The sequence below is a fragment of the Bradyrhizobium sp. LMG 9283 genome, assembly GCF_045571415.1.
Classification (GTDB): Bacteria; Pseudomonadota; Alphaproteobacteria; order Rhizobiales; family Xanthobacteraceae; genus Bradyrhizobium.
This window is the reverse complement of record NZ_CP120691.1, coordinates 2,050,810-2,106,031: the sequence shown is the minus strand read 5'-3', so window position 1 is coordinate 2,106,031 and position 55,222 is coordinate 2,050,810. Positions and strand designations below refer to the sequence as shown.

Below are 55,222 nucleotides of genomic sequence, written 5' to 3'. Positions count from 1 at the left end.
ACCAGAATCCACATAGTCGCGAAAGGGATAGATGATCGGAAGATGAAGCTTCCCGGCGAGTTCGGCAATGGAGTCGCGTCGTGCCAAAAAGGTGCCGCTCGCGTCAACCATGGCAGCGTCGAATTGCTGTGAGGTCATCTCGAAGGCGCGACGGAGTTGCGCATCATTTACCTCCGGGAGGAAATTCCAGGTCAGCACGATGCCTAGGCCGTGCCCCGCTTTCTGAAGCGACAATCCTAGTGAGGTGTCAATAAAGATACGGGACGACGTCAGGTAAGCGACCTTGGCGACCAAGGGCACCGCCTCCTTCAGAATTTGCAGGCGCTTGGCGACGATTTCGTAGCCTGCATCGATGCTAACGCCCGTAAGATTGCCTCCGGGATGCGCGAGGTTTGCAACCAATCCTGTCGCGATCGGGTCTCCCATGATCGCAACAATCGGTATCGTTGTGGTGGCCGCCGCGAACGCTTCGATGAGATCGTTAAGATTTACAACGATCACCTGCGGGTCGCGGCCAACGACGGTGGCAGCAAGAGAAGCAAAATGTTCGGAGCGACCCTCTGCGGAATAACGCTCGACGACGATATTGGCTCCTTCCGCATAACCCAACCCGCGCAGCGTTTCATGAAACCGCCGTACCCAGAAGGGACCCGCAGTCTCGGTCAGCTGAGCAGCGGGAATGCCCGAATGAACAAACGCAATCCGGTGCTGCCGCGGGGCCCGCTGCGCCCAACCAGCGAGCGGCCAAGCCGCTGTCGCACCGCTCAGAAGCCTGATGAACTCCCGTCGCTGCATCGCCAATCCCCGACGCTCCCAACCCGAAGCATAGGCAATTTTTTGGTGCAGGTCCAAGCGCGCGTCCATTCTAGGACGTTCTTTGTCCAGGCTGCAGCAAGCTCACCGCACCATCTTGGTGCCTGATGCCTACCCTGATCCGGTTTGGCCCGCCGCAAAGTGCGAAACTGCCCTGCGGTGGCCCTTTTGATTATTTTTGGAGGTTTGCGGCAAAGAACTTGGCTGCTTCGGCCGTCGCTTCCTGATCAGCTTTGGCGTCGTATCTGAGCGGCAAATTGAACTTCTTGCCGAGTTCGGTCGCTTCGGGGTTCGTGAACGCGTGCACGGCGCCGGGATATTCGATGATCCGGTAATCGGCCTTCGCTGCGTCGAAATCCTTCTTAAGCGCATCGTACTGCTCGCGCTTCACGAACGGATCGTCCGCACCGTTCAGAATGAGGATTTTAGCTTTGACGGTCCCCGGCGCCGGTGCAGGAGTATTGAGACCGAGTGTTGCGTGAACGCCCGCAACGGCGGCGAGATCAGCGCCGGCGCGTCCCATGTTCAGCACCACCGCGCCGCCGAAGCAGTAACCAACAGCGCCGATCCGCTGGGGATTGACCGAAGCCTGCTTGGCGAGTTGCTCCCGCGCTGCGTTGAAGCGCGCCTCCATCGCCCTCGGGTCCTTCATCACCGATCCCGAGAGCGCGCCGGCGTCCTTCGGGTTGTCGGCAGTCTTGCCGTCGCCGTACATATCCGCAATGAATGCTGTGTAGCCCTGCTCCGCGAATTTCCGCGCCTCGTCATGGGTATGCTTGGTGATGCCCCACCATTCGGGCACCATGACGATGCCGGGCCGCTTGGCCTGGGTCGCGTCGTCGTAGACAACGAAGCCCTTCATCGTGGTCTCGCCATCCGTGTAGGTGACCGGCTCTTCCCTGACCGCTGCCTGTGCGCTCGCGACCATTGCGATCGCGCAAAGTGCTCCCACTATGTTCGTTCGCATGCTGACCTCCCGCGGTTTTGGCACAACACAAATTGGCATACCAGCGACTACTGCGCTAGGCTTTGAAAGCGATGCAGGTGCCCTCGGTCGCGGCGCCTACTCCAAGTTTCCGGACCTTCAGGTTAAGGCGGAGCGTGCCGACCTGCGGTTGGCCGTTGTTGTGTGAGTGATGATACTGATGTCGCCCTTGGGCCAAACAGGAAAGTGACAGCCAATCGGACCCTTTCCCATCTACCCGCTATGAGCGGATACGATGGCGCTTGTCCAGCAAGTTAGCCCAGGCCAAGGCTGCCCTCCGCCAAAGGCAGTTTGTCCTTCCCCGGCTCGGGGCGACATCCCCGAAACTGTATCGCCGTCAATATCCAGGTGCTAGATTTCCCTGCTCCTACCGGACAGGAGGACGACATGCCTGACAGCGTCTACAAGGTCATTGAACTGGTCGGTACCAGCGGCGACTCATGGGAAAAAGCGGCCGCCAACGCGGTCGAGCAAGCTGCAAAATCTCTCCGGGATCTCCGCATTGCAGAGGTCGTCAAGCTCGATATGCAGCTGGATGACAACGGAAGAGTCGAGGCCTATCGCGCCAAGCTCAACGTATCGTTCAAGTTCGAAGGCTCCTGAGCCTCAGCACCTCGCTCCCGTTTGGAGGGCGAGGATGACTCAATGGAAAAGGCGCGTTGCCTCCGTCCAACCGGACGCTGCGATCTAACTCGGAAGTAGGCTCTGGTCCGCTTGGGACCGATGTGCTTTGATGCATGCGGGCGTATGGCGCGTGGTGGCCTCATGTACATGGTCATTCGCAAATACACCAAGGTTCGTTCGGTAGCGGATGCCGCTCGCCGCGCCAAGAGCGGCGTCGGCGAGATCCTAAGGCAATCGCCCGGATTCAGATCTTACTATGTGCTGGATGCGGGCGGCGGTGTTGGTATTGCCGTGATGATCTTTGATGACCGTGAAAGCGCCAATGCAGCGAACGCCAAGATACTGGCGTTTGTTCAGGCGAGTCTGCATGACCTCGATCTTGGAGATCCCGAAATCGCTGCCGGCGAAGTCTTGGTGAACATAGAGCCAAATGGATCCTCGGGCACAGAGTAGCTGCAAACGGCACCAGTTGCCTGGTGGGTGTTGCCCCTTGCTGATGTTGTCGAACTGATCTCACTGCCACGTTTGCAGCGATCGCGCCTGGAGATGCGCGTGCCGTCCCTCCGATGAAGACGAGATGAGGAGAAGACGAGGAGGAAGATGACGCTAACGAACCGGCGGTCGTGCGCGAGCCGGACGAAGTCTGGACTAGCGCGTGCTCGGCAGTCCGCGATATATTATCTCCCATGGGCTGGGATGCGAAAGACATAGCGCTCCTCAATAGGCTCTGGTCCGAAGGACAGAGCGCGGCGCAGATCGCGCGCCGTCTCGGGTGCAGTCGTAACGCGGTCTGCGGCATGCTGACCCGTCACGGCCTGAAGCGCGGCCACAAGCCGCCCACTGCAAGACCCAAGATAAGGTCGGCCCCGAAGCTGAGGCCGACGTCGTCGACAGACTGCGCCAATCCAATCGCACAGAAGGTGTCGCGGAACACAGCGGAGAGGCAGCAGCCCAAGGAATTCAGCAAGCAGCAGCTTTACGCCATTCTGGCTGAGGCGGTCAGAAACACCGGCTAAGAGTTCACCGCCAACGTCGCTGCGCTTGCGCCAGTTCCTCGCCCAGCTCGACGGTTCGGCTGTCGTGTACCTTGCCAAGCCTTCGTGTCCTCGGCTGTGGGTCATGAAGTGATGTGGCGCTGCCACATCGGCGCGGCAGATAACAGGCAACGCCCGAGACATTCGTTTCAACTCAGACGGCAGCTCCGGCCAGCAAGAAAGCGCCGCCGAGCGCGACCATCGCAAGTCCGGGCCAGTTCGATCTGATGCCGAAGCCGCTACCCGGCCTTTCAGGTTCCAGCGTGTCACGCCCGGAGCGAAGCCACTTTCCACCGCTGAATCGGCCTCGCCAGATGGGTTGAAACGCCATTTGGAGAACGCCTCCGAAAACAAGGAGCACGCCAAGCCATATCAGAGTCATGCTCACCTCCTCTACCCGCGAACGGTTGCTGCGCCGAGAACCGTCTTGCATTCCGCGTCTGCCCGCTGCTCTCGGAATCAGACCGACCTTGACCATCGCCGGACGCACCAGCGCGCCGCACGCAGGCCTGGGATCGCACTCACCGAAGCTCAGGCTGCGTCTAAACGTCCTGCCTAGTCCTCGTCCGGCTCGCGCACGACCGGCGGTTCGTCGGCCTGGTCCTCATCGTCTTGCTCTTCCTCTTCGTCCTCTTCATCATCATCATCAGGATCTCGGGGCGGCATCGTGTTGGGCATGATCGCGAAGACATGCCGGTCGACCCTGGCGGGAACCAGCTCGGGGAGTTGGGTCATGTTGCTGCTCCTCGGATGTGACCCTGGGCACTCTACTCCTTTTCGGCGGAGCCGACACGAAATTGGCGGCCAGCGCGAACAAGGTCCGGCCTCTCTCGGGCGAGGGTCCGAGTTCGTCGCATTCGAGACATCAGCCGCCGATGACGACCAAGCGGGGCGACTTTCGGTTTGGGATCGCAAGCCGACATTTGCGGGTGCACGCCCCGAAGGAGTTTCGCTCCGCGGTCCAGGGGCGAATGCCGATTGGGCCGGCGTCATCTAAGCGATGAGCTGCCTCGCCGCCGCCGAGATCATCACCAGCCCGCCCGTGATCACCGCAACATCCAGGATCGCCGTGTGGATATGCACCGGCATCCGCTCCACGAAAGCCTTGGCGAGGAACGCGCCAGGGATCGCAATTCCCCCGATCAGCAGCGCGAAGGCGAGCACCTGCGCGGTCACGGCGCCGGCGAGGCCGAACACCGAGATCTTGATGAGGCCGGTGCCGAGCGAGATCATCGCGTCGGTCGCGATCACGGCGGCGCCTTCAAGGCCGGCGGCCATCAGGAGCGAGAGCAGGATCACACCTGAGCCCGAGGTGCCGCCGACCAGCACACCATAACCAACTGAGCCGGCGGCGAGCCCGCCGTTGCCGATCTTGACTGTCGGCGGCGGAGCACGCGGCGCAGCGCACGCTCAGGATCAGCATGGTGCCGATCACGAGCGCCGCGCCGGCATTGGTGAGGCGCGTGTAGCCATAGGCGCCGAGGGCGGTGGTCAGCGCCGCGCAGGCGAGCACGATCAGCGCGCGGCGGCGGTCGGCATAGCGGACATAGGCAAGAGCGCGGCTCGCATTGGTCAGCATCGCGGAGATCGCGATGATCGGCACCACCGGCTCGGCGCCGACCAGCGGCACCAGCACCAGCGGCATCAGGGCGCCGGTGCCGTAACCGGCGAGACCACCGATGATCGAAGCAAACAACGCCACCAACGCGACCAGCAGGAGCTGGAAAATCGAGATGTCGGCGAAGCCTGAGACGATGGTCACGTTCTCTCATCGCGGCTGATGCGAGCCGCAGCTTGATCGGCGATGGCAGCGAGCGCGGCTTCCTCTAGTGGAAAATCCGCAGCAAGCCAAGCGTCCTCGGCGAGTGTCAACACATGTCCGAGCGCGGGTCCTTCGGTCAGGCCGCGCGCGATGAAGTCGGCGGCCTTCAGCGGAAATTTCGGCGCAGTCCAGCGTTGCGGCAGCTCGGCGAGCGCACGCCAGCGCGGCGAATGCACCTCACCGGCAGCGCGCGCCCAGCCGAGCAACACGCGATCGTGATAGCGCTCGGCACCGAGTCGGTAGAGCAGCCGCCGTGCATCGGCCTCGTCCTTGGTGGCCAAGCGCCACCAGCGGTGGCCCATCGAATCCAGCGCCTTGGTTTCCGCATTGGTGAGCCGCAAGCGCGCGGCAACCCGCTTGGCATCTTCGGTCACGGCGACCGTCAGCGCGGCCAGCCGCCGCGTGCTGCTCGCGTCGAGGCCGAGCTCGCGCTCGATCGCGATCATCGTCGCCAGCGGGCCCGTATAGACCACGCCGCCGGTCAGCGCCTGCAGCAATCCGCCTTCGGCCATGGCCTGCACGGCCGCGGCTGCACCGCCGGCCACCAGCAGCTTCAGCATCTCCATGCGCACCCGCTCGGCCGAGAGATTCGCAAGGCCCGCGCGTCCGCGGATGCAGGCGAGATAGCCGTCGCGGTCGGGCTCGCCGGCACCGAAGGCGGCGTGGATGCGGAAGAAGCGCAGGATGCGCAAATAATCCTCGGCGATGCGCTGGTCGGGATCGCCGATGAAGCGCACGCGACGGGCTTTGGCATCCGCGATGCCGCCGACATAGTCGTAGACGACACCGCTCGCATCGACCGACAAGCCGTTCATGGTGAAGTCGCGCCGCTCGGCATCCTTCACCCAGTCGCGGCCGAACGCGACCTTGGCCTTGCGGCCGAAGGTCTCGGTATCCTCGCGCAGCGTCGTGACTTCGTAAGGCTTGCTGTCGATGACGAGCGTGACGGTGCCGTGGTCGATGCCGGTTGGCACGCCCTTGATGCCGGCGGCCTTGGCGCGCCGCATCACCTCCTCCGGCCGCGCCGTGGTCGCGATGTCGATGTCACCAGGCTTGAGGCCGAGCAGTGCATTGCGCACGGCGCCGCCGACCACCCGCGCCTCCTCGCCATCAGCGCCGAGCAGTTCCAGGACGCGCGCGGTCCCGCCTGCGGTCAGCCAGGACGCATGGGCAAGTAAAGGCTCCGCGCTCATCGGTCGGTCCCTATTTTTCCGCGCCCGGCACGAGCTTGCCGTTCTCGATATGGGCGGGAACGTAGGTCGAATCCGGCGGCGCGCCGGAGAAATGCGCGAGGCCGATCAGGCCCGCGATGACCAGCGCGAGCGCGACCAGGACGAGCCGCGCGACGATCGCGACCGGCCAGGAGGATCGCGCGAACAGGCCGGAGCGCGTGGCGGCCAGGAACAGCGCATAGACGGCAAAGGGAATGAGGAAGATTCCGATCTCGGTCAGAACCGTCCGGATCATGATGAATAGATCCGCTCATACAGCACACGCAGCATTCCCGCCGTCGCCCCCCAGATGTAGCGTTCCGCGAACGGCATCGCGTAGTAGGACCGCGCCATGCCGCGGAATTCCTTGCTGTGCACCTGGTGGTTCACCGGGTTCATCAGGAAGGATAGCGGCACCTCGAAAGCATCATCAACCTCGGAATGGTTGATGCTGAGCGAAAAGCCCGGCCTGACCCTCGCGACCGTCGGCAGGATGCGGAAGCCGAAGGCAGTGCCGTAGAGATCGAGATAGCCGAGCGGTTCGATGAAGTCTCTGGAGAGCCCGATCTCCTCCTCGGCCTCGCGCAGCGCCGCATCGAGTGGCGAGGCATCGGTCGCGTCGATCTTGCCGCCGGGAAACGCGATCTGGCCGGCATGGTCGTTGAGATGCGCCGAGCGCTGCGTCAAGAGGATGGTGGGCTCGGGATGGTCGACCACCGCGATCAGCACCGCTGCGGGGCGCACCGGCTGCTCGCGCGCAATGATTTCGAGCATCTTGTCGGTGCCGGGATCGCCCGAGGTGGGGATGATGTTGGGATCGTAGAGGCCTGGCGGCACGTCGAAGCCGAGCCTCGCTCTGGAGCGGGCGAAGAAATCCGCCGCGCCTAAGATGGCGGGATCACCCTCAGCCTCGCTCTTGGGGATAGGCTTGTTCAAAGCGCGGCCCTCACCTGCTCCGCATCGGCCATGGCGAAGAATTCGCCGGCCGACTCGACACCGAACATCGGCTGGCCATCGACCATCCGCTCCTCGCCCATGTCAACCAGATCGTAATAGAGCGCGCGGGTGACCTTGGCCCAGAGATCGGCACGGACGTGCAGGTAAGGCGTCAGCCCGCCGTCCTGCGCCTGCTCGAAACGCAGCCGGTGCGCGGCATCGCAGGTGACCCAGTCATCGACATTGGTGCGGAAGCGCAGCATGCGATGATGGCCCTCGCCGTCCTTCTGCATCTCGACCGCCATGAACGGCGCATCATCGACGCGAATGCCGACCTTCTCCACCGGCGTGACCAGGAAATGCTTGTCGCCCTCGCGCTTGAGGATGGTCGAGAACAACCGGACCAAGGCAGGACGGCCGATTGGCGTCCCCAGATAGAACCAAGTACCATCGGACGCGATTCGGATGTCGAGATCGCCGCAAAACGGCGGATTCCACAGATGCACCGGAGGCAGGCCCTTTTTGGCGCCTTCGGCATTGGCGGCGCTTTTGGCGGCGGCAGTCAGCCCTTCAAGACCGCGATCGGCGCTCTGCCCTTGGTTCGCCATGGTTTGCCCTGACTTTGTGATTGGCACGATTGGTGCAGGTCTACGTTGTACTCAGGTGTGCGGTTCCATCCGGAATGATCCGGAGTGGAGGTCGCCACTTCGTGATGCCGTACATACCCCGAAGCCGATAAGGTGGGGATAGGTTAATTCAACGAATACATGGCCTTCCTGCAAGTCTAGCATAGGGCCCATGACCTGACGTGATGACCTGACGTGACGTGCTGACCTGACGATGCAAGCAAGCCGCGTGGCAGGCTGAAGGAGCGAGCGAATGGCGGAGAGTGTCGAGAAACTCGAGGACGGGATCGTCCGTTCGGCCGAGCAGGTGTCGAGCCAGATTCGCGCGGCCAAGGACGCGATCGGCTCCGTCATCTTCGGCCAGGATCGCGTGATCGAGAACACGCTGGTCACCATCCTCTCCGGCGGCCATGCGCTCCTGATCGGCGTGCCGGGTCTCGCCAAGACCAAGCTGGTCGAGACGCTCGGCGTCACGCTCGGTCTCGATGCCAAGCGCATCCAGTTCACGCCCGACCTGATGCCGTCGGACATCCTCGGCGCCGAGGTGCTGGACGAGAGCACCGCGGGCAAGCGCGCCTTCCGCTTCATTGCCGGTCCCGTCTTCGCGCAGCTCCTGATGGCCGACGAGATCAACCGCGCGAGCCCCCGCACGCAATCGGCGCTCTTGCAGGCGATGCAGGAGCAGCACATCACCGTCGCCGGTGCGCGCCACGATCTGCCGAAGCCGTTCCACGTGCTCGCGACGCAAAACCCGCTGGAGCAGGAAGGCACCTATCCGCTACCGGAAGCGCAGCTGGACCGCTTCCTGATGGAGATCGACGTCGACTATCCCGATCGCGATGCCGAACGCCGCATCCTGTTCGAGACCACCGGCGCTGAGGAGACGCTGGCCAAGGGCGCGATGACGCCCGATGCGCTGATCACCGCGCAGCGGCTGATCCGTCGCCTGCCGGTCGGCGATTCCGTGGTGGAGGCGATCCTGTCGCTGGTGCGCTCGGCCCGCCCGGGTCCGGACGCCGGCGAAGCCGGCAAGTTCATCGCCTGGGGACCCGGCCCGCGCGCCAGCCAATCCTTGATGCTGGCGGTGCGCGCGCGTGCGCTGATCGACGGACGTCTCGCGCCCTCGGTCGACGACGTGCTCGACCTCGCGGAACCCGTGCTGAAGCACCGTATGGCGTTGACGTTCCAGGCGCGCGCCGAAGGGCGCACGATTCCGGACGTGATCCGGCAATTGAAGACACGGATCGGTTGATGGCAGCAGAGAACGGGCACGCAGCGAAGGAGACACTGGCGATCCGACGTGCCGATGGCGAAAGCCGCACGCTCGCCGCTTCGCTGCCGCGCCTGGTGCTCGAGGCCCGCCGCGTCGCCGCCAACGTCATCCACGGCCTGCATGGAAGGCGCCGCGCCGGCTCCGGCGAAAATTTCTGGCAGTACCGGCGCTTCGTCTCGGGCGAGCCGGCGCAGAACGTCGACTGGCGCCGCTCGGCGCGCGACGATCATCTCTATGTCCGCGAGCTCGAATGGGAAGCCTCGCACACGGTCTGGATCTGGCCGGACCGCTCGCCCTCGATGGCGTTCGCCTCGAAGAGCGCGCGCGAGTCCAAGCTCGAGCGGACGCTGATCGTCGCCTTCGCGCTCGCCGAGCTGCTCGTCGCCGGCGGCGAGCGCGTCGGCATTCCCGGGTTGATGACGCCGACCGCAAGCCGCAGCGTCATCGACAAGATGGCGCAGGCGATGCTGCATGACGATGCCGACCGGCTGAGCCTGCCGCCGTCCTTCGTGCCCGCGGCGCTGGCCGAGATCATCGTGCTGTCGGATTTCTGGTCGCCGATCTCCGAGATCAGGACGACCCTCGCAGGGCTCTCCGGCTCCGGCGCGCATGGCGCGCTGGTGCAGGTCGTCGATCCCGCCGAGGAATCGTTCCCCTATTCCGGCCGTATCGAGTTCGTCGAGCCCGAAGGCTTCGGCGTGATCACCGCCGGCCGTGCCGAGAGCTGGGTTCAGGACTACACCGCGCGGCTCGCGCTACATCGCGACCAGATCCGCGCCGAGACCAACAAGCTGGACTGGCTGTTCACGACGCACGCGACCGACCGCTCGGCCGCCGAGCTGCTCTTGTTCCTGCATGCGGGCATGCAGGTGAGCAAGTCGGGCGCCCGCACCACGACGATCAAGGCAGGGCCGGCTGCATGATGGGATTGCCGCTCGCCTTCACTCAACCGCTGCTCCTGATCGGCCTCGTCAGCCTGCCCGTGCTGTGGTGGCTGCTCCGCGTGATGCCGCCGCGGCCGCGCCGCATCGAGTTTCCGCCGACGCGGCTGTTGTTCGACATCGCACCAAGGGAGGAGACGCCCTCGCGAACGCCGTGGTGGCTGACTGCGCTCCGCCTGCTCGCCGCCGCGCTGGTGATCTTCGCCGCCGCCGGCCCGATCTGGAATCCGCAAACGGGCCTTGCCGGCAGCAAGGCGCCGCTGATGATCATGTTCGATGACGGCTGGAGCGCCGCATCGCACTGGGACGTCAGGATCAGGACCGCCGACGAGCTGATCGCCAATGCCGACAACGACCGCCGCGCCATTGCGCTGGTGCCGCTGTCCGAGCCGAACCGCGACATCACCCTGATGCCGGCGGGGGCGGCGCGCGTCGCGCTGCGGCAACTCGCGCCGAAGCCCTATTCGATCGATCGCGTCGAGACGCTGGCTGCGGTCGAGCGTTTCCTCAAAGTCACCGGCGACTGCGAGATCGCCTGGCTGTCCGACGGCGTCGACACCGGCCGTGGCGAGGACTTCGTGGCTGGCCTCGGCAAGACCATCGGCGATCGCAGCCTGACCGTGTTCGAAGGTGGCACCTCCTCACCGCTGGCCCTGGTCGCCGCCGAGAACGCCGCAGCGAAGATGACGGTGAAGGTGCTGCGCACCGACAGCGGCATCGCCGTCGGCACCGTACGCGCACTGGACCAGAAGGCCTCGCCGATCGGCGAAGCCCGCTATTCGTTCGGTCCGCAGGACAAGGAAACCGAAGCTTCGTTCGATCTGCCGGTCGAGCTGCGCAACGACATCACGCGGCTCGAGATCTCGGGCGAGCGCTCCGCCGGCGCGGTGCAGCTGCTCGACAAGCGCTGGCGCCGCCGCGCCGTCGGCATCGTCTCGGGCTCGACCAGCGAGACCGCGCAGCCGCTGCTGGCGCCGACCTTTTATCTCACCCGCGCGCTGGCCCCCTTCGCCGACGTGCGGCTCGCCGACAAGGGCTCACCGCAGCAGGGCATCACCCAGTTCCTCGACCAGAAGTTGCCGATGATCATCCTCGCCGATGTCGGCACCATCTCCCCCGAACTCCGCGAGCGGCTTAATGCCTGGATCGACCAGGGCGGCGTGCTGGTGCGGTTTGCAGGGCCAAGGCTGGCGCAGGCCGAGGACGATCTGGTGCCGGTCAAGCTGCGCAAGGGTGGCCGCACCCTCGGCGGCAGCCTGACCTGGGAGAAGCCGCAGCATCTCGCCTCTTTCGCGGGTGATGGCCCGTTTGCCGGCGTCGCGGTGCCTAAAGACGTCACCGTGAGCCGGCAGGTGCTGGCCGAGCCCGACGCCGTGCTCGCCACCAAGAGCTGGGCCTCGCTGGAGGACGGCACGCCGCTCGTGACCGGCGAGCATCGCGGCAAGGGCATCGTCAGCCTGTTCCACGTCAGCGCCGACATGCGTTGGTCGGACCTGCCGATGTCGGGCACCTTCGTCGAGATGCTGCGGCGGGTCGTCGACATGTCCGGCTACACGTCCAAGCCGGGCGCCGGCGTTGCCAGCGAAGCGACCACCGAGACGGTGGCGCCGCTGCACATCCTCGATGGTTTTGGCGCCTTCGGTCCGCCGCCTGCGACTGCAAAGCCGCTGGCTGCGGATTATCGCGACCGCGCCACATCAGATCATCCGCCAGGCTTCTATGGTCCGGCAGAAGGACCGCTCGCCGTGAACACGCTTGCCGCCGCCGATCGCATCGCGGCCCTGAACACCGCGGGTCTGCGCGCCCGGCACGCCACCTACACCAATGCCGAGCCGCGCGATTTGCGCGGTTGGCTGCTGTCGACGGCGCTCGCGCTGTTCCTGATCGACGCCATCATCGTCGCGGTGCTCGGCGGCGGGATTGCCGCGCTGCTGCGCCGCCGCGCCGCGCCCGCCATGATCGTGCTCGGCTTGCTCGCGGGATTCGCATCGCTCTCGCCGATGCCGTCGCGCGCCGATGGCGTATCCGACGAGTTCGCGATGAAAGCGGTGTCGCAGACCCGCCTCGCCTATGTCGTGACAGGCAATGCCGACGTCGATTCCATCGTCAAAGCGGGGATGAACGGGCTGACGCTGTTCCTGGCCCAGCGCACGGCGCTCGAGGCCGGCGATCCCGTCGGCGTCGATCCCGCGCGCGACGAGCTCGCCTTCTTCCCGCTGATCTACTGGCCGATCGTGCCGGGCGCACCGAAGCCGCCGCAGGACGCAATCAACAAGATCGACGCCTACATGAAGCAGGGCGGCACCGTGCTGTTCGACACCCGCGACGCGATCGAGGCACCGCCCGGCGCAAACGGCGCGTCGCAGACCCCGGGCATGCAAACGCTGCGCGAGATCCTGTCGTCGCTCGACGTGCCCGAGCTCGAGCCGGTGCCGCGCGAGCACGTGCTGACCAAGACCTTCTATCTGCTGCGCGACTTCCCCGGCCGCTTCAACACTGGCCAGACCTGGGTCGAGACCTTGCCGCGCGACGAGGACGAGGACAGCGCGCAGCGTCCGGCGCGCGGCGGCGACGGCGTCTCGCCGATCATCATCACTTCGAACGACCTCGCCGGCGCCTGGGCCGTGCGGCCCGACGGCCAGGCCATGCTGCCGGTGACCGGCGGCGACACCCGCCAGCGCGAATTCGCCTACCGCGCCGGCGCCAACATCGTGATGTACACGCTGACCGGCAATTACAAGGCCGACCAGGTGCACGCGCCGGCCCTGATCGAACGGCTGGGGCAATAGAGATGCGTGTGAGCTTGAGCCATACGCATCGTCATTCCGGGATGGTCCGAAGGACCAGACCTCCGAGCGCAATTGCGCTTCGGGGAATCTCGAGATTCCGGATTCGGTCCTACGGACCGCTCCGGAATGACGTTGATAGGTCTATCTGATGAATTACGGCATCGCATTCACGCCGCTCGTTCCCGCGATCGTCCTGTGGCTCGCGCTGGCCGCGATCGTCGTCATCGCGCTTCTGCTGCTGGTGGCGCGTGCGCGCGGCGCTGCGGTGCGCGTGGCCGCGCTGGCGCTGTTCCTGCTTGCGCTCGCCAATCCCTCCTTCACACGTGAAGACCGCGATCCGCTCACCTCGGTCGCCGCAATCGTCGTCGACAAGAGCCCGAGCCAGAATTTCGGCAACCGCAATCGCGAGGCCGCAGCTGCGCAGGAAGCGCTGGTCGACAGCCTGAAGAAGATCAAGGGTCTCGAGGTGCGCGTCGTCGACGCCGGACAGGCCGACGGCGAGACCGACGGCACCAAACTGTTCGGCGCGCTCGCCTCGGCTTTGTCGGACGTGCCGGTCGACCGCGTCGCCGGCGCGTTCCTGATCACCGACGGCCGCGTCCACGACATTCCCGCGAACGTCGCCGCGCTCGGTTTCCAGGCGCCGGTGCACGCGCTGATCACCGGGCAGAAGGACGAGCGCGACCGCCGCATCGCGATCACGGCGGCGCCACGCTTCGGCATCGTCGGGCAGACCCAGACCGTCAGCTACCGCCTCGACGACCAGGGCGTCACGAGCGAGCGCGCCAAGGTCACGGTCCGCAGGGACGGCGAGGTCATCAACGAGCGCACGCTCTCGAGCGGCCAGGCCGCCAGCGTCGACGTCGACATCAAGCACGCCGGCCCGAACATCGTCGAGATCGAGGCCTCGCCGCTCGAACGCGAATTGACACCGGTGAACAACCGCGCCGTGGTCGCCATCGATGGCGTGCGCGACAAGCTGCGCGTGCTCCTGGTCTCGGGCGAGCCGCATTCCGGCGAGCGCACCTGGCGCAATCTGCTCAAATCCGACGCCAGCGTCGACCTCGTGCACTTCACCATCCTGCGTCCGCCGGAGAAGCAGGACGGCACGCCGATCAACGAATTGTCGCTGATCGCGTTTCCGACGCGCGAATTGTTTCAGCAGAAGATCAACGAATTCCAGCTGATCATCTTCGACCGCTACGCCCGCCAGGGCGTGCTGCCGACCGCCTATTTCGACAACATCGCGCGCTATGTGCGCGCGGGCGGCGCGGTGCTGGTCTCGGCAGGTCCCGATTACGCCTCCAACACCAGCATCTGGCGCACGCCACTGGATTCGGTGCTGCCGGCCGAGCCGGTCGGCGTGACCGAGAAGCCGTTCTATGCGCATCTGTCGGACATCGGCAAACGCCATCCCGTCACGCGTGGCCTCGAGGGCTCCGCCAGCGAGCCGCCGCGCTGGAGCCGCTTCTTCCGCACCGTCGATACCCGCAATGCCGTCAACCCGCCGGTCATGACCGGTGTCGACGGCAAGCCGCTGCTGTTCCTGTCGCGCTTCGGCGAGGGCCGCGTCGCGCTCTTGCTCTCCGATCACATCTGGCTGTGGGCGCGCGGCTATGAGGGCGGAGGGCCGCATCTCGACCTGCTCAGACGGATGTCGCACTGGCTGATGAAGCAGCCCGATCTCGATGAAGAGGCGCTGCGCCTCCAGGTGCAGGGCAAGGATCTCGTCGTGGTGCGCCAGACCATGTCGGACAGCGTCCAGCCGGTGAGCGTGACCTCGCCGTCGGGCGTGTCGCACGATTTGACCCTGAGCCCCGGCGATCCCGGCGAGTGGCGTGCCAGCCTGCCGGCGAACGAGCTCGGCCTGTGGCAGGCCACCGACGGCACGCTGAAGGCGCTGATCAATGTCGGCCCGACCAATCCGAAGGAGTTTTCGGAGGTCACCTCCACCGTCGATACCTTGAAGCCGCTGACACAGGCAACGGGCGGCAACGCCGTGCGCGTGGCCAGTGGCTCCAGCGTCGAGCTGCCGCGCATCCTGCCGGTGCGTTCGACCAGCGTCTTTGCCGGCGACGGCTGGATGGGCGTGCGGATGCGCGACGCCAGCATCGTGAAGGGCGTGGGCGTGCTGCCGATCTTTGCCGGCCTGATCGGCCTTCTGCTGCTACTCGGCGCCTTCGCCGCGACCTGGGTCCGCGAGGGGCGGTGAACTCCTGAAGCGCAATGGATGGTCGGTCGGCAGTGGCTCACCTCTCCCCAACGGAGAGAGGTCCGATTGCTATGGCGCGCAATTGCGCGCCTGAGCAATCCGGGTGAGGGGCCGCAGCGCACCGTGAGACCGCAAGCCCTCACCCGGCTCGCATCTTCGATGCGATCCGACCTCTCCCTACGGGAGAGGTGAACCCTCGGCTCACATCGGTTCAGCCAATCTCATCTCACTCTAGTTGCCCGAACGACACATCGGATCGGCGGCCTGCATGCGCCGATCCGCTCGCGGTTGACATCCGCAGACCGTTCGGGCGATGTTACACTATAACATCGTGGCGTCCTGGGATTGACGCCTTGGTGTGGGGGTGGCGTTTCCAGATGAAGTGGTTCCGGTCGAATATCAGGCACGGCGCCCGGCTCGCGTTGTTCGCGATGCTGGTGCAGTTCGCGCTGACATTCGGCCACAGCCATTGGTTCGCCCAGGCCGCACCCCTCGCCCAATCCTCGTTGCAGCAGACCGACGGCGCCAAGGACAGTGCCAGGGATAGTGCCAAGCGCGTTCCGGCGATCGACCGCGCCGCGGTCCAGAAGCAATCGCCCGCCGGCCCCGACCGCGAGCATTCGGGCGAGGACAATTGCGCTATCTGCGCCATCATTGCGATGGCAGGCACCGTCGTATCGGCGGCGCCGCCCGTTCTGCTGCTGCCGCAGGCGATCGAGCTGCTCCACCTCACCACCGATGCGGAATTTCTCCATCTGAAATCGGCCGGGAGGGCGTTCCAGCCCCGCGCTCCTCCCGCGTCCTGACCTCCAACGCGCTTGATCACGCCCAGCCTCGCCGGACGCCGGCGAATGAATGGGAGAAGTTGAAGTCGAATTCCGTCGCGCCGCGACGGCAGGCCGCCTCCGATCAGCAGACCCATCATCCGGACGGCGCCTGACTGGAATCAGGACCATGTCATTTCAATTGCGACGCGCGCAGCGCCTTGGCGGAGCCAGCCTGCTCCTTCTCGGCGCCGCCGCTACATCTGCGCTTGCCCAAGACACGGCGCAAGACAAGTCGTCGACCGAGATCCCCGCCGTTACCGTAACCGCTCCAAGCCCCATCGTGCGCAGAGCGGTGGTGCCGTCGCGCAACGTGGGCCGCGGCACGCGGACCGCGCGCGTGCGCAGCCGCCAACAGACGGCGGAAGCGGCGCCGGCAGCGCCCGTGCCCGCCGCGCCTCAGCAGGGCGTGCTGCCTGTCGTGACCAACCAGTTCGCCACCGTCACCGTGGTGCCGAACGAGGAGATACGCCGGGAGGGCGGCGGTCAGCTCGGCGATCTCCTGTTCTCCAAGCCCGGCATCACTGGATCGAGCTTCGCGCCGGGCGCATCCAGCCGGCCGATCATCAGGGGTCTCGACGTCAACCGCGTCGGCATCGTCGAGAACGGCACCAATGGCGGAGGCGCCTCCGACCTCGGCGAGGATCATTTCGTCCCGATCGATCCGCTCGCGACCAACCAGGTCGAAGTGGTGCGCGGGCCGGCGGCACTGCGCTACGGCTCGACCTCGATCGGCGGCGTGGTCAGCGCCACCAACAACCGAATTCCGGATGCGCTGCCCTCCTGCGCGCCGTCGTTCCAGACCTACGGTCTGCCGACCAAGGCGCCGCTCGCGAGCGCCACGACTTCGCCTTGCGTCACCGCCGAGACACGCACCGCGTTCAGCTCGGTCGATCGCGGCGTCGAAAGCGGCGTGCTGCTCGATACTGGCGGCGGCAATTTTGCCTTCCATGCCGACGCCTATGGCCGGACGACTTCGGACTATTCCATCCCGAGCTACCCCTACCTGACCGACCAGTCGCGACCTGTGAACGGTCGCCAGCCGAATTCGGCAACGCGCTCGGACGGCGCCTCGATCGGCGGCTCCTACTTCTTCCAGGGCGGCTATATCGGCGCATCGATCACCCAGAACGACTCGCTCTACCACATCCCCGGCATCGACGGCGCCGACCACAAGACGCGGATCGACGGCCACCAGACCAAGATCAACGTCAAGGGCGAGTACCATCCTGATGCTGCCGCGATCGACGCGATCCGCTTCTGGGCCGGCGCGACCGACTACCGCCACAATGAGATCGGCCTTGCCGATCCCGCCGACCTCAACAGCGACGGCATTAGGCAGACCTTCACCAACAAGGAGCAGGAGATCCGCACCGAGGTGCAGCTGATGCCGTTCAACGCGCGCTTCGCCGAGGTGACGACGGCGCTCGGCTTCCAGGTGGGACATCAGGAATTGAGCGCGCCGAGCCCGGACAATCCCGGCACGCTGTTCAACGGCTTGTGGGACCCGAACAACAGCACGCGCGTTGCTGCTTACGCCTTCAACGAGTTCAAGTTCAGCGAGCAGACGCGGGCGCAGATCGCCGGCCGCATCGAGCATGTCGAGCTGCACGGCACGACGCCGGACTTCCCCGCGGATTATCTGCCCGACGGCACGCCGCAGGCGGCGATCGCGCGCAATCCGTCCTTCACGCCGAAGAGCGGCAGCATCGGCCTGTTGCAGGACCTGCCGGGCGGCATGGTCGGCAGCATCACCGCGCAATATGTCGAGCGCGCGCCCAAGGCGGCCGAGCTGTTTTCCCGCGGCGGCCATGACGCGACGGCGACGTTCGACATCGGCAATCCGAACCTCACGATCGAGACCGCAAAATCGGTCGAGCTCGGGGTACGCAGGGCGACGGGGCCGTTCCGCTTCGAGGCGACCGTCTACTACACGCATTTCGACAATTTCATTTTTCGCCGGCTTACCGGGGTGATGTGCGACGATGACTTTGCCTCCTGCGGTGCGCCCGATGGCGAGCTGAACCAGGCGGTCTACTCGCAACGGAATGCGAACTTCCGCGGCGGTGAATTCCAGTCGCAGCTCGACGTCGGCGCGTTCCAGGGCGGCATCTGGGGCATCGAGAACCAGCTCGACTTCGTCCGCGCCACCTTCAGCGACGGCACCAACGTGCCGCGAATTCCGCCCATGCGCATGGGCGGCGGCCTGTTCTGGCGCGACGACAACTGGCTGATGCGGATCAACCTGTTGCACGCCTTCGCGCAGAACAACGTGGCCGTGATCGCGGAGATGCCGACGGCCGGCTACAATTTGTTGCGGGCCGAGGTCAGCTACAAGACCAAGCTCAATCCGAATCCGTTCGGCGCGCGCGAGATGCTGGTCGGCCTCGTCGGCAACAATCTCCTCAACGAGAACATCCGCAACTCGGTGTCCTACACCAAGGACGAGGTGCTGATGCCCGGCATCGGCGTCAGGGCGTTCGCGAACTTCAAGTTCTGAGCGTCGCTCGACACACCGTCATTGCGAGGAGCTCTTGCGAGGAAGCAATCCAGACCGCCTCTGCGGAACGATTCTGGATTGCTTCGCTGCGCTCGCAATGACGGAGGATGAGGCGCCGCCGTGCTTCCAATCCACGGCCTGATAGCCCGGATGAGCGAAGCGATATCCGGGGCAGTGCATCTGTAGCAACAGGTTTCCCGGATGTCGCTTCGCTCATCCGGGCTACGGACTTAGCAGCTAGCCCCGCGCCTTGCTCCAGTCGGGGCCGACCGGGCCAGACACGCCCTCGAAGGCGCCGTCGACGAGCTCGAATACGAGGATGCGGGCGGCGTCGACGGGGCCTGGCATGATGACGCGGCCCTTGGGGACCGGCTTGAATCCGACGCGGCTGTAATAGGGTTCGTCGCCGACCAGCAGCACGAGGCGATGACCTTTTTCCCTGGCGTCCTTCAGCGCGCGCTCCATCAACAGACGGCCAATGCCGCGGTCGCGGAACGGCGGCTCGACGGTGAGCGGCCCGAGCAGCAGCGCGGGCGTGTCGCCGATCAGGATCGGCAATTGCCTGACCGAGCCGACCAGCAGCGTGCCGATGCGGGCGGTGAAGGACACTTCGAGCAGATGGTCGACGTGCTCGCGAATCCGGTAGGCGCTCAGCACGAAGCGGCCGGGACCGAAAGTACGTTCGTGCAGCCGCTCGATCGCCTGGGCGTCGCCGGCGGCTTCGGGAAGGATGGTCAGTGAGAGATCGTTCATGTCGATTTGCGGGATAGCACCTGAACGGACCGCGGTCCATCGGGCAGCGAGGGCGCTCAGTTCCTTTTCAACGCCGGCTGGGACAGGTAGGCCAGCATCTTCATCTCCCGCCGCCCTCGCGTGACCGTGTCGAGCACGAGCCCCGACGACGCCGACAGCAGGGCCATGATCATCAAGCCCATCGACAGCACGGCGGTCGGCAGGCGCGGCACGAGGCCGGTTTCGATGAAGGTGATCACGATCGGGATCGCAAGGATCACCGAGGCCAGCGCCAGCAGGATTCCGATCACCGTGAAGAAGCGCAACGGCCGCTCCGAACGGTAAAGCTTCAGCATGGTGCCGAGGATGCGAAATCCGTCACGCCAGGTATTGAGCTTCGAGAACGAGCCTTCAGGGCGCGCGTAATAGGGCGTCTCGATCTCGGCGACCGGCAGCGACAATTCCAGCGCATAGACCGCGAGCTCGGTCTCGATCTCGAAACCGTCGGAGAGGACGGGAAAGGATTTGACGAAGCGGCGTGAGAACACCCGATAGCCGGACAGGATATCCTTGAAAGCGTGGCCGAAGGTCGAGGACAGAAAGCTGGTCAACATGCGGTTGCCGGTGCGATGGCCGAGTCGGTAAGCGGCCTGGACCTGATCGACGCGAAGGCCGACCACCATGTCGAGATGATCGTCAAGCAGCCTGTCGATCATGCGCGGCGCGCTCGGCGCATCGTAGGTCGCATCGCCGTCGACCAGCACATAGACGTCGGCCTCGATGTCCGCGAACATGCGGCGCACGACGTGCCCCTTGCCCTGCCGGCGCTCGCTGCGCACGATTGCGCCGGCTTCGCGCGCGACCGCCGCGGTACGGTCGCGCGAATTGTTGTCGTAGACGTAAATCTCGGCCGAGGGCAGCGACTTGCGGAAATCGGTAACGACGGTCGCGACCGCCGCCTCCTCGTTGTAGCAGGGCACCAGCACGGCGATGCGAAGTTGCGTTGAGGTCATCGCGACGGCACTCCGAGGCTTGTCGGCTCGCGCCCGAGCGGCGCAGCCTGCCGTGCCTGTTCCGGATGCATCAGCCAGGCGAAAGAGGTGCTCCACAGGGAGAGCATCGCGATCGGCACGATGTAATAGGGCGTGAAGATCGGATGGCTCAGGAAGAAGCCGAGATTGACGATGAGATTGCCGGCGACGACGAGGGCCACCTGCCGCACGCTCCCCTCGCCCACCCGCAACAGCCAGGCCGTGGAGCCGATCGCCAGCACGATCAGCACGAATTGCATGTCGCGCAGATACTGGCCGAGCACGGCAAAATCGAAGCCCGGCGCAACCACGTCGGCGCTGCCATAGGTCGTGGCCAGCGGGCTGCCGGCATTGACGGCCTGGGCGAGCAAGGTCGGAGCCATGCCGACGAGGACAGCGGCGGCGAAGCCGAGCCCCTGCGCGAAGGCTGACAGCGTCCGCATCCGCAGGAACGCGAGGGCCAGATAGATGACATAGCCGGCCGCGAGCAGCGCATTCGGCAATCTGAAATTGACCGACATCCCAAGCAGGAGGCCAATCAGCGCAATCAGCAGCACGCTGCGTTTATCCCTGGTCAGCCACAACGCCGTCAGGAAGCCCGCGACCGCGCACACCGCCATGGTTGGCGCCACCGAATAGCTCGCCTTCGCCGGGTTGATCATGAGATAGACGGCAAGCGCGCCGAACAGGCCGGCACCGACGAGCGAGGGCAGCGTGCGTGCCATGGCAATGCCTGACAGCGCAAGGCCGCAGACGATCAGGCTCGCGGCAATGTAGAGCGGCACCACCTGGTGGCCTTCCGGAAACAGCGCCAGCAGGAATCCGGTGCCCGGCGGATATTGCATCACGACCTTGCCGTTCGGCATCGGGTTGTGGCACGGCCAGCGGATCGGGTCCTGCCATTCGGCAAACGCGATCTGCTTCAGCTTGCCTTCGAAATAATGGTCGTAGTCCAGGTGAGCATTGGTGTTGAGCCCACCGATGCCGAGGCGCTGGAACAGGTGCGCCTGCCTGAGATAGCAGATGTCGTCATAGACCCCGCGCGCCTCGCTCCAGCGCGACATCGTGACGACGTTGCTGGCGAGGATCGCGAGGCAGATCAGGCCGAAGGCGATTTTGGCAATCTTCATCCAGTATCCGAAGGGCCTTTGGAGCGCGTTACTTGAGCCGCGGACTCAAGCCACCTCTCCCCGGCGGGGAGAGGTCGGATTGCGCAGCAATCCGGGTGAGGGGCCGCAGCATACAGAAAGACTGTAACCCCTCACCCGGATCGCATAAATGCGATCCGACCTCTCCCTACGGGAGAGGTGCCTTGAATTCCTGGCTCGCATCGAGTGAACCAAATCTCGCTTTAGCACGGGCCGCCCTCAGCGCCACGTCGCAATCAGGGGCTTGCCGTCCAGCACTTCCGCGATCCGCCGCCGCGTGCCGGGCGTGGTGCCCTCGGGCAGCGCGGTGATGGCGAAGAAGCCGCATTCGACGATCTCGCGGTTGGGCTCGGGCGGGCGATCCTGCCTGAACTGCCTGACCACGTAGACCGCGACGTGGTCGCGGCGGGAGACGTGGCTGTTGAGGAAGATGCCGTGCAGGACCGCCGCGCCGGTGAGGTCGATATCGCCCTCCTCCTTGAGCTCACGCCGTAGCGCCTCTTCCATGGCCTCGCCGAGATCGACGCCGCCGCCCGGCAGATACCAGCCGCTGACGTAGCTGTGCCTGACCAGGAACACGCGATCGTCGGGATCCAGCACCACGGCGCGGACGCCGAGCGTCATGCCGCGGACGAGCAGGAAATAGACGTGGAAGATCCGCCGCAGCAAGGGCTCGAATTTCCGTCGCATCCAATTCAGATGTTCTCCCATCAAGCTTCCTTGCCGCCCCGTTTCAGTCCCTGCTTGCGCGTTCGTCGCGACCTTGCCATTACAGCGGAGCAATAGCGAGGCAATCGCGCGCCATGGCCCCCTTCACGCTCGCCCATCTGTCCGACCCGCATCTAGCGCCTTTGCCGAAGCCGCGGCTGATCGAACTCGCCAGCAAGCGCGCGCTCGGCTATGTCAATTGGACGCGCAACCGCCACAAGTACCAGCGCCGCGAGGTTCTCGACGCGCTCGTCGCCGACATGAAGGCGCAGGCGCCCGACCACATCGCGGTGACCGGCGATCTCGTCAACCTCGCGCTGGAGGCGGAATTCGCGCCGGCCCTGGCCTGGCTCGAGAGCGTCGGCCCGCCTGACCGCGTCACCGCGATTCCCGGCAATCACGACGCCTATGTCAGCGCGACGCGTCATCGCTTCGGCGAAACGTTCCTGCACTACATCGCCGCGGACACACCCGGCGCCGCGGCCTTCCCCGCGGTGCGCCGGCGTGGACCGCTCGCGCTGATCAGCCTGTCCACGGCGGTGCCCACCCTGCCGCTGATGGCGACGGGCACGCTCGGTCCCGATCAGCTCGCCTCGCTCGCAGACGTCCTCGAACGGCTCGCGGCGGAGGACGTCTTCCGCGTGCTGCTGGTGCATCATCCGCTGAAGTCCAGCGCACGCCAGAAGCGGATGACGGACGCGCCGGAACTGCTCGCGCTCCTGAAGCGTCACGGCGTCGAGCTGGTGCTGCACGGGCACGACCATATTCATTCGACGATGTGGTTCGAGGGTCCCAACGGCAATATTCCAGCGCTCGGCGTGCCCTCGGCCTCTGCACTTGCGCACGGACGCTATCCGGCGGCGGCGTATAATCTGTTCAGAATCGAGAAGGACAACGCCGGCTGGCGCTGCGAGCAGACGGTGCGGAGCCTCGGGGCTGGATTCCAGATCGGGCAGATCAAGCATACAAGGTTGATGTAGTTCTCCGTCATTGCGAGCGAAGCGAAGCAATCCAGAATCCTCCGCGGAAACATCTCTGGATTGCTTCGCTTCGCTCGCAATGACGGCGGAGAGAGAGATTCACCAGCTCCGCAAGGCCGCAACCAGGGCGACCCCGAACAAGGCGGCAGCGCCGAGCACGAAGCCGAACACGAATGGCCAGAAGCGCGAGCGGCGCGGCGGCTCGGTTGAGGGCGCTTGCGGTGCGGGCGGGACTACCATCGCACGCTCGCGCTCGACCATGCGGCGCGCGACATAGTTGGTGACGGCATCGACGATCACAGCGGTGTCGTGCGATTCGGCAAGCACGATGCGGCCGAAGCGGGTGTCCTGGACGAAGCGGTACATCCGCTTGTCGCGCCCCATCACGATATGGGCGACGACATCGATCCAGAGTCTCGGTATATCGCCCTGGCTGATGCCGCGATCGAACAGGTCGACCTTATCAGGCACCTGCGCGAACAGGGGATCGAGCGCATCGTTCAGGATCTCGAGCCGCGCCACCTCGGCGTCCCTGAGATCCACGACGACGCCGGTCCGGTCGGCGGCCTCGATCCGCGCGCGCAGCAGCGCATCGCGCAGCCGCACCGGGCGCGGCTGGCCGGGATGGGTCCCGCTGGTCTCGGGCTCTGACATTGTCGGCCTCGTCCTCGACTTTCCGTCATTAACCTATCAGCAACCACACCCTCCGCAAAGGCCCACAATTCCAGATACTTACGGCGCCCACAGCCGTTTACCTGTGCTAAAAACAGACGATCCCACCCAGGCTAAGCCTGGATGGGACCATCCGTCCTTGGACGTCTTCTTAGGTAAGCTCGGCGGCCGCCTGATCAGGCCGCCGGGGCGCGCTGCGGCTCTTCCACGATCGAGAAGCGGACGCCGGCCTTGTGGCGGCTCTCTTCCGAGACCTCGCGCCAGCAGTCCTCGGCTTCCTTGCGGGTCTTGAAGGGACCTTTGACCTGGGCCGAGCCTTCCACGAGCTTGTGGAAGTTCATCGAACCGAACTCGCCGCCGATCACCCAGAAATTGCTGCCTTTGGTCATTGTCAGTCTCCTGTCGAGAGTAGCGTGGTTCGTTAGCCGAACTGGTTCATGGTGTTGTGGACGCCGCCGGCCTTCAGGGCAGCTTCACCTGCGAAGTACTCCTTGTGGTCGTCGCCGATATCGGAGCCGGCCATGTTCTGGTGCTTCACGCAGGCGATGCCCTGACGGATCTCGGCGCGCTGGACGTTCTTGACGTAGCCCAGCATGCCCTGCTCGCCGAAATATTCGCGGGCGAGATTGTCAGTGGACAGCGCCGCCGTGTGGTAGGTCGGCAACGTGATCAGGTGGTGGAAGATGCCGGCACGCTTGGCCGAATCCGCCTGGAAGGTGCGGATGCGCTCGTCAGCTTCCTGCGCCAGCGGCGTTTCGTCGTACTCTGCCTTCATCAGCTCGGCACGGTTGTACCTGCTGACGTCCTTGCCGGCTTCCTTCCAGGCGTCATAGACCTGCCAACGGAAGTTGAGCGTCCAGTTGAACGACGGCGAGTTGTTGTAGGCGAGCTTCGCGTTCGGCACCACCTTGCGGATGCGGTCGACCATGCTGGCGATCTGCTCGATATGCGGCTTCTCGGTCTCGATCCAGAGCAGGTCGGCGCCGTTCTGGAGCGAGGTGATGCAATCGAGCACGCAGCGGTCTGCACCGGTGCCGGGGCGGAATTGGTAGAGGTTGGAGGGCAGCCGCTTCGGACGCATCATCTTGCCGTTGCGGTTGATGATGACGTCGCCGTTGCGGGCGTTCTCCGGCGTCACCTCCTCGCAATCGAGGAAGCTGTTGTACTGGTCGCCGATGTCGCCGGGCTTGTGGCTGACGGCGATCTGCTGCGTCAGGCCGGCGCCGAGCGAGTCGGTGCGGGTCACGACGATGCCGTCTTCGACGCCGAGCTCGAGGAAGGCGTGGCGGCAGGCGCGGATCTTCGCCAGGAAGACCTCATGCGGCACGGTGACCTTGCCGTCCTGGTGGCCGCACTGCTTCTCGTCCGAGACCTGGTTCTCGATCTGCAGCGCGCAGGCGCCCGCTTCGATCATCTTCTTGGCAAGCAGATAGGTCGCCTCGGCGTTGCCGAAGCCGGCATCGATGTCGGCGATGACGGGCACGACATGGGTCTGGAAGTTGTCGATCTTCTCGATCAGCTCCTTCTCGCGGATCTTGTCGCCTTCATTGCGCGCCTTGTCGAGCGCGCGGAAGATGTCGTTGAGCTCGCGCGAGTCCGCCTGACGCAGGAAGGTGTAGAGCTCCTCGATCAGCGCCGGCACCGAGGTCTTCTCGTGCATCGACTGGTCGGGCAGCGGACCGAACTCGGAGCGCAGCGCCGCGATCATCCAGCCCGAGAGATAGAGGTAGGTGCGATCGGTCTTGCCGAAGTGCTTCTTGACCGAGATCAGCTTCTGCTGGGCGATGAAGCCGTGCCAGCAGCCCAGCGACTGCGTGTACTTGGTGGGGTCGTTGTCATAGGCGGCCATGTCGGCCCGCATCAATGCCGCGGTGTAGCGGGCGACGTCGAGGCCGGTCTTGAACCGGTTCTGCAGGCGCATGCGTGCGACGGCCTCGGCCGTCACCCCGTTCCAGGTCGGCTTGGTCTCGAGAAGCGCCTGGGCCGCCTCGATCTCGCTCTGATACGAGGCCGGGCGCTGGAGCGCGTTGATGCCGCGGGGCTGGTAATTCATGTGCCGGATCCTTTTCGCTGACGATGGCTTGCCATCGACATTCTTGACAGTGCATTGCGATATGCGTGTCAGGAGCTAAACGCGAAAACAGAAACTTCGTATAGAGGCCTTGCCTTTTATTGGTGATGTCATGTAACATCAGGACATGTAATGCATGTTATTTTGTAAATTCTGTAAAATTTAGGTCAGTAGGGTCGACCCTCGATGAGTCTGGAGATCTGAGAAATGCCCGCCGATTCCGGCAAGAAACTCTTCGTCGGCCCGCGCTTCCGGCGGATCCGGCAGCAATTGGGGCTGTCGCAGACCCAGATCGCCGAGGGGCTCGGGATCTCGCCGAGCTATGTCAACCTGATCGAGCGCAACCAGCGCCCGGTCACGGCGCAGATCCTGCTGCGGCTGGCCGAGACCTATGACCTCGACCTGCGCGACCTCGCCACCGCCGACGAGGACCGCTTCTTCGCCGAGCTCAACGAGATCTTCTCCGATCCCCTGTTCCGCCAGATCGACGTGCCCAAGCAGGAGCTGCGCGACCTCGCCGAGCTCTGCCCCGGCGTTACCCATGCGCTGCAGCGGCTCTACGCCGCCTATACCGAGGCCCGTCAGGGCGAGACGCTGGCCGCTGCGCAAATGGCCGACCGCGACGTCGGCACGCGCTATGAGGCCAATCCGGTCGAGCGCGTGCGCGAGCTGATCGAGGCCAACCGTAACTATTTTCCGGAGCTGGAGCAGGCTGCGGAAAATCTGCGCGATGAACTGAACGTGCCCGCAGAAGGGCTGTACGCGGCACTGGTCGCGCGCTTGCGCGAAAAGCATTCGATCCAAACCCGCATCATGCCGGTCGATGTGATGCGCGAGACGCTCCGCCGGTTCGATCGACACCGCCGCCAGCTGCTGATCTCGGAACTGGTCGACCCGCCCGGCCGCGCGTTCCAGCTCGCCTTCCAGCTCGGGCTTGGCGAATGCGCGCAAGCCCTGGAGACCATCATCGGTCGCGCCGGCCCGCTGGACGACGCACCGCGGCGGCTGTTCCGCATCACGCTCGGCAATTACTTCGCGGCCGCCGTGATGATGCCCTACCCCGCGTTCCTCGCCGCCGCCGAAGCGCTCAACTACGACATCCACGTGCTGGCGCAGCGCTTCAATTCCGGCTTCGAGCAGGTCTGTCACCGCCTCACCACGCTGCAGCGGCCGAATGCGCGCGGCATTCCGTTCTTCCTCTTGCGTGTCGACAATGCCGGCAACGTCTCCAAGCGCTTCTCCTCCGGCACCTTCCCGTTCTCGAAATTCGGCGGCACCTGCCCACTGTGGAACGTGCACTCAACCTTCGACACGCCGGACCGCCTGCTCAAGCAGGTGATCGAGCTGCCCGACGGCACGCGTTATTTCTCGATCGCGCAGATGGTGCGCCGCCCCGTCGCGCCGCATCCGCTGCCGCAGCCGCGCTTTGCGATCGGCCTCGGTTGCGAGATCCGCCACGCCGCGCGCCTGACCTACGCCGCGGGCATGGACCTGGAGAAGACCGAGGGCACGCCGATCGGCGTCAACTGCCGCCTCTGCGAGCGCGAAAACTGCGCCCAGCGCGCCGAGCCGCCGATCACGCGCACGCTGATCCTGGACGAGACGACGAGAAGGGTATCGAGCTTCGCGTTCTCGAACGCGAGGGAGTTGTGAGGGTATTCATCTCGCGTGTCCCGGACGCGCTGCAGCGCTCTTGAGCTGCTGCGCAGGACCCAACAAGCCACGCATACCGCACTATGTGGGCCCCGGCTCTGCAGCGCACCGCCGAAGAGGCGCTTGCGCTGCGTCCGGGGCACGAGACTGCCGGTCGAGCAAACGGTCGAAGGATAACGGCTCTACGCCAGCGTATGCACGATCACCGGACCCGCCGCCGCACTCGCATGCCCTGCCAGCAGCGAGCCCAGATCCTTCTCGATCCAGGCGATCGCGCGCCTGTTCGCCTCCTCGGCCTGCTCGAACTTGTCGAAGATCGAGATCGCGGTCACCGTGTCGTCGCCGGCATAGACGACGTAATAGGCGCGGAAACCGTCGACGTCGCTGATGATCGGAACGGCACCGTCCTTGATGCGGCGCGCCAGCTCTTCCGCGCTCCCGCTTTTCGCCTTGGCCTGACGGATGGCGGCATACATGGCATCCTCCCTTCCGGCTACTGATGTGAGGGCCTGAAGCCCGGATGGATGTTACGCCGAAGTGCACCGCCAATCCACGCTTGGTTAACCCGATCCTAATCCGCCTTCGCGATCTGCAACCAAGGATTAAGCACGCCTCAACATCGGTGCCTTAGTCTCGCCGCACTCACTTTTCGCAAACAACGGCAGCCTATTGTGCCGGGTGAAGTGAGATCAGGGGGTTCATCATGCGCATTGCGTTGCTGCTGACCGCAACCATTGTCGGCGCGCTTTTCGCCAATCTATCCCATGCCGGATCGCTCGATGCCGAGGCGGCGCAGTCGCTGCCGCCGGGCTTCCAGAGCTACCGCGGCTACATGTTCGACCTGTCGGAGAACTCCGATCGCAAGGACGTCGACAAGCTCACCGACAATCTGAAGCAGCAGATCGACACCGTCGAAGCAGCCGGCCTGTCGCCGCGCGTGCTGCGCTTCTTCCGCACCGTGCCGATCATCGCGAGCGAGCTCGCCTGCCTCGACGAAGGCGCCGCAACCGCCTGCTACGGCCGCGTAGCTCCCAACGTCGAGCGCCGCGTGCCGCGGTCGCTGACGGTGTGGGACCACGACAAGCAGCGCTGGACCAATCCGAACGCCGTCGACCTCGCGGTCGATTCGGGGCTCGGCGTGATCATGCTGCGGCCGGACATGATGCGCTACGAAAAGGAGGCGGTGCTGCTGCACGAGCTCCTGCACGCCTATCACGCGCGGCTGCTGCCGGACGGCTACGCCAACAAGGGCCTGATCGCCTATTATGCCCTGGCCAAGTCCAAGGACCTGTTGCCCAAGGACTCCTATGCGATGAAGAACCCCATGGAGTTCTTCGCCGTGACCGCCAGCATCTTCCTGGCGGGAAAGAGCGAATTCCACGATCCGAAGTCGCGCGAGGCACTCAAGGAGAAGATGCCGGACTATTACAAATACCTGGTCGGCGTGTTCGGCTTCGATCCCGAGCCAGCGGCGCCGAACGGCCCGGTGGCCTCGCTGAAGTGAGGCGGAAACACCGCCACAACACACAAGAGCCGCGCAAAATGCGCGGCTTTTTTGTTTTGATGGCCGGAAGCTGCGGATGACGGGCGTCCACCAATTGCCAAGGCGGGGCCCGATCTGCATAGTCCCGCCGCATCGATATCGTTTTTCGAAGGGGATAAGAGAACATGGCGGACGCCGACCTGGATGTCGTGATCCGGCAACTGGCCAGACAGCTGCATACGGGCCTGATGACCCGCGCCAAGGAGCGGCGGGATCGCTTCAACGGCCTTGCGGCCAAGGCCAAGGGTAAGGAGACCGGCGAGCGCTTCAAGATGATGGCCAAGGCCACCATGGAGCAGGCCACCGCCGCCGCCAAGCGCCTGCAGATGTCCGCCGACAACGTCGCCGACAGCTACGCGCGATCAATGCGTCTGGCCGCCAGCACGCCGGTTGCGGTGAAGGCGGAGAAGACGGCGAAGGAGAAGCCGGCGAAGAAGGCTGCGAAGGCGAAGAAAGCCAAGGCAAAGAAGGCGAAGTAAGGCGAAGTGCCTTCATCTCTCCCGTTTGTGGCAGAGCGATCGCATATGCGGATCTAGAAGGTCGTCATGCCCGGGCTTGTCCCGGGCATCCACGTTCCTCGTGCCGCGAGGAAAGGCGTGGATGGCCGGGACAAGCCCGGGCATAACGACGTGGAAACTTCAGCGGCCCAAGCGCCGACACCATATGCGATCGCCTGCCGCTCGCGGGGAAAGGAAGAGAAACTCACCGCTACCGGGCGGGCTCGGCGCTGGCAAGCTCGGCCAGCTTGGCGCGCGCGGCCTCTCGCGCGCGGCTGTCCTTGCCGGCAGGCAGCGCCAGTGCGGCCTCGAAATCGGCGCGGGCGTCGTCGGCCTGGCCGCGGGCGAGGAACGCGAGACCGCGATCGAGACGGGCCTGCGCATCGGAGGGGTCGAGGCGTACCGCCGTGTTGTAGCTCAGGATGGCGCGATCGAGATCGCCCATGGCGGCAAGCGCGAGACCGCGCTGGTGATAGGGTGCGGCGAGCTTGGGATCATGCGCGATCGCCTCGTTGTAATCTGCAATCGCAAGCTCGAGGTCGCCGTTCTGCCGGCGCGCCAGCGCCCGGTCGCGATAGAGCGAGGCGCGGTTGGGATTGAGATGGATGGCCTCGTCGAAGTCGGCAATCGCACGCTTGAAGTCGCCGTGGCGCAGCGCGATCCGCCCGCGCCCCTCATAGGCGAAGGCGATCAGCGAGCCGCGGAGCGGCGAGAAGCCGATCACGGCCGAGCAGATGTCGGGATCGTCCTCGTCGCCGCAATTGACGACCAGGTGCGTGGACAGGCCGACGAGCACGCAAAGGACGATCAGCAATGGTACGGCAGCTCTGGTCATCTTCGACGGTGGCGGGCAGAGCGCCGGCCACGCATCCCCTTTCGAAGGAATGGTCACGCCGAAGTGTTAACACCGGCGGGGACGACCCTATGTGCGCCAGGTCACAAAGCTGGACGCAAATCCTCACCGGTTCCGTTAGCCCCAAGGTCCGCGTGAGGGGCGACGCGAGGACGAGCGGCCCCAGGGACCGCGCGGCGGGTAGTTCTCGTTGGCGCCGACCGACGGCGCCGACCGCGTGCCGAGCTCGGCCGCGAGTTGCTGGAGGGCGGCGATGCGGTTCTGGGTCGAAGGATGGGTGGCGAACAGATTGTCCACACCATGGCCCGACAGCGGATTGATGATGAACATGTGCGCAGTCGCGGGATTCCGCTCCGCCTCGTAGTTCGGCACCTGGTGGGCGGCGCCCTCGATCTTCACCAACGCGGAGGCCAGCCACATCGGCTGTCCGACGATGCGCGCACCGAGATTGTCCGCGGCATATTCGCGGGTGCGGCTGATCGCCATCTGCACCAGCATGGCACCGAGCGGGGCGAGGATCATCAAGAGGATCGAGCCGACGATGCCCGGACCGCTGTTGTTCTCGCGATGGCCGCCGAAGAACATGCCGAACTGCGCGAGCATCGAGATCGCGCCGGCAATGGTCGCGGTAACAGTCATCAGCAGCGTGTCGTGATGCTTGATGTGCGCGAGCTCGTGCGCGATCACGCCGGCGAGCTCCTCGCGGCTGAGCTGGTGCACAAGACCGGTGGTGACGGCGACGGCGGCGTTCTCAGGATTGCGGCCGGTCGCGAACGCATTGGGCTGCATCTCGTCCATCAGGAACACGCGCGGCATCGGCAAGCCGGCGCGGCCCGCAAGCTCGGCGACGAGGCCGACCAGCTCCGGCGCGGTTGAACGGTCGACCTCATGGGCACCATACATCGAGAGCACCATGCGGTCGGAGTTCCAGTAGGTGAAGAGATTGGTCGCGGCGGCAATGACGAGCGCGATCATCGCGCCGGAGGCGCCACCGATCAGATAGCCGACACCCATGAAAAGGGCAGTCAGGCCTGCAAGCAGCATCGCGGTACGAACATAGTTCATGGCCGTCTCCTGGAGCCGGCCGCGGGCGCGCCTCTGGCCGGCTCCCCACGAAGTATGAATGCCGCCCACGACCGCAAGGTTCGTGCGTCGCCGGGCCGCAGATCCGGCGGTGCGGCCAGCCTTTCTCCTGCCGCTAAACCTTGACGGGGATTTACGCAAAAACACACTTTGACACTTGGCAACCTGGAAAGCGCAGGGTTGGCCTAATCCGCGGTAACCGGGCGCGTCGCACGGTTCTTGTGCATTGACCGGTTCCATTGGCATCTCGTCAGCAAGGTGACCGTCATGATGGACCGCTCACGCGCCGCTTCCGTGGACCCCACATCCACTCCCTCCTCTGACGAGAGCAAAGCTGGCGCGAAGGGTTTGCAGGAGGCGCTGCAGGATCAGCTGTTCGCCCATGACGAGGGCGGCCGCCAATCCGATGGGCAGACCGCGCCGGAACCAGAGCGCCGCCGGTCGTATCTGCGGCGCCAAGATCGCCATCGGACTTGCCATCACCGCCGTGCTCGGTTGGCTACCGCTGCGCGCGATCTGGGAACATTGGGCGTCGAGGCCGTGCTAAATTCCCGCCTCGTCACCTCGCGCACGCCGATCGGTGGCCGCATCTATGGCCTTTCGATCGCGGCCATCGTGGTGCGACGGACCGCGGATGGATTTGCCGTGCGGTTCGAGGAAGGCATGGATACGCGGGTGCATGCGATCAGAGCGCTTTATGCCGGCGAATATGTTCGCGGCTATCGGTGCGTCAGGGCGCTCCCGGTCGGTAAGGCGCTGCTGATGCGGCTGTTCGGCTAGCGCCACGTACTCGTAGCGCCAATGCCGGCTTCCTCTCCGCTAGGGGGCGGAATGCACCTCTCTCAAGTTATCCGAAACGACGCCTGTAGTCCCTTGGGTGCTCTGGATATCGAGCATCAATTGCTTCGCCATCTCCTGCAGACGATAACGATCTCGGTCGGTGAACTCCCGGGGCTGAGTATCGATTACACAAAGGCAGCCTACAACATGACCGGATGAAGTCCGTAGCGGGACTCCCGCGTAGAAGCGAATGCCTCTCTCCAGCACATGCGGATCGTCGGCGAAGCGCGGGTCTTCGGTCACATCCTCCGAAACCAGCATATCGCCTGCAGCGATCACATGCGCGTCGAGGGAGCCCTCGTGATTGCTCGGCAGACCTGCTTGAGCTTCTTGGGCGCGGCTTTCAGCGGCGGTTGGCTGAATATTATCGACCAATGTCACCAGCGCGATCGGAACGTTGAATGCCTGCGCGACCTTTCTGGACGCCTCATCCAGGTCCTGGCGTTTCGAGGCGTCCAAGCCAAGCCCGCGCAGCGCGGCGAGCTGCGCACGTTCGGCGTCGGCCGTGAGCTGGGGCGTATCGCCGAGAGCGGCCGCGCGACCGACCCATGCTTCAACCTGCTCGATGCATGCTTGGAGAGAGGCGAATGCCGCGTCGGCCGCCATCTGGGTCTTGAGCTCTCCCGTCTGTTCCGTTCCGGCGATCAAATTCCAGCAGCAGGCGGCAAGCTTCACCTGGGGAGCCCGACGGCGCAGGCGACGAAAGACATAGCGGGCGTAGACCTGCGGCTGCGGGTGAAAGTAGGACAGGCACACCACGTCGACCCCCTGGAGATCAAGTTGCTCCAATGCTCCCCGACTGACCACGATCGGCGGCAAGACCTTGGCGCCGATGTTGCGCTCCTCAAGCACCTGCGCGAGCATCTCCGCCGCTGCATGATCGAGCTCCGTGCGTCCTGCGAGACAGAGGACGCACGGTCGCTGCGCGGCGTGATTTCCCTCTTCCACTGCAGTCGCTTTCTCGCGGATATGGTCGTCAACCTCCCGCACAACCGAGATAGCCGTATCCGCAACGAGACGCCGGTAGTTGGTGTCGATGCTGCTGCGCTGACGATCATTCTCCGCCAAGCGCAGCGCCGGAATTCCCACGTTATCGTACAGCTCGCGCGAGGAACACTCGTCGACATAGTTCTCGGCGAACTCGACCGCCTCCTCCAGGTTGCCAGCCAATAGCCGCTGGTAGAGTTGCTCCTCCGGCGCGAGCACAGGGTCGCTGCCAAGCAGAACGCCCAAGAACTCCAACTGCGGGACGTAGCGCCCCATGACGACGAGGCAGACGGTCAAAGGTGTCGCCAGAAATAGCCCGACGGGTCCCCACAGCATCGTCCAGAAGATCGCGGCGATGATGATTGCAAGGGATGACAGCCCGGTGCTGGAGCCGTAGAGCCAAGGCTCGATAACATTGTTGCTGACGAGTTCAGCCGTAACGAACAAACCGACGACCCAGAACAGCATCGTCCAGCCTGGATCGACGGCGATGGCCAAGGCAACGGGAAATATAGCAGCCAGAAAAGGGCCGAGGTAGGGAATGAATCGGAGTACCGCTGCGAGCAAGCCCCAAAGAATCGCGTTGGGTACGCCAACAAAGTACAGTGCAACCCCGATCGGCACGCCGTAAGTCAGATTGACAACAAGCTGCATCAGCAAATAGCGGCTGACCCGCGAGGCAGCATCGTTGATGGCCTGAGTACTCTTCTGAAGGTCACCGGCTCCGGCTAACTTAATGAATCGGTCGCGCAGGTCTTCGCGCTCGAGCAGCACGAAGATCACGAAAATGACGACCAGCCCGGAAGTCGCAAGCGGCGCCAGCAATGGACCTATGACCGAGCGAATGAGCTCCAGCGGTCTCGGCTGTGGCGGCTCCACCCGCACGGTGACAGGCTCCCGACTCTCACCACCGGTGCCAAGCCGGGAGGACGCAGCCGCCGACTTTTTCTCATCTCCCGAGATCTCTCTGCCGAGATCCTGCATCGTCGTGGTGACGGCGTCGACGACCCCACCGCCCGGCGCGGAGCTTTGCAACGAGCGGATCTTCTCGGTGATGGTGGTCTGATAATTGGGAAGGTTGCTGGCGAGCTGGACCAGTTGGCGCCCAACGACCAAGGCGATCCCTGCGACGACGATGAAGGCAATGGAAACCGCAATTAGCACCGCTGCAATGCGGGGCACTTTCCAACGTCTCAGCCAATTGACCAAGGGCGTGAGAACGAAGCTCAGCAGGATCGCAAGAGCAAAAGGAACGAAGATTTCCCGGCCGAGATAGAGGGCTCCGATGGCTAGGACGATGCCGCCGGCCGTGAGCATGGGCGAGGATGCGGCTCGCACGGCCGGTGCTCGTTGCGTCGACGCCGGAGGCAACTCGGCCATAGGACGAGCCTTTCCGTAACGGTTTCAACAGGTCAACCCCGATTCGGCGGGATTGATCCAACCGAGCCAAGCGCTTGATTTCTGAATACATGCCCCTGCGCACCAAGGCGGGCGACCTCTCGTCCTCGAGATCAGGTGCAGGGTGGGGATGGTCTGGGGCGGCCGCTTCGCCTAAACTTCGGCCGAATCCACGCCTGCCCTTCCCCGCCGGAACTCCCATGGTCCAGACCCGACTTTCGATCGCGGCCGTCGCACTTCTCGCATGCTCCGCCACCGCCTCGGCCCAAACGCTTCCGCCTCCTGCCAAGCCCGCAGTGCCGAAGGCCCCCTCGCCGCGCGCGGCGTCGTGCCACAATGGTGCGAGCTTCGATCGCTTCCTCGCCGATGTGAAGCAACAGGCGGTGGCCGCCGGCGTCTCGCAGCGGACGATCGCGGAGGCCTCACCGTATCTCGTCTACGACCAGGGCATCGTCAACCGCGATCGCGGTCAGCGCGTATTCGGCCAGCTCTTCACCGAATTTGCCGGACGCATGGCCGCGCCCTATCGCATGCAGAACGGACAGCAGCACATCAAGCAATACGCTGCCGCGTTCGCGCGCGCCGAGAAGGAATATGGCGTACCGCCGGCCGTGATCGCCGCATTCTGGGGCCTCGAGAGCGACTTCGGCGCCAACATGGGCAACCTGCCGACGCTGAAATCACTGGTGTCGCTCGCCTATGATTGCCGGCGCTCCGAGATGTTCGTGGGCGAGACCATCGCCGCGCTGAAGATCATCGACCGCGGCGATCTGCATCACGACGAGATGATCGGCTCCTGGGCCGGCGAGCTCGGGCAGACGCAATTCCTGCCCGTGCATTACGTCAACTACGCCGTCGATTATGACGGCGACGGGCGGCGCGACCTGTTGCACTCGGGGGCCGACGTGATCGGCTCGACCGCGAACTACATCGCAAACGGATTGAAGTGGCGGCGCGGCGAGCCGTGGCTGGAAGAGATCAAGGTGCCGTCAAACCTGCCGTGGGAGAAGACCGACCTCACGGTGCGGGAGCCACGCTCGACATGGGCGCAGTTGGGCGTGACCTATCCCGACGGACGACCGCTGCCGAACGACAACCTGCCGGCCTCCGTGCTGCTGCCGATGGGGCGGACCGGTCCTGCCTTCATGGCATACGCGAATTTCGCGGCCTACACGGAGTGGAACAACTCGCTGATCTATTCGACCACGGCAGGCTATCTCGCCACCCGCATCGCGGGCGCGCCGCCGATGCGTAAGCCTGCCGCGCCGGTCGCGCAATTGCCGTTCAATGAGCTCAAGCAATTGCAACAGCTTCTGGTCCAGGCCGGCTTCAACGTCGGCAAGATCGACGGCGTGCTCGGCCAGCAGAGCCGCACTGCGGTGAAGGCGATGCAGATCAAGTACGGCCTGCCGGCGGATTCCTGGCCGACGGCCGAGCTGCTCGCCCGCATGCGCGGCAGCACGGCGCAGGCGCAACCTCAGGCGACCGTGCGGTAGCCAGGTTACGCGCTGTCATGCCCCGGCTTGACCGGGGCATCCGGTACGCCGCGGCCCATCGGTTCTATCACTGCGGTCTCGGCGTACTGGATCGCCCGGTCAAGCCAGTGAGGGTGCGGGCGCCGATAGCACCGCAAACCAGCAACGTCGGACTAAACCAGCAAGCGTAGAATTTTCGCACCGCACAAGCCGCTTTTCGCGATTGCATTTTTCCATGACGTTCCCATGTGAGTAACTCAGGTTTTCTCCTGAGATTTTCCCCTCTTCGAAGCGAGCATCACATGTCCTTCTACGACGCCGTCGTTCCCGCCTATTTGCAAATGCTGAACAGCCTGACCGGCCTGCTCACCAAGGCCGAGGCGCATTGCGCAGCGAAAAAGATCGACCCGAGCGTGTTGCTCGGCTCCCGCCTCTTCCCGGACATGCTGCCGCTGTCGAAGCAGATCCAGCTCGTCAGCGATTTCGCCACCAAGGGCTGCGCCCGGCTGACCCACAGCGACGTGCCGTCGACATCGGACACGGAGACCAGCTTCGCGGAATTGAAGCAGCGGCTGGCGAAGACGATCGACTACGTGAAGTCGTTCAAGCCCGAGCAGTTCGAAGGCGCCGACTTCAAGGACGTCACCTTCCCGGCCGGCCCCGACAAATCCATCACCATGAAGGGCCAGCAATTCCTGAGCTCGTTCTCGCTGCCGAACTTCTATTTCCACTGCGCGACCGCCCACGGCATTTTGCGTCACAACGGTGTCGAGATCGGCAAGCGCGATTTCATGGGCCTGAACTGACTCGCCAAATCGCACGGCGGCCGGCAGCGGAAATCCGCTCTCTCAGCCGGGATTGCACATGAATTATGCTACGCGGGCGCTGCCGCGTAGCTCGCCTGCACTTTCCGTATGGCTCATCCCTTGCGCCTGATGTCGCGATGCACAAGTGTTCGTGACCTCTCACCGCGTGGAAACATTTCCCATGAGCCGTTCGACCAAATTGTTTGAGACCTACAAGCTCGGCCCGATCACGTTAGCCAACCGCCTCGTCATGGCGCCGCTGACGCGCAACCGCGCCGTATCAGGCACGTTCGTGCCCGGCGCACTCGCCGCCGACTATTACGGCCAACGCGCCTCCGCAGGACTTCTGGTCACCGAGGCGAGCCAGGTCTCGCAACAGGGCCAGGGCTACCAGGACACGCCCGGCATCTACTCCAAGGACCAGGTCGCCGGCTGGCGCAAGGTCACCGACCGCGTCCATGAGCGCGGTGGCAAGATCTTCATCCAGCTCTGGCATGTCGGCCGCATCTCGCATGTCGACCTCCAGGCGAATGGCGCAGCTCCGGTGGCGCCAAGCGCGATCCGCGCCAAGGGCAAGACTTTCGTCAACGGCGGCTTCGCCGACGTCTCTGAGCCGCGCGCGCTCGAGCTCTCCGAAATTCCAGGCATTATCGACGACTTCAAGCGCGCGACGAAGAACGCGCTGGAAGCCGGCTTCGACGGCGTCGAGATCCACGGCGCCAACGGTTATCTGCTCGACCAGTTCGCCAGAGACGGCGCCAACAAGCGCACTGATGCCTATGGCGGCTCGATAGAGAACCGCGCGCGGCTGATGCTGGACGTCGCCAAGGCTGTTGCCACTGAGGCCGGCAGCGATCGCACCGGCATCCGCATCTCGCCGGTGACGCCGGCCAACGACCTCTCCGACTCCAATCCGCAAGCCTTGTTCGACCACATCGTCGACGGCCTCAGCGCGCTCAAGCTCGTCTATCTCCACGTCGTCGAGGGCGCCACCGGCGGCCCGCGCGACATTGCCCCGTTCGACTATGCGTCCTTGCGCAAGCGTTTCTCCGGCGCCTACGTCGCCAACAACGGCTACGATTTCGATCTCGCGACCAAGGTGCTGGACGCGAACGCGGCCGATCTCATCGCGTTCGGCAAGCCGTTCATCTCCAACCCCGACCTGGTCGAGCGGCTGAAGCAGGGCGCAGCGCTGAACGACTGGGACAAGAACACCTTCTACGGCGGCGGCGCGAAGGGATATACGGATTACCCGACGCTGGCGGCCGAGCCGGCGGAGTAGACTCCTTCTCCCTCTCCCCGCTTGCTGTTCGGACCGGGGACATAGTGGACGGGTGTTCGGAGACATCGTGGACACTTTCGGCAGCGAATCAAGGAGGCTGTCGGATGCCGTTCCGCGAGGTATCTCGGATGGACGCGAGATTGGAGTTTGTGATGTTGGCCTCGGAGGAAGGAGCCAATGTTCGGCAATTGTGTCGTCGGTTCGGCATCAGCCCGACGACCGGCTACAAGTGGCTGGAGCGATGGCAATCGGCCGGGATCAATGGGCTTCAGGAGCAGTCGCGTCGACCGCAGCGTTCGCCGGCGCGCAGTGTTGCGGCGATCGAGGATGCCGTGCTCTCGGTGCGAGCCGAGCATCCGGCTTGGGGTGGGCGCAAGATCGCCAGGCGACTGAAGGATCTGGGGCGGGACGCCGTTCCGGCGCCTTCGACGGTCACGGCGATCTTGAAGCGACATGGGATGGAACTGGGCAAGTTCGGCGGCGGTTCGCCCGCCTTCACCCGTTTCGAGCGGTCGCGGCCGAACGAGTTGTGGCAGATGGACTTCAAGGGCCACGTGGCCTTGCATGTCGGCCGGCTTCATCCGCTGACCGTGCTCGACGATCACTCGCGCTTTTCGGTGGCACTGGCGGCGTGCGCCGACGAGCAGACCGAGACGGTCAGGCAGCATCTCATCGCGGCTTTCCGCCGTTACGGCCTGCCCGAGAGACTGATCACCGACAACGGCTCGCCCTGGGGCGACGGTCCGGGCAGCCCATTCACCCCGCTCGGGGTTTGGCTGATCGAGCATGGCATCAAGATCAGCCATTCGCGGCCCTATCATCCGCAGACCATGGGCAAGGACGAACGCTTCCACCGTAGCCTCAAGGCCGAAGTGTTGTCGGCTCCTTCCTTCACCGATATTGCCGCCGCCCAGCGTGCTTTCGAGCGATGGCGCACGGTCTACAACACGCAACGGCCGCACGAAGCGCTCGAGCTCGCCGTGCCGGCCAGCCGCTATCAGCCGAGCCCGCGCGACTATGTCGAGACCGTCGCACCCTTCGAATACGCACCAGGCGACGCCGTGCGCCGCGTCCAACAGGGCGGGCACGTCAGCTTCCTCGGCCGCAACCTCAAAGTCCCCAAGGCCTTCCGCGGCAAAGCAGTCGCGTTCCGGCCAACCACACAAGACGGCGTCTTCGACGTCGTCTTCAGAACCCAGCTCATCGCAACCGTCGACATCCGGCCTCTCGACGGAACGACCGAAAGTGTCCACGATGTCTCCGAACACCCGTCCACTATGTCCCCGGTCTGAACACTTGCGGGGAGAGGGTTGGGGTGAGGGGAGTCTCCGCAAGGACGGTAGCAGTTCGACTCGCGGAGAGTCCCCCTCACCCGCCACGCTTCGCGTGTCGGCCTCTCCCCGCAAGCGGGGAGAGGCAAGAAAGAGAAAGGCCGGGATCGCTCCCGGCCTTTCGTCGTTGTGAGATCTTGCCTTACTTCGCTTCCGCGCGCTTCGGGGGAGTGGCCGGCCACGACTTGATCAGCGTGTCGTAGTCGACGGTCTCGCCCTTCGGCTTCTCGTTGGCGAGCTTGCGCTGCGGGGCGATGGTGCCGTCCTTCTCGGCCTTGGCGAACCAGTACTCGGCCGATTCCTTCTTGTGCAGCTTCGGACCGCAGGCGCCCTGCACGCCGGACTTCTCCAGGCGCTCCATCACGGAGTCCTGGGCCGCCGCGAGAGCGTCCATCGCCTGCTGCGGCGTCTTCGCACCGGACGACGCATCGCCGATGTTCTGCCACCACAGCTGCGCAAGCTTCGGATAGTCGGGCACGTTGTTGCCGGTCGGGGTCCACTGCACGCGGGCGGGCGAGCGGTAGAACTCGATCAGCCCGCCGAGCTTCGGCGCACGTTCGGTGAACGACTTGTCCCAGATGTCGGATTCACGGATGAAGGTGAGACCGACATGGCTCTTCTTCAAGCTCACCGACTTGGAGACGATGAACTGGAGATAGAGCCAGGCTGCCTTGCGGCGGTCCGGCGGCGTCGACTTCAGCAGCGTCGCGGAGCCGGCGTCCTGGTAGCCGAGCTTCATGCCTTCCTTCCAGTACGCGCCGTGGGGCGAGGGAGCCATACGCCATTTCGGCGTACCGTCCGCGTTCATCACGGCGATGCCCGGCTTCACCATGTCGGCGGTGAAGGCGGTGTACCAGAACATCTGCTGGGCGATATTGCCCTGCGCCGGAACGGGGCCGGCTTCAGAGAAGGTCATACCCTGCGCCTGCGGCGGCGCATACTTCTTCAGCCACTCGAGATATTTGGTGATCGAGTAGACCGCGGCCGGACCGTTGGTGTCGCCACCACGTTCCACCGATGAGCCGACCGGGCGGCAGCCTTCCATGCGGATGCCCCATTCGTCGACCGGCAGGCCGTTCGGAATGCCCTTGTCACCGTTGCCGGCCATCGACAGCCAGGCGTCGGTGAAACGCCATCCGAGCGAGGGGTCCTTCTTGCCATAGTCCATATGGCCGTAGACCTTGACGCCGTTGATCTCCTTGATGTCGTTGGTGAAGAACTCGGCGATGTCCTCATAGGCGGACCAGTTCACGGGCACGCCGAGCTCATAGCCGTACTTGGCCTTGAACTTGGCCTTGTAGTCCGGATTGGTGAACCAGTCGTAGCGGAACCAATAGAGGTTGGCGAACTGCTGGTCGGGCAGCTGGTAGAGCTTGCCATCCGGAGCCGTCGTGAAAGACTTGCCGATGAAGTCGTTGACGTCGAGCATAGGATCGGTGACGTCCTTGCCCTCGCCGGTCATGTAATCCGACAGCACCACGGTCTGGCCGTAGCGGAAATGCGTGCCGATCAGGTCGCTGTCGTTGATCCAGCCGTCATAGACGTTCTTGCCCGACTGCATCTGCGTCTGCAGCTTCTCGACGACGTCACCTTCCTGGATGAGGTCGTGCTTGAGCTTGATGCCGGTGATCTCGGAGAACGCCTTGGCCAGCGTCTGCGATTCATATTCGTGAGTGGTGATGGTCTCGGAGACGACGTTGATCTCCATACCCTTGAAGGGCTCGGCCGCCTTGGCGAACCACTCCAGCTCCTTCTTCTGGTCTTCCTTCGACAGCGTCGAGGGCTGGAATTCCGCGATCCACTTCTGGATCACGGCGTCGTCGGCGGCGCGAACCGGCGCCGAGACGGCGAACGACACCGCGACAATCGCGGCGGCGCTGGACATGGTCAGAAAACTGTTCTTGATCAATGGACCTTTCCTTCTCCTAAACTGTCGCATGTTGTTCCTCCGTTGCAGCGACAAACTTTTATACAGGCCCGGGTTGCCCCCCGGATCTGGCCGTCCCTTCGCGAGCTTCAGACCGTGCGAAAAATGAGCACGGCCGTGGCCAGCGAAATTCCACTTGCGAGCCACAGGCTCGAGATTTCAAACCCCTCCTCTCCGATCGGCAGCGTGGCGATCGGCTCGGTGCCGACGAGGCCGATCCACGCGAGATGGATGACGGCCGCGGCGATCAGCGAGATGAACAAGCGATCGCCGCGCGTGGTCGGAATACTGAGCACGCCGACGCGCTCGGCCTCCGGGTAGACCGCGGCGAGCCACGTCATCACCGCGAGCGTGCAGGCCAGCCCTGCGAAGAAGATCGCGGTCGGCAGCGTCCAGGCCATCCATGCAATAGATTCCATGGTCGCCTCCCCTTATACGCGGCCGAGCGCGAAACCGCGCGCGATGTAGTTGCGGACGAACCAGATCACCAACGCGCCCGGGATGATGGTGAGCACGCCGGCGGCCGCGAGCAGGCCCCAGTCCATGCCGGCAGCCGACACCGTGCGCGTCATGATCGCGGCGATGGGCTTGGCCTGCACCGAGGTCAGGGTGCGCGCCAGCAGAAGCTCGACCCAGGAGAACATGAAGCAGAAGAAGGCGGCGACGCCGATGCCGCTCGCGATCAGCGGGACCAGGATCTTGATGAAAAAGCGCGGGAAGGAATAGCCGTCGAGGAAGGCGGTCTCGTCGATCTCGCGCGGCACGCCGGAGACGAAGCCTTCGAGAATCCAGACTGCCAGCGGTACGTTGAAGATGCAGTGCGCGAGCGCGACGGCCCAGGGCGTGTCGAACAGGCCGATCGCCGAATAGAGATTGAAGAACGGCAGCGCATAGACCGCGGCCGGCGCCATGCGGTTCGACAAGAGCCAGAAGAACAGGTGCTTGTCGCCAAGGAAGCGGTAGCGCGAAAACGCGTAGGCCGCGGGCAAGGCGACCGCGATCGAGATGATGGTGTTGAGGACGACGTATTCCAGCGAGTTGATGTAGCCGGAATACCAGCTCTCGTCGGTGAAGATGCGCTTGTAGTGCTGCAGCGTCGGGGTGTGCGGCCACAGCGTCATCGTCGAGACGATCTCGCTGTTGGTCTTGAAGCTCATGTTGACCAGCCAATAGATCGGCAGCAGCAGGAAGACCAGGAACAGCCCCATGACGAGGCGGCGGCCGGGGATCGAATGCATCAGGCCACTCCTTCCTTTGGCTTGAGCGCGGGCACGGGCTTGAGCGCGGCCGACGGCTTGGGCTCCACCGCCGGCTCGCTCGAAGCCTGGACTTTCCGTTCGACGCCGGCATTGGTCATGACGGTGTAGAATATCCAGCAGACGATCAGGATGATCAGGTTGTAGACCAGCGACAGCGCCGCGGCCTTGCCGAGGTCGAACTGGCCGAGCGCGATCTTGACGAGCTCGATCGACACGAAGGTCGTGGAATTGCCGGGCCCGCCGCCGGTGACGACGAAGGGCTCGGTGTAGATCATGAAGCTGTCCATGAAGCGCAGCAGCACGGCGATCAGCAGCACGCGGTTCATCTTCGGCAGCTGGATCGCCTTGAACACGGCCCAGCGCGAGGCGCCGTCGATCTGCGCGGCCTGGTAATAGGCTTCGGGAATCGACTTCAGTCCGGCATAGCAGAGCAGCGCGACGAGGCTGGTCCAGTGCCAGACGTCCATCACGATGACGGTGACCCAGGCATCGATGTCGTTGGAGACGTAGTTGTAGTCGAAGCCGGCGGCGTTGAGCACATAGCCGAGCAGGCCGATGTCCGGACGGCCAAAGATCTGCCAGATCGTGCCGACCACGTTCCACGGAATCAAGAGCGGCAGCGCGAGAATCACGAGGCAGGCCGCGACGGTCCAGCCCTCGCGCGGCATCGACAACGCGACGACGATGCCGAGCGGCACCTCGATCGCGAGGATCACCAGCGAGAAGAACAGATTGCGGCCGAGCGAGGCGAGAAAGCGGCCGCCGAGATCGGTCGAGGGATCGAGCAGCTCCTTGAACCAGCCGACGCCGTTCCAGAAGAACTGGTTGTTGCCGAACGTATCCTGCATCGAATAGTTCACCACCGTCATCAGCGGCAGCACCGCCGAGAAGGCGACGACCAGGAACACCGGCAGCACCAGGAACCAGGCTTTTTGGTTGACGGTCTTGTCCATCAGGCGGCTCCCTCCACCAGAAGGCTGTCGGCATAGACGTGCACGTGCGACGGATCGAATTTCAGCCCGGCGGTGCCGTCCGGACTGGTGAAGCCGCCAGGGGCGCGCGCCGCGAGCTTTGCGTCCCCGAGGCGCGCACGCGCGAAACGGATGCGGCCGAGATCGTCGATGCGCTCGATCTTCGCGGTGAGCAGGCCGGGCGCGGGCGCGACGACCTCGACGAACTCGGGACGGACGCCGATCTCGATCTTGGCGCCTGCAGGCAGATTGTCGTAGGCACGGTTGAGCGCGATGACGTGGCCGCCGATCAGCGCCTCGCGCCCCCGCACCTCCGCGGGCAGGATGTTCATGCCGGGCGAGCCGATGAAATAGCCGACGAAGGTATGCGCCGGCTTGTCGAACAGCTCGGCCGGCGTGCCGCTCTGCACCACGCGGCCGTCATGCATGACGACCACAGTGTCGGCGAAGGTCAGCGCCTCGGTCTGGTCGTGGGTGACGTAGATCATCGTGAGGTCGAGCTCGCGATGCAGCGCCTTCAGCTTGGAGCGAAGCTGCCACTTCAGTTCGGGATCGATCACCGTCAGCGGCTCGTCGAACAGCACAGCGGCGACATCGGAACGGACGAGGCCGCGGCCGAGCGAGATCTTCTGCTTGGCATCCGCCGTGAGCCGAGTCGCCTTGCGGTTCAGATAGGGTTCGAGGTCGAGCAGGCGGCCGATCTCGGCGACGCGCCTGTCGATCTCGGCCTTCGGCACGCCGCGGTTCTTCAGCGGGAACGCCAGGTTCTGCCCGACCGTCATAGTGTCGTAAATCACCGGAAACTGGAACACTTGGGCGATGTTCCGCTTCTGGGTTGACAGCAGTGTGATGTCCTTGCCGTCGAACAGGATTTTTCCGCGCGACGGCGTGATGATGCCGGAGATGACGTTGAGCAGCGTGGTCTTGCCGCAGCCGCTTGGGCCGAGCAGCGCATAGGCGCCGCCCTGCCGCCAGGTCATGGTGACAGGCTTGAGCGCAAAACTCTCCGGCGCGGCACCGTTGCCGCCGTAGGAGTGGGCGAGATCGACGAGGTCAATGCGGGCCATGACGCATCTCCTCAGGAGCTCGGTGCTGCGACGAGGCGATCAGCCACATCGAACACAAAAACATCATTGGGATCGAGCACGGCGTCGATGGTCTGGCCCGGCTCGAATTCGTGCACGCCGTGCAGCACCGCCACCCAGTTCGATCCGTCGCGGCTCAGATGCACGAAACTCTCCGAACCGGTGATCTCGGTCACCGTCACTGTGGCATGGAAGGCATGGCGATCGACCTGGCCACTGGCAAGCCCGAGCTGATGGGCACGAAAGCCGACGCGATAGAAGCCGTCAGGCAGACCCGCATAAAGCCCGGATGCGGGCGCTGCACTCCCGCCGGCATATTGGACCATGCCATTCCCCTTCTCGAGGCCGACGAGATTGAGCGGCGGATCGGAGAAGACCTGCGCAACGCGCAGCGTCTGCGGGCGGCGGTAAACGTTAGAGGTCTCGCCCATCTGCAGCGCCTGGCCCTCCCACATGCACACGGTGTTGCCGCCGAGCAGCAGCGCCTCGGTCGGCTCGGTCGTGGCATAAACGAAGATCGCGCCGGAAGCCTCGAAAATGCGCGGCAGCTCGGCGCGCAGCTCCTCGCGCAGCTTGTAGTCGAGATTGGCGAGCGGCTCGTCGAGCAGCACGAGATCGGCGCTCTTGACCAGCGCGCGGGCAATCGCGGTGCGCTGCTGCTGGCCGCCGGAGAGCTGGAGCGGCGTGCGCTTCAGGAACGGCTCGAGCCGCAGCAGCTTTGCCGCCTCCGCAACGCGCGCCTCGATCTCATCGCGCGGCTTGCCCTGCACGCGCAGGGGCGAAGCGATGTTCTCGTAGACCGTCAGGGAGGGGTAATTGATGAACTGCTGATAGACCATCGCGACCGAGCGCTGGCGCACGTCGGCGCCGGTGACGTCCTTGCCATTGACCAGCACCTTGCCTGATGTCGGCTTGTCGAGGCCTGCGAGCAATCGCATGATCGAGGTCTTGCCCGACAGCGTCGGCCCGAGCAGCACGTTGAGCGTGCCGCTCTCCAGCGTCAGCGAGACATCGCGGATATGCGGAACGCCATCGACGGTCCGGGTCACGTTTTCGAGTGTCACGGTCATGAGCGTCCTCCCGCTTCCAGCAGGGGACTTTGCGGCACGGCATGGCTCCTGATCCAGTCGTCGAGCGCCGCAATCTCGTCGGCAGATAGTCGCAGGCCGAGCTTGGAACGGCGCCAGACGACGTCCTCGGCGGTGACGGCCCATTCATTAGCGATGAGATAACGGACTTCGCGCTCGGTCAGCGTGGCGCCAAAGGCCTGGCCGAGATCCGCGGCGGATTTCGCATCGCCGAGCAGCTTGATGGCACGGGTGCCATAGGCGCGCGCAAGGCGCCGGGCATGCTCGTGGCTGACGAAGGGATAGCCGCGCTGTAATTCTGCAATCAGGCCATCGACGGCGGAGACGTCCAGGTCCCCGCCGGGTAGCGGCCATTTGCCGGTCCACCCTTCGCGCGCCTTGGCGCTACGAAGATAGGGTGCGAGCCGCTCCAGCGCTTCCTCGGCGAGGCGGCGATAGGTCGTGATCTTGCCGCCATAGATCGACAGCAGCGGCACCCCGCCGGGCGTATCGAGCTCGAACACGTAGTCGCGGGTTGCGGCCTTGGCCTCGCTGGCGCCGTCGTCATAGAGGGGACGCACGCCGGAATAGGTCCAGACCACATCCTCGGGCGTCACGGGCTTGGCCAGATATTCGCTCGCCGCCTTGCAGAGATACTCGATCTCCTCAGCCGTCGCCTTCACCTTGGCGGGATCGCCGTCATAGTCGCGATCGGTGGTGCCGATCAGCGTGAAATCGTCCTGGTACGGGATCACGAAGATGATGCGGCCGTCGGCGTTCTGGAACATGTAGGCGCGGTCGTGGTCGTAGAGCTTTTTCACGACGATGTGCGAGCCCTGCACCAGGCGGACTTTTGCCTTGGCATTGATGCCGGCGCCGCGGCCGAGCACGTCCTCGACCCAGGGACCACCGGCATTGACCAGCGCGCGCGCCCGGACCTGCGAGCGCTCGCCGGTCTGCGTGTTGACCATGTTGACGGTCCAGAGGCCGTCGGTCTGGCGAATCTCGGTGGCGCGGGTGCGGGTGCGGATCTCGGCACCCTTGTCGGCGGCATCGCGCGCGTTGAGCACGACGAGGCGGGCGTCATCGACGAAGCAGTCCGAATATTCGAAGGCGCGGCTGTAGCGGTTCGGGATCAGCGGCTTGCCGACCTCATCGCGCTTGAGATCGACCGAGCGCGTGGCGGGCAGCAGATGGCGGCCACCGATGTGATCATAAAGGAAGAGGCCGAGGCGCAGCAGCCAGGCGGGGCGGAGCCCTGCATGATGCGGCAGAACGAAACGCAGGGGACGGATGATGTGGGGCGCGATGCCCCAGAGGATCTCGCGCTCGATCAGCGCCTCGCGCACCAGTCGAAACTCGTAATATTCGAGGTAGCGCAGGCCGCCATGCACCAGCTTGGTCGACCAGGACGACGTCCCGCTCGCCAAATCGTTCATTTCGCACAGGAAAACCGTGTTGCCGCGGCCCACCGCGTCACGCGCGATGCCGCAACCGTTAACACCGCCTCCGATGATGGCGAGATCGAAAATACGCTCCAACAAACGCATCCCCCGGCGACCGCCCGTTCGTCGAGCGGCTACTTTCGGTTTTGATTAGATCACACCGTAAAACGAAAGCAAGATGAAAGAGAGGCGAAAGGAAGTGAAAGCGGAACTTTTGATGGGCAGCTGGCCGCCCAAATATGCAGGTGGGCAGCCAATTCGTGATGCAGCGATATCTTGAACAGCCACCTGTGGCAGGGCATAGTCATAATAGTCACATTAGTTCTTTTTCGTATGACCGACCACGACACGCTTCCGACTGATGACACTTGGACGCTTGCCAACGCCAAGGCTCGATTATCCGAGGTGATCGATCGTGCCCAAACCGGCCCGCAGGTCATCACCCGTCATGGCAAGCCGAATGCCGTAATCGTTTCTGCCGAGGAATGGGCGCGCAAGACCGCGCGCAAAGGCACGCTGGCCGAATTCCTGCTCGCCTCGCCGCTGCGTGGCGCCGACCTTGAACTCGACCGGTCGTACGACGCGCCGCGCGACGAAATGCCGTGAATCTTCTGCTCGACACCAATGTGCTGGCAGAAGTTCAGCGGCCCGCGCCTTCGCCGAAAGTCCTGGCCTGGCTGGATACGATCGACGAGGACCGTGCGTTCATCAGCGTTGCATCAATCGCCGAGCTTCGCCGCCGTATCGCATTGCTGGAGGATGGGCGCCGGCGCACCGCACTGGCCGCCTGGCTTGCCCACGATCTCCCGGCGCGGTTTGCCGAACGCGTCCTGCCGATCGACCACGCGGTGGCCGGGCGCTGGGGCGACCTGATGGCACAGAGCCGCAGAAGCGGCGCAGCAATTTCCGTCATGGACGGCTTCTTTGCAGCGACCGCGCTCGTCAACAACCTCACGCTCGTCACGCGCAACGTGAAGGATTTTGCGGCGCTCGGCGTCGCGCTGCTCAATCCGTGGGACGACGTATAAGCCCTTATCGCAGCCGCACCACTGGCGCGGCCTCAGGCGCGGCGTCCTGCCCTTCGGCCTGCGCATCGTCGATATCCGGCCCCTTCGGCATCGCCTCAACCACCTCGATGCCCTTGCTGTGGCAGATGGTGGCGAGGCGCTCGGGCAGCGTCTGGTCGGTGACGAAGGTCTGGATCTGGGTGATGTGGGCGATACGCACAGGCGCGCTGCGGCGGAGCTTTGTGGAATCGGCGACCAGCATGACGCTGCGGGCATTGGCGATGATCGCCTGCGCCACTTGCACCTCGCGATAGTCGAAGTCGAGCAAAGCACCCTCTTCATCGATCGCGGACGCCCCGATGATGGCATAGTCGACCTTGAACTGGCCTATCAGTTGCGTCGCGGTCGAGCCAACCACCGCGCCGTCGGCGCGCCGCACCGTGCCGCCGGCGACCACCACCTCTATGCGGGGATGGCGGTAGAGCAGCATGGCGACGTTGAGATTATTGGTGATGACGAGCAGGTCCTCGTGCGAGGTCAGCGCGCTCGCGACCTCCTCGGTCGTGGTGCCGATGTTGATGAAGAGCGAGCAGCCGTTCGGGATCAGCGAGGCCGCCGCAGCGCCAATCGCCTTCTTCTCGTCGGCGGCGACGAAGCGGCGCGCCTCATAGGCAAGGTTTTCGACCCCCGACGCGATGATGGCACCGCCATGGATGCGGGTCAGCGATCTCCGCTCGCAGAGATCGTTGAGGTCCTTGCGGATGGTCTGCGCAGAGACTTCGAACCGGCGGGCGAGCTCCTCGACAATGACGCGGCCGGAGGCGCGCGCGATGTTGAGGATTTCGGCTTGGCGATGGGTCAGTCCGGTCACGGCAACGGCCTCACATCAGAATGATGCATGGTGCGGCGGTTCGCGCTTCCGGTCAATGCGCGCGCCGATCAGGGTTAACGGATGAAGGGGCCTCACCACGCCATCACCCTCGCAAGACGCGCGAGCAGCGCCGGATCGTCGAAGGCGCTGGCGGACGTGATCGCGCCTGATGCAACCAGGTCAGCATGGCTGAGGCTGGTCCGGATGCCGATGGTCGGAATTCCGGCCGCCGTCGCGGATTTCACGCCGGTGCGGGAGTCCTCGAATGCAATCGAGGTTTCCGGCCGCGCGCCGACAAAACGCAGCCCTTCCTGATACGGCAGCGGATGCGGCTTGCCGTGCGGCAGCTCGGCGCCGATCACGAGCGCCTTGAAGCGATGCGTGATGCCGAGGCCGGAGAGCAGCAGCTCGGCATTGAGACGCGGCGCATTGGTCACGGCCACCATGGGGATACCGGCGCTATCGGCTCGGTCGAGCAGCGCCATCAGGCCCGGCAGCGGTGCGATCTGTCCGACCACCAAAGTGCGGAAGACCTCTTCCTTCTCGTCGAGGATTGCGGCGCGACGCTCCGGCGCCTCGTGGGGTAGAAAGCGGTCACCGATTGCGACATTGGCGAAGCCTTGCAGCTCTCTCGAGAAACGTGCGTGATCGAAGACATGGCCATGAGGGCCGAGCACCTGGTTGAAAGCCTTCAAGTGCAACGGATCGGTGTCGGCGAGCGTGCCGTCGATGTCGAACAACAACGCCCTGCCCGGCGCATCGTAGTTAGCCTCGATCATTTCCGTACTTTCCCAAATGCGCGACGCATCGATGCGGAAGACGTATCAATATGACCTCGATCGCGCAATGACGCATCCACATGACCGCCACGCGACACTCGACAAAGCCGCGCGCGGCTGCAACACTCTGGCCAAGATCAAAAAGGAGGAAACGATGACGATCAACCGACGCGATCTGGCTCTCTCGACTCTCGCCGTCTCGGCGCTCGCGCTCACGACACCGGTGCTGGCAGCCTCGGCCGACGAAGAGGCCGTGGCGAAAAAGGTCGAAGCCTTCCGCCTCGCCCAGATCGCGGCCGACCCGAAGGCGCTCGGCGCACTGTGCTGGGACGATCTGAGCTACAGCCATTCCAGCGGCAAGGTCGAGGACAAGGCGACCTTCATCGCCAACGCCACGGACGGCAAATCGAAATTCCTGTCGATCGAATACAAGGACCCGACCATCAAGGTCGTCGGCCCCGCAGCGATCGTGCGCTTCCACTGGCTGGGCGAGCAGGAGATGGCGGCCGATGGGAAAAAAGTATCGACCAATCTTCACATCCTGATGAACTGGCAGAAGCAGGGCGACGAGTGGAAGCTCTTGTCGCGAGCAGCGACGAAGCTGTGATGCGACTGCCTACCCTCTCCCCTTGTGGGCTAGCTTGTGGGAGAGGGTGGCTTCGCAAAGCGAAGCCGGGTGAGGGGTTGCCTCAGCACCTCTCTGACTTTTGAATGCGCCGAAAGATACCCCTCATCCGGCGCTTCGCGCCACCTTCTCCCACAGGGAGAAGGAAGGGGCGGCAAAAAATTCCGACCACGCTTCACGCGTCAAAATCACCAGCGACAGGCGCTTACGCCGCTTCCTGCACGTCACCGTTAACTAACTTGCGTGCGGCGCGTTCTGCTTCGCGCGCGTTGCGGAAGAGCTGGCCTTCGAGACGGTTGAAGCGGTCGGATGATGCGAAAAAGCAGTAGCCTCCCGACGAACGAACGACAATACCCGCGGTCTGCGAATCGACTTCGATGATGTAGCTGTCCGGCATGGTCTGTGGATTCCTCAGTGCGGGCAAATAACGGTGCTCCTGCCCAAAGGTTCCCAGGCATTTGAGGCCGTTTCCACCCCGAATCGACACGCAATGAGTACGCCGGGACCTCATCCGTTTTATGACTGGTTCTTGGCGAAGCCGCGACTAAGACGACCTACTCGCGCCGTGTTTTGCGGCGCTGCAAAGGCTTCGCACGATGAGGCAGAGCGTCGCGCGCGACTACGTCGCGATCGGCGGATCGTTTCGCTGGATCGGCTGTGGACGGCCGTGGTCGTCGATCGAGACGTAGGTGAAATTGCCGTCGGTGACGAGGAACGGATGCAGCTCCTTGCGCCGCAATGCCCAGGCTTCAAGATGCACGGTCAGCGAGGTGCGCCCGACGCGCACGAGATTGGCGTAGACCGAGACGAGATCGCCGACATAGACAGCTTTGCGAAAATTCATCGCCTCGATCGCGACCGTCACCGTGCGCGACCGCGCGACCTTCGAGGCGAACACACCGCCGCCGACATCCATTTGGCTCAGCAGCCAGCCGCCGAAGATGTCGCCGTTGGCATTGGTGTCGGCGGGCATCGCCAGCGTGCGGATGCAGAGATCACCGCTCGGCCCGGTCGTGGCTTGTTCGTTCATGCCTCTCTCACTTGAGATTGCTCACTTGAAATTGTCCCAGCCCGGATCGGGCGCGAAGCGCTCGCCGAATCGCTCCGCCAGCGCACGCAGCGTGGATACAATGTTTTCCGCGCCGCGCGTGCGCGCATAGTTCAGCGGACCGCCACGGAACGGTGCATAGCCGGTCCCGAAGATCATGGCGCCGTCGACCGCATCGGCATCGTCGACGATGCATTCGCGCAAGCACGCGACGCAGACATTGGACATCGGCAGCACCAGGCGGTCGATCATCTGGTCGGTGACACGCGGCCCGGTCTCAGGCAGAGGCGCCTTCTGCGCCTTGCCGTCTTTCCAGGTGTAGAAACCTTTGCCGGTCTTGCGGCCGAGCTCGCCCTTGGCGACCTTCTCACGCAGCCAGGCCGGCGTCGGCGGCAGGAGATCGCCGAACTTGGTGCGCAGCATGTCGCCGACGTCGAGGCAGATGTCGAGCCCGACCTGATCGGCGAGCTCGATCGGTCCCATCGGCATGCCGAACTGCTCGGCCGCGGCGTCAATCAGTCGCTGGTCGATCTTCTCGTCCAGCATCACCATCGCTTCCAGCATGTACGGCGTCAGCGCGCGGTTAACGAGGAAGCCGGGTGAGCTCTTCACAGGCAGAGGCAGACGGTCGATCGCGCCGACGAAGGCGAGCACCTCCTTCAGCACCTCTGGGGCGTTGACGTCATGGCTGACGACCTCGACCAGCTGCAGCCGCGACACCGGATTGAAGAAATGCAGGCCGACCAGCCGCTCCGGCCGCGCCAGCGTGGTGCGCAGATCCTGAAGCGGAATGCTCGACGTGTTGGTCGCGAGGATCGCACCGGGCTTCATCCGTGGCTCGAGGCCGGCATAGACCTTCTGCTTCAACTCCAGCTTCTCCGGCACCGCCTCGATGATGAGATCGGCGTTGCGGACGCCCTCCCCGTCCATGTCGGGGATAAGGCGATCGAGCGCGTCGCGCACCTCCGTGGGCTTGCGGATGATCTTGCCGTAGAGCTCCGCGGCGCGCTTGACCGCGGCTGCGATTGGGTCCGCCTTCATGTCGGCGAGCGAGACGCGCAGCCCCTGCCCCGCACACCAGGCCGCGATGTCGCCGCCCATGGCGCCGGCGCCGATGACGTGGACATGCTTGATCGCGTTGCCGCTGCCTGCGGCCTTCTTCATCTGCTCACGCAGGACGAACACGCGGATCAAGTTTTGCGCAGTCGGCGTCACCATCAGCTTCGCGAACGACGCCTGCTCGGCCTTCAGCATCGCGGCGTTGCTGCCGCCATGGGTCTCCCAGAGATCGATCAGCGCGTAAGGCGCGGGATAATGCTCGCGCGCTGCAGCCTTTGCCGCCTCCGCGCGCATGCGCTTGGCCAGCAGGCCACGCACCGGGCCGAGATTGGCGGCGCGCGTGAACAAACCGGGCCTGGCCCGCTTCATACGGCCGAACAGCGCATCCCTCACCGCGCCCTGGACGTGCCGCTCCTGCGTCACGGTGTCGACCAGGCCGAGTGATTTGGCACGACGCGCATCGATGGTGCGGCCCGTCAGCATCAGCGCCATCGACTGGGTCGGATTGACCAGCGCAGTGAACCGCGCCGTGCCACCGAGGCCGGGATGCAGGCCGAGCATCACCTCCGGGAAGCCGAAGCGCGCGCCATCAATGGCAATGCGCGCCTGGCAGGCCAGCGCCACTTCGAGGCCGCCGCCGAGGCAGAAGCCATGGATCACCGCAACCGTCGGCAGTCTTAGCGCTTCCAGATGATCGACCAGTGCATGCGCGGCACGGATGCGCGTCTCCGCCATGTCGGGATCGGTCGCGCCGCGGAATTCGTTGACATCGGCGCCGGCAATGAAGCCGGACGGCTTTGCCGAGCGGATGACGAGGCCAGCGGGACGCTCGGTCTCGATCGCCGCGAGCACGGCGTCGAACTCTTCCATCACGTCCGACGAGAGCGTGTTGGCGCTGGCGTCAGCGCGGTCGAACAGCAGCCAGGCGACGCCATCGACATCGCGCGTCAGCTTGAAGTGCTTGTAGGGACTGTCCGGCGCCGGCTGCGGCCCGAGCTCCAGCACCCGGTCGGCGAGCACGGTCATGATCTTGGAATCCATGGTCACACCGCCTCGATCAGCATGGCGCCGCCGAGCCCGCCGCCGATGCATTCGGTGGCAACGCCGCGCCGCGTGCCGAGCCGCTTCATCGCGTTGACGAGATGCAGCACGATGCGATTGCCGGAGGTGCCGACAGGATGGCCGAGCGAGATGGCGCCGCCGTCGACATTAAGCCTATTGCGGTCGATCTCACCGGCCGCGCCGTCGAGCCCGAGAATCTCGCGGCAGAACTTGTCGTCGTTCCAGGCGGCGAGACAGCCGAGCACCTGGGTGGCGAATGCCTCGTTCAGCTCCCAGGTCTCGACGTCCTTGATTGTCAGGTCGTTACGCTGGAGCAGCGGCGTCACCGACATCACGGGCCCGAGCCCCATGATGCTGGGATCGAGCGCCGCCCAATGGCTGTCGACGATGACGGCCTCGGGCGTCAGCTTATGCTTGGCCACCGCCGCGTCGGAGGCAAGGATCACCCAGGAGGCACCGTCGGTGATCTGCGAGGAATTGCCGGCGGTGACCTGCCCCCAGGGGCGTTCGAACACCGGCCTCAGTTTTGCGAGAGACTCGGCCGTCGAGTCCGGCCGCACGCCGTCATCGTGGTCGAAGAACTTGCCGTCGCGGGAGAAGGCAGTCTCGACCTCGCCCTTGAGAAAACCCGCGCTTTGCGCATGCGCGAGCCGGCGATGGCTCTCGGCGGCATAGGCATCGGACTGCGCGCGCGTGATGCCGAAGATATGGCCGACGATCTCGGCGGTCTGACCCATGTTCAGGTCGGTGATGGGATCGGTCAGCCCACGCTCGAGGCCGATGATCGGCTTGAGGTAGCGCGGACGGAGCTTGAACGCTGAGGCGATCTTCGCGGCAACGCCCTTGGCGGTGGCAAGGCCGGCAAACCAGCGCACGCCCGCGTTTGGCCAAACCAGCGGCGCGTGGCTGAGCGCCTCGGTGCCGCCGGCGAGGATCATGTCGGCATGGCCTTCGCGGATGTAGCGGTAGGCGGTGTCGATCGACTGCATGCCGGAGCCGCAATTGATCTGCACGGTAAAGGCGACCATGTCCTCGCCCATGCCGAGCCGGAGCGCGGCGACGCGGGCCGGATTCATCTCGTCCGCGATCACGTTGACGCAGCCGAGCATGACCTGGTCGAAGTCAGTCGGGGCGAACGGCTGGCGCGCCAGCAGCGGCCGGCCGCACTGCACGGCGAGATCGACCGGCGTGAACGGACCGGGCCCCGAACGCGCCTTCAAGAAGGGCGTCCGGCTGCCGTCGACGATGAAAACCGGTCGTGCCATCAGCTCGCCGCCCTCTGTTCACCGAGTTCCTGGAAGAACTGATGCACGTTGACGGTTTTCTTGTAAATCGGC

At 64.6% G+C, this 55,222-nt stretch carries 55 protein-coding genes (2 of these 55 running past the window's edge); 21 read left to right on the top strand and 34 right to left on the bottom strand.

Annotation, left to right across the window (positions count from 1 at the left end):
- On the bottom strand, positions 1-864 hold the 5' portion of the coding sequence (locus P6U29_RS09755) for an ABC transporter substrate-binding protein (protein WP_407117398.1). It extends 210 nt beyond the left edge of the window; 864 of the gene's 1,074 nt are visible here — the first part of the coding sequence; the start codon lies at positions 862-864; its stop codon lies off the left edge, out of view.
- Between the two features lie 121 nt (positions 865-985).
- A complete protein-coding gene (locus P6U29_RS09750; protein WP_407117397.1) occupies positions 986-1,780 on the bottom strand; it encodes a dienelactone hydrolase family protein in 795 nt (264 codons plus the stop codon).
- 405 nt (positions 1,781-2,185) lie between these two features.
- Between P6U29_RS09750 and P6U29_RS09745 the strand changes: the two genes are divergently transcribed.
- From P6U29_RS09745 to P6U29_RS09735, 3 genes are all read left to right on the top strand, one after another.
- Positions 2,186-2,401 (top strand): dodecin family protein, encoded by a 216-nt coding sequence (locus P6U29_RS09745; RefSeq protein ID WP_407117396.1) that lies wholly within the window; start codon positions 2,186-2,188, stop codon positions 2,399-2,401.
- A gap of 162 nt (positions 2,402-2,563) precedes the next feature.
- The gene (locus P6U29_RS09740) at positions 2,564-2,875 is read left to right on the top strand and encodes a hypothetical protein (RefSeq protein ID WP_407117395.1); all 312 of its coding nucleotides are present in this window, start codon (positions 2,564-2,566) and stop codon (positions 2,873-2,875) included.
- 233 nt (positions 2,876-3,108) lie between these two features.
- The gene (locus tag P6U29_RS09735) at positions 3,109-3,438 is read left to right on the top strand and encodes a GcrA family cell cycle regulator (RefSeq protein WP_407117394.1); all 330 of its coding nucleotides are present in this window, start codon (positions 3,109-3,111) and stop codon (positions 3,436-3,438) included.
- 573 nt (positions 3,439-4,011) lie between these two features.
- On the opposite strand, the gene P6U29_RS09730 is transcribed toward P6U29_RS09735, so the two are convergent.
- From P6U29_RS09730 to P6U29_RS09700, 7 genes are all read right to left on the bottom strand, one after another.
- Positions 4,012-4,191, bottom strand: coding sequence for a hypothetical protein (locus tag P6U29_RS09730; RefSeq protein ID WP_407119628.1), 180 nt, complete (start codon positions 4,189-4,191; stop codon positions 4,012-4,014).
- Between the two features lie 258 nt (positions 4,192-4,449).
- Complete coding sequence (locus tag P6U29_RS09725) at positions 4,450-4,755, bottom strand: hypothetical protein (RefSeq protein WP_407117393.1); 306 nt, start codon at positions 4,753-4,755, stop codon at positions 4,450-4,452.
- Positions 4,718-5,218 carry a TSUP family transporter gene (locus tag P6U29_RS09720; RefSeq protein ID WP_407117392.1) on the bottom strand — a complete coding sequence of 167 codons (501 nt, stop codon included), beginning with the start codon at positions 5,216-5,218 and terminating at the stop codon, positions 4,718-4,720. The genes P6U29_RS09725 and P6U29_RS09720 overlap by 38 nt, the downstream gene beginning before the upstream one ends.
- Positions 5,215-6,471: a CCA tRNA nucleotidyltransferase gene (locus tag P6U29_RS09715; RefSeq protein WP_407117391.1), complete on the bottom strand. Its 1,257-nt coding sequence runs from the start codon at positions 6,469-6,471 to the stop codon at positions 5,215-5,217. The genes P6U29_RS09720 and P6U29_RS09715 overlap by 4 nt, the downstream gene beginning before the upstream one ends.
- 10 nt (positions 6,472-6,481) lie before the next feature.
- A complete protein-coding gene (locus tag P6U29_RS09710; protein WP_407117390.1) occupies positions 6,482-6,745 on the bottom strand; it encodes a DUF6111 family protein in 264 nt (87 codons plus the stop codon).
- Positions 6,742-7,425 (bottom strand): CoA pyrophosphatase, encoded by a 684-nt coding sequence (locus tag P6U29_RS09705; RefSeq protein WP_407117389.1) that lies wholly within the window; start codon positions 7,423-7,425, stop codon positions 6,742-6,744. The genes P6U29_RS09710 and P6U29_RS09705 overlap by 4 nt, the downstream gene beginning before the upstream one ends.
- Positions 7,422-8,033, bottom strand: coding sequence for a DUF1285 domain-containing protein (locus P6U29_RS09700; RefSeq protein WP_407117388.1), 612 nt, complete (start codon positions 8,031-8,033; stop codon positions 7,422-7,424). The genes P6U29_RS09705 and P6U29_RS09700 overlap by 4 nt, the downstream gene beginning before the upstream one ends.
- 271 nt (positions 8,034-8,304) lie before the next feature.
- Here P6U29_RS09700 and P6U29_RS09695 point away from each other — a divergent pair, with 271 nt between their 5' ends.
- The 6 genes from P6U29_RS09695 to P6U29_RS09670 all read left to right on the top strand — a co-directional run bounded on the left by P6U29_RS09695 (position 8,305) and on the right by P6U29_RS09670 (position 18,590).
- Entirely contained in the window at positions 8,305-9,303 is a 999-nt protein-coding gene (locus tag P6U29_RS09695; protein ID WP_407117387.1) for an AAA family ATPase, read from the top strand.
- The gene (locus tag P6U29_RS09690) at positions 9,303-10,247 is read left to right on the top strand and encodes a DUF58 domain-containing protein (RefSeq protein WP_407117386.1); all 945 of its coding nucleotides are present in this window, start codon (positions 9,303-9,305) and stop codon (positions 10,245-10,247) included. The genes P6U29_RS09695 and P6U29_RS09690 overlap by 1 nt, the downstream gene beginning before the upstream one ends.
- Positions 10,244-13,054, top strand: a complete 2,811-nt coding sequence (locus P6U29_RS09685) for a DUF4159 domain-containing protein (RefSeq protein WP_407117385.1) — start codon at positions 10,244-10,246, stop codon at positions 13,052-13,054. The genes P6U29_RS09690 and P6U29_RS09685 overlap by 4 nt, the downstream gene beginning before the upstream one ends.
- Before the next feature lie 148 nt (positions 13,055-13,202).
- Positions 13,203-15,266: a hypothetical protein gene (locus P6U29_RS09680; RefSeq protein ID WP_407117384.1), complete on the top strand. Its 2,064-nt coding sequence runs from the start codon at positions 13,203-13,205 to the stop codon at positions 15,264-15,266.
- Between the two features lie 377 nt (positions 15,267-15,643).
- Positions 15,644-16,072 (top strand): DUF2946 domain-containing protein, encoded by a 429-nt coding sequence (locus P6U29_RS09675; RefSeq protein WP_407117383.1) that lies wholly within the window; start codon positions 15,644-15,646, stop codon positions 16,070-16,072.
- A gap of 148 nt (positions 16,073-16,220) precedes the next feature.
- Positions 16,221-18,590 carry a TonB-dependent receptor gene (locus P6U29_RS09670; RefSeq protein WP_407117382.1) on the top strand — a complete coding sequence of 790 codons (2,370 nt, stop codon included), beginning with the start codon at positions 16,221-16,223 and terminating at the stop codon, positions 18,588-18,590.
- A gap of 237 nt (positions 18,591-18,827) precedes the next feature.
- Here P6U29_RS09670 and P6U29_RS09665 read toward each other — a convergent pair whose 3' ends face one another.
- The 4 genes from P6U29_RS09665 to P6U29_RS09650 form a co-directional block, all read right to left on the bottom strand.
- Positions 18,828-19,343 carry a GNAT family N-acetyltransferase gene (locus tag P6U29_RS09665; protein WP_407117381.1) on the bottom strand — a complete coding sequence of 172 codons (516 nt, stop codon included), beginning with the start codon at positions 19,341-19,343 and terminating at the stop codon, positions 18,828-18,830.
- A 56-nt stretch (positions 19,344-19,399) separates the two neighbouring features.
- A complete protein-coding gene (locus P6U29_RS09660; protein ID WP_407117380.1) occupies positions 19,400-20,335 on the bottom strand; it encodes a glycosyltransferase family 2 protein in 936 nt (311 codons plus the stop codon).
- On the bottom strand, positions 20,332-21,483 hold the full coding sequence (locus P6U29_RS09655) for a hypothetical protein (RefSeq protein WP_407117379.1): 1,152 nt from the start codon (positions 21,481-21,483) through the stop codon (positions 20,332-20,334). The genes P6U29_RS09660 and P6U29_RS09655 overlap by 4 nt, the downstream gene beginning before the upstream one ends.
- A gap of 237 nt (positions 21,484-21,720) precedes the next feature.
- On the bottom strand, positions 21,721-22,212 hold the full coding sequence (locus tag P6U29_RS09650) for an NUDIX domain-containing protein (protein ID WP_407117378.1): 492 nt from the start codon (positions 22,210-22,212) through the stop codon (positions 21,721-21,723).
- Positions 22,213-22,304: 92 nt separating this feature from the next.
- Here P6U29_RS09650 and P6U29_RS09645 point away from each other — a divergent pair, with 92 nt between their 5' ends.
- Positions 22,305-23,189, top strand: coding sequence for a metallophosphoesterase family protein (locus tag P6U29_RS09645; protein WP_407117377.1), 885 nt, complete (start codon positions 22,305-22,307; stop codon positions 23,187-23,189).
- A 99-nt stretch (positions 23,190-23,288) separates the two neighbouring features.
- Here P6U29_RS09645 and P6U29_RS09640 read toward each other — a convergent pair whose 3' ends face one another.
- The 3 genes from P6U29_RS09640 to P6U29_RS09630 all read right to left on the bottom strand — a co-directional run bounded on the left by P6U29_RS09640 (position 23,289) and on the right by P6U29_RS09630 (position 25,914).
- The gene (locus P6U29_RS09640; protein ID WP_407117376.1) at positions 23,289-23,843 is read right to left on the bottom strand and encodes a hypothetical protein; all 555 of its coding nucleotides are present in this window, start codon (positions 23,841-23,843) and stop codon (positions 23,289-23,291) included.
- 194 nt (positions 23,844-24,037) lie between these two features.
- Positions 24,038-24,250, bottom strand: coding sequence for a hypothetical protein (locus P6U29_RS09635; protein WP_024341447.1), 213 nt, complete (start codon positions 24,248-24,250; stop codon positions 24,038-24,040).
- A 32-nt stretch (positions 24,251-24,282) separates the two neighbouring features.
- A complete protein-coding gene (locus P6U29_RS09630; RefSeq protein WP_407117375.1) occupies positions 24,283-25,914 on the bottom strand; it encodes an isocitrate lyase in 1,632 nt (543 codons plus the stop codon).
- A 225-nt stretch (positions 25,915-26,139) separates the two neighbouring features.
- On the opposite strand from P6U29_RS09630, the gene P6U29_RS09625 reads away from it, so the two are divergent.
- Positions 26,140-27,585: a short-chain fatty acyl-CoA regulator family protein gene (locus P6U29_RS09625; RefSeq protein WP_407117374.1), complete on the top strand. Its 1,446-nt coding sequence runs from the start codon at positions 26,140-26,142 to the stop codon at positions 27,583-27,585.
- Between the two features lie 182 nt (positions 27,586-27,767).
- Here the strand turns inward: P6U29_RS09625 and P6U29_RS09620 are convergent, their stop codons facing one another.
- Positions 27,768-28,061 (bottom strand): antibiotic biosynthesis monooxygenase, encoded by a 294-nt coding sequence (locus P6U29_RS09620; protein WP_045005289.1) that lies wholly within the window; start codon positions 28,059-28,061, stop codon positions 27,768-27,770.
- A gap of 227 nt (positions 28,062-28,288) precedes the next feature.
- Between P6U29_RS09620 and P6U29_RS09615 the strand changes: the two genes are divergently transcribed.
- Both P6U29_RS09615 and P6U29_RS09610 read left to right on the top strand, forming a co-directional pair.
- Positions 28,289-29,089, top strand: coding sequence for a hypothetical protein (locus P6U29_RS09615; protein WP_407117373.1), 801 nt, complete (start codon positions 28,289-28,291; stop codon positions 29,087-29,089).
- Positions 29,090-29,253: 164 nt separating this feature from the next.
- Entirely contained in the window at positions 29,254-29,607 is a 354-nt protein-coding gene (locus P6U29_RS09610; RefSeq protein WP_407117372.1) for a hypothetical protein, read from the top strand.
- Positions 29,608-29,836: 229 nt separating this feature from the next.
- Here the strand turns inward: P6U29_RS09610 and P6U29_RS09605 are convergent, their stop codons facing one another.
- The gene (locus tag P6U29_RS09605) at positions 29,837-30,460 is read right to left on the bottom strand and encodes a tetratricopeptide repeat protein (protein WP_407117371.1); all 624 of its coding nucleotides are present in this window, start codon (positions 30,458-30,460) and stop codon (positions 29,837-29,839) included.
- Between the two features lie 135 nt (positions 30,461-30,595).
- Positions 30,596-31,543, bottom strand: coding sequence for a zinc metalloprotease HtpX (gene htpX / locus P6U29_RS09600; RefSeq protein ID WP_407117370.1), 948 nt, complete (start codon positions 31,541-31,543; stop codon positions 30,596-30,598).
- A gap of 285 nt (positions 31,544-31,828) precedes the next feature.
- On the opposite strand from htpX, the gene P6U29_RS09595 reads away from it, so the two are divergent.
- Complete coding sequence (locus P6U29_RS09595; RefSeq protein ID WP_407117369.1) at positions 31,829-32,341, top strand: hypothetical protein; 513 nt, start codon at positions 31,829-31,831, stop codon at positions 32,339-32,341.
- A gap of 39 nt (positions 32,342-32,380) precedes the next feature.
- Here P6U29_RS09595 and P6U29_RS09590 read toward each other — a convergent pair whose 3' ends face one another.
- On the bottom strand, positions 32,381-34,768 hold the full coding sequence (locus P6U29_RS09590) for an AI-2E family transporter (protein WP_407117368.1): 2,388 nt from the start codon (positions 34,766-34,768) through the stop codon (positions 32,381-32,383).
- A gap of 218 nt (positions 34,769-34,986) precedes the next feature.
- Between P6U29_RS09590 and P6U29_RS09585 the strand changes: the two genes are divergently transcribed.
- From P6U29_RS09585 to P6U29_RS09570, 4 genes are all read left to right on the top strand, one after another.
- Positions 34,987-36,282, top strand: a complete 1,296-nt coding sequence (locus P6U29_RS09585; RefSeq protein ID WP_407117367.1) for a lytic murein transglycosylase — start codon at positions 34,987-34,989, stop codon at positions 36,280-36,282.
- A gap of 281 nt (positions 36,283-36,563) precedes the next feature.
- The gene (locus P6U29_RS09580) at positions 36,564-37,067 is read left to right on the top strand and encodes a DUF1993 family protein (protein ID WP_407117366.1); all 504 of its coding nucleotides are present in this window, start codon (positions 36,564-36,566) and stop codon (positions 37,065-37,067) included.
- A 181-nt stretch (positions 37,068-37,248) separates the two neighbouring features.
- On the top strand, positions 37,249-38,349 hold the full coding sequence (locus P6U29_RS09575; RefSeq protein WP_407117365.1) for an alkene reductase: 1,101 nt from the start codon (positions 37,249-37,251) through the stop codon (positions 38,347-38,349).
- A 104-nt stretch (positions 38,350-38,453) separates the two neighbouring features.
- The gene (locus P6U29_RS09570; protein ID WP_407112701.1) at positions 38,454-39,641 is read left to right on the top strand and encodes an IS481 family transposase; all 1,188 of its coding nucleotides are present in this window, start codon (positions 38,454-38,456) and stop codon (positions 39,639-39,641) included.
- 181 nt (positions 39,642-39,822) lie between these two features.
- Here the strand turns inward: P6U29_RS09570 and P6U29_RS09565 are convergent, their stop codons facing one another.
- From P6U29_RS09565 to glpD, 7 genes are all read right to left on the bottom strand, one after another.
- Positions 39,823-41,565 carry an ABC transporter substrate-binding protein gene (locus P6U29_RS09565; protein WP_407119282.1) on the bottom strand — a complete coding sequence of 581 codons (1,743 nt, stop codon included), beginning with the start codon at positions 41,563-41,565 and terminating at the stop codon, positions 39,823-39,825.
- Between the two features lie 131 nt (positions 41,566-41,696).
- Positions 41,697-42,026: a DUF2160 domain-containing protein gene (locus P6U29_RS09560; RefSeq protein WP_407117364.1), complete on the bottom strand. Its 330-nt coding sequence runs from the start codon at positions 42,024-42,026 to the stop codon at positions 41,697-41,699.
- Between the two features lie 12 nt (positions 42,027-42,038).
- Entirely contained in the window at positions 42,039-42,845 is an 807-nt protein-coding gene (locus P6U29_RS09555; protein WP_407117363.1) for a carbohydrate ABC transporter permease, read from the bottom strand.
- Positions 42,845-43,819, bottom strand: a complete 975-nt coding sequence (locus tag P6U29_RS09550) for a carbohydrate ABC transporter permease (protein ID WP_407117362.1) — start codon at positions 43,817-43,819, stop codon at positions 42,845-42,847. The genes P6U29_RS09555 and P6U29_RS09550 overlap by 1 nt, the downstream gene beginning before the upstream one ends.
- Positions 43,819-44,904: an ABC transporter ATP-binding protein gene (locus tag P6U29_RS09545; protein WP_407117361.1), complete on the bottom strand. Its 1,086-nt coding sequence runs from the start codon at positions 44,902-44,904 to the stop codon at positions 43,819-43,821. The genes P6U29_RS09550 and P6U29_RS09545 overlap by 1 nt, the downstream gene beginning before the upstream one ends.
- 11 nt (positions 44,905-44,915) lie before the next feature.
- Complete coding sequence (locus P6U29_RS09540) at positions 44,916-45,992, bottom strand: ABC transporter ATP-binding protein (RefSeq protein WP_407117360.1); 1,077 nt, start codon at positions 45,990-45,992, stop codon at positions 44,916-44,918.
- Entirely contained in the window at positions 45,989-47,539 is a 1,551-nt protein-coding gene (glpD, locus tag P6U29_RS09535; RefSeq protein ID WP_407117359.1) for a glycerol-3-phosphate dehydrogenase, read from the bottom strand. Before glpD ends, P6U29_RS09540 begins: the two co-directional genes overlap by 4 nt.
- Positions 47,540-47,767: 228 nt before the next feature.
- Between glpD and P6U29_RS09530 the strand changes: the two genes are divergently transcribed.
- Positions 47,768-48,040 (top strand): type II toxin-antitoxin system Phd/YefM family antitoxin, encoded by a 273-nt coding sequence (locus tag P6U29_RS09530; protein ID WP_407117358.1) that lies wholly within the window; start codon positions 47,768-47,770, stop codon positions 48,038-48,040.
- A complete protein-coding gene (locus P6U29_RS09525) occupies positions 48,037-48,462 on the top strand; it encodes a type II toxin-antitoxin system VapC family toxin (RefSeq protein ID WP_407117357.1) in 426 nt (141 codons plus the stop codon). Before P6U29_RS09530 ends, P6U29_RS09525 begins: the two co-directional genes overlap by 4 nt.
- 4 nt (positions 48,463-48,466) lie before the next feature.
- Here P6U29_RS09525 and P6U29_RS09520 read toward each other — a convergent pair whose 3' ends face one another.
- A complete protein-coding gene (locus tag P6U29_RS09520; RefSeq protein ID WP_407117356.1) occupies positions 48,467-49,312 on the bottom strand; it encodes a DeoR/GlpR family DNA-binding transcription regulator in 846 nt (281 codons plus the stop codon).
- Between the two features lie 92 nt (positions 49,313-49,404).
- Positions 49,405-50,091, bottom strand: a complete 687-nt coding sequence (locus tag P6U29_RS09515; RefSeq protein ID WP_407117355.1) for an HAD family hydrolase — start codon at positions 50,089-50,091, stop codon at positions 49,405-49,407.
- Positions 50,092-50,245: 154 nt separating this feature from the next.
- On the opposite strand from P6U29_RS09515, the gene P6U29_RS09510 reads away from it, so the two are divergent.
- Positions 50,246-50,698, top strand: coding sequence for a nuclear transport factor 2 family protein (locus P6U29_RS09510; RefSeq protein WP_407117354.1), 453 nt, complete (start codon positions 50,246-50,248; stop codon positions 50,696-50,698).
- A 223-nt stretch (positions 50,699-50,921) separates the two neighbouring features.
- Here P6U29_RS09510 and P6U29_RS09505 read toward each other — a convergent pair whose 3' ends face one another.
- The 5 genes from P6U29_RS09505 to P6U29_RS09485 all read right to left on the bottom strand — a co-directional run.
- On the bottom strand, positions 50,922-51,113 hold the full coding sequence (locus tag P6U29_RS09505) for a hypothetical protein (RefSeq protein ID WP_407117353.1): 192 nt from the start codon (positions 51,111-51,113) through the stop codon (positions 50,922-50,924).
- 222 nt (positions 51,114-51,335) lie between these two features.
- Positions 51,336-51,746, bottom strand: a complete 411-nt coding sequence (locus tag P6U29_RS09500; protein ID WP_407117352.1) for an acyl-CoA thioesterase — start codon at positions 51,744-51,746, stop codon at positions 51,336-51,338.
- A 21-nt stretch (positions 51,747-51,767) separates the two neighbouring features.
- The gene (locus tag P6U29_RS09495) at positions 51,768-53,864 is read right to left on the bottom strand and encodes a 3-hydroxyacyl-CoA dehydrogenase NAD-binding domain-containing protein (RefSeq protein ID WP_407117351.1); all 2,097 of its coding nucleotides are present in this window, start codon (positions 53,862-53,864) and stop codon (positions 51,768-51,770) included.
- 2 nt (positions 53,865-53,866) lie between these two features.
- Positions 53,867-55,150, bottom strand: coding sequence for an acetyl-CoA C-acetyltransferase (locus P6U29_RS09490; protein ID WP_407117350.1), 1,284 nt, complete (start codon positions 55,148-55,150; stop codon positions 53,867-53,869).
- On the bottom strand, positions 55,150-55,222 hold the 3' portion of the coding sequence (locus tag P6U29_RS09485) for an acyl-CoA dehydrogenase (protein WP_407117349.1). 2,195 nt of this gene lie beyond the right edge of the window; the window shows 73 of its 2,268 coding nt (coding positions 2,196-2,268); the start codon falls outside the window, past its right edge; its stop codon occupies positions 55,150-55,152. The genes P6U29_RS09490 and P6U29_RS09485 overlap by 1 nt, the downstream gene beginning before the upstream one ends.

Coding starts and splice junctions, on each gene's coding strand:
- P6U29_RS09665 (WP_407117381.1), bottom strand. CDS start 19,343: ATGAACGATCTCTCACTGACCATCCTTCCCGAAGCCGCCGGCGACGCC.
- P6U29_RS09590 (WP_407117368.1), bottom strand. CDS start 34,768: ATGGCCGAGTTGCCTCCGGCGTCGACGCAACGAGCACCGGCCGTGCGA.
- P6U29_RS09595 (WP_407117369.1), top strand. CDS start 31,829: ATGATGGACCGCTCACGCGCCGCTTCCGTGGACCCCACATCCACTCCC.
- P6U29_RS09540 (WP_407117360.1), bottom strand. CDS start 45,992: ATGACCGTGACACTCGAAAACGTGACCCGGACCGTCGATGGCGTTCCG.
- P6U29_RS09685 (WP_407117385.1), top strand. CDS start 10,244: ATGATGGGATTGCCGCTCGCCTTCACTCAACCGCTGCTCCTGATCGGC.
- glpD (WP_407117359.1), bottom strand. CDS start 47,539: ATGCGTTTGTTGGAGCGTATTTTCGATCTCGCCATCATCGGAGGCGGT.
- P6U29_RS09575 (WP_407117365.1), top strand. CDS start 37,249: ATGAGCCGTTCGACCAAATTGTTTGAGACCTACAAGCTCGGCCCGATC.
- P6U29_RS09650 (WP_407117378.1), bottom strand. CDS start 22,212: ATGGGAGAACATCTGAATTGGATGCGACGGAAATTCGAGCCCTTGCTG.
- P6U29_RS09560 (WP_407117364.1), bottom strand. CDS start 42,026: ATGGAATCTATTGCATGGATGGCCTGGACGCTGCCGACCGCGATCTTC.
- P6U29_RS09500 (WP_407117352.1), bottom strand. CDS start 51,746: ATGAACGAACAAGCCACGACCGGGCCGAGCGGTGATCTCTGCATCCGC.
- P6U29_RS09680 (WP_407117384.1), top strand. CDS start 13,203: ATGAATTACGGCATCGCATTCACGCCGCTCGTTCCCGCGATCGTCCTG.
- P6U29_RS09615 (WP_407117373.1), top strand. CDS start 28,289: ATGCGCATTGCGTTGCTGCTGACCGCAACCATTGTCGGCGCGCTTTTC.
- P6U29_RS09490 (WP_407117350.1), bottom strand. CDS start 55,150: ATGGCACGACCGGTTTTCATCGTCGACGGCAGCCGGACGCCCTTCTTG.
- P6U29_RS09620 (WP_045005289.1), bottom strand. CDS start 28,061: ATGTATGCCGCCATCCGTCAGGCCAAGGCGAAAAGCGGGAGCGCGGAA.
- P6U29_RS09745 (WP_407117396.1), top strand. CDS start 2,186: ATGCCTGACAGCGTCTACAAGGTCATTGAACTGGTCGGTACCAGCGGC.
- P6U29_RS09690 (WP_407117386.1), top strand. CDS start 9,303: ATGGCAGCAGAGAACGGGCACGCAGCGAAGGAGACACTGGCGATCCGA.
- P6U29_RS09545 (WP_407117361.1), bottom strand. CDS start 44,904: ATGGCCCGCATTGACCTCGTCGATCTCGCCCACTCCTACGGCGGCAAC.
- P6U29_RS09640 (WP_407117376.1), bottom strand. CDS start 23,843: ATGTCAGAGCCCGAGACCAGCGGGACCCATCCCGGCCAGCCGCGCCCG.
- P6U29_RS09505 (WP_407117353.1), bottom strand. CDS start 51,113: ATGCCGGACAGCTACATCATCGAAGTCGATTCGCAGACCGCGGGTATT.
- P6U29_RS09635 (WP_024341447.1), bottom strand. CDS start 24,250: ATGACCAAAGGCAGCAATTTCTGGGTGATCGGCGGCGAGTTCGGTTCG.
- P6U29_RS09700 (WP_407117388.1), bottom strand. CDS start 8,033: ATGGCGAACCAAGGGCAGAGCGCCGATCGCGGTCTTGAAGGGCTGACT.
- P6U29_RS09580 (WP_407117366.1), top strand. CDS start 36,564: ATGTCCTTCTACGACGCCGTCGTTCCCGCCTATTTGCAAATGCTGAAC.
- P6U29_RS09715 (WP_407117391.1), bottom strand. CDS start 6,471: ATGAGCGCGGAGCCTTTACTTGCCCATGCGTCCTGGCTGACCGCAGGC.
- P6U29_RS09655 (WP_407117379.1), bottom strand. CDS start 21,483: ATGAAGATTGCCAAAATCGCCTTCGGCCTGATCTGCCTCGCGATCCTC.
- P6U29_RS09565 (WP_407119282.1), bottom strand. CDS start 41,565: ATGTCCAGCGCCGCCGCGATTGTCGCGGTGTCGTTCGCCGTCTCGGCG.
- P6U29_RS09710 (WP_407117390.1), bottom strand. CDS start 6,745: ATGATCCGGACGGTTCTGACCGAGATCGGAATCTTCCTCATTCCCTTT.
- P6U29_RS09730 (WP_407119628.1), bottom strand. CDS start 4,191: ATGACCCAACTCCCCGAGCTGGTTCCCGCCAGGGTCGACCGGCATGTC.
- P6U29_RS09610 (WP_407117372.1), top strand. CDS start 29,254: ATGGCGGACGCCGACCTGGATGTCGTGATCCGGCAACTGGCCAGACAG.
- P6U29_RS09695 (WP_407117387.1), top strand. CDS start 8,305: ATGGCGGAGAGTGTCGAGAAACTCGAGGACGGGATCGTCCGTTCGGCC.
- P6U29_RS09605 (WP_407117371.1), bottom strand. CDS start 30,460: ATGACCAGAGCTGCCGTACCATTGCTGATCGTCCTTTGCGTGCTCGTC.
- P6U29_RS09625 (WP_407117374.1), top strand. CDS start 26,140: ATGCCCGCCGATTCCGGCAAGAAACTCTTCGTCGGCCCGCGCTTCCGG.
- P6U29_RS09645 (WP_407117377.1), top strand. CDS start 22,305: ATGGCCCCCTTCACGCTCGCCCATCTGTCCGACCCGCATCTAGCGCCT.
- P6U29_RS09585 (WP_407117367.1), top strand. CDS start 34,987: ATGGTCCAGACCCGACTTTCGATCGCGGCCGTCGCACTTCTCGCATGC.
- P6U29_RS09735 (WP_407117394.1), top strand. CDS start 3,109: ATGGGCTGGGATGCGAAAGACATAGCGCTCCTCAATAGGCTCTGGTCC.
- P6U29_RS09750 (WP_407117397.1), bottom strand. CDS start 1,780: ATGCGAACGAACATAGTGGGAGCACTTTGCGCGATCGCAATGGTCGCG.
- htpX (WP_407117370.1), bottom strand. CDS start 31,543: ATGAACTATGTTCGTACCGCGATGCTGCTTGCAGGCCTGACTGCCCTT.
- P6U29_RS09660 (WP_407117380.1), bottom strand. CDS start 20,335: ATGACCTCAACGCAACTTCGCATCGCCGTGCTGGTGCCCTGCTACAAC.
- P6U29_RS09630 (WP_407117375.1), bottom strand. CDS start 25,914: ATGAATTACCAGCCCCGCGGCATCAACGCGCTCCAGCGCCCGGCCTCG.
- P6U29_RS09740 (WP_407117395.1), top strand. CDS start 2,564: ATGTACATGGTCATTCGCAAATACACCAAGGTTCGTTCGGTAGCGGAT.
- P6U29_RS09495 (WP_407117351.1), bottom strand. CDS start 53,864: ATGGATTCCAAGATCATGACCGTGCTCGCCGACCGGGTGCTGGAGCTC.
- P6U29_RS09510 (WP_407117354.1), top strand. CDS start 50,246: ATGACGATCAACCGACGCGATCTGGCTCTCTCGACTCTCGCCGTCTCG.
- P6U29_RS09550 (WP_407117362.1), bottom strand. CDS start 43,819: ATGGACAAGACCGTCAACCAAAAAGCCTGGTTCCTGGTGCTGCCGGTG.
- P6U29_RS09530 (WP_407117358.1), top strand. CDS start 47,768: ATGACCGACCACGACACGCTTCCGACTGATGACACTTGGACGCTTGCC.
- P6U29_RS09555 (WP_407117363.1), bottom strand. CDS start 42,845: ATGCATTCGATCCCCGGCCGCCGCCTCGTCATGGGGCTGTTCCTGGTC.
- P6U29_RS09670 (WP_407117382.1), top strand. CDS start 16,221: ATGTCATTTCAATTGCGACGCGCGCAGCGCCTTGGCGGAGCCAGCCTG.
- P6U29_RS09515 (WP_407117355.1), bottom strand. CDS start 50,091: ATGATCGAGGCTAACTACGATGCGCCGGGCAGGGCGTTGTTGTTCGAC.
- P6U29_RS09675 (WP_407117383.1), top strand. CDS start 15,644: ATGAAGTGGTTCCGGTCGAATATCAGGCACGGCGCCCGGCTCGCGTTG.
- P6U29_RS09570 (WP_407112701.1), top strand. CDS start 38,454: ATGCCGTTCCGCGAGGTATCTCGGATGGACGCGAGATTGGAGTTTGTG.